Here is a 57,671-nt window from a genome sequence, read left to right as displayed (position 1 = left end):
AACTTTTGGGCGCCGGCTGCAAGATACATTACAAGGAAATAAGTGACAAACAAATAATTAGAACCGAATCAGGGAAATATAATTTGATGGTCTCAAACCTGCCTTCTCGGGATAAAGACCAGTTAATCAATGAAATTTTACAAGAGGCTTAAACTTTGAATATGAGTTATCGATTAATTAAAGATTTGATTGCCTATAAAATTAAGTTCGGAAGTGGTTTCGAGAAGGAGCTTCGTAAGATTATAACTTTAAGTAATTGCTCGGAGCAGGAGTTATTGGATTTAAAAGAGCAGGAGTTCATAAAGCAATTTCGGAATGCTTTTGAAAATTCAAAATTCTATAAAAACCTGTATCAGTCGCATGGAATAACAATTGATTCTGTTAAAACAATATCTGATGCCGGTAAACTACCTATTATTGATAAAACGATTGTTAAAAAAAATAGTTCGGATATTTTAACCAAGTCAAAGTTAACCGTTTTTAAAGCCTATTCGAGTGGAACAACGGGAACACCGCTTCAGGTATATCGGGATTTTTCATCCACAATAAAAGAGTATGCTTACGGCCATTTTTTCCAGCAAAAGCATGGTTATCATTTAGGCGATCCTGTTGTTTCTCTTCGAGGTGTATTGGATCGAAATACAGTTTCATATTTTGATAAAAGCAATAATGTATTGTACATCTCCAGCTTTCACTTAGGGGCAGATGAAATTGGCACGATTCATAAGATGATTACTGATTTTCAACCTAAAGTAATAAAGGCTTATCCCAGCTCAATGCACATATTCGCAACAGAGTTGTACAAAGCAAATTTGGAATTAAACATTCCACTGGCATTTACTTCTTCGGAAGTATTGCACGATTTTCAAAGAGAAATTGTCGAAAAAGTATTCAATACGAAAATATTCGATTGGTATGGAAATGCGGAACAAACAGTTGCCTTTGGTCAATTTGAAGATTCCTTTTATCATGAATTTCCTTTGTATTCACATACCGAATTTCAAGATAGTCACCTAATAACAACAGGCTTTATCAATAGTGCATTTCCATTGATTCGCTATAAGGTTGATGACATAATTCAATTGGTACCTACAAGCAATGGAAGTTGTGTGGTTCTGAAAATCGAAGGTCGCGACGATGATTATGTGATTTTGAAAGATGGACAACGTATTGGCCGTTTAGACTTGGCTTTTAAGAAAATAAATCAATTGTTAGCCGCTCAGATTATTCAAGAAAAGGCAGGAGAGATAAAAGTCAATTTGGTTCCCGATAAAGGATTTTCAAAAGTGGAATGCATGCAGATAGAACAAAATTTAAGGGCTTTGTTGGGATCTGGTTGCCTGATTAAATTTGAAAAGATTGAAACATGGGAATTGATAAGAAGCAGTAGAGGAAAATTTAATTTGGTTGTTTCAAAAATAGAAAAAAAATGACGCTGATTCAGAAACAGATGGTGATTGTTGGCGCAGGACCACAAGCCTTATTTTTAGTGCGGGAATACAGTCGAATTGGATATTCTGTAACTCTCATAGGGCGACGGAATGAAATTGCAATGTATTCGTGTTATGCTGTGAAAGTGCCTGTTACTACCGAAGAAGATTTGATTCAGGCATTAACTGATTTGGCCGCGAAGTCTCAACTATTGGATTGTATTGTGGCCAGTGGTTTTTATCTATCCTTTTTAATGAATCACTTCCCCAACTTTTTCACAATTTTCAATGTTTTCCCGAAAGATGTAGAGGCTTTAGCGGTATTTCTAAATAAATTAAATACCTACCAATTGGCTGAGGAGATTACTTGTAAATATCCAAAATCAATCCTTTTAAGTCAATTGGATGAGGATACGGATTACAAGAGCATTAAATTTCCACAAATAGTAAAATGGAATCAGGATATTTATTTATATCAAAACCCAAGCTTTAAAACCTGTTTGGTAAAAGATGTCAAAGAGCTAAAGAATTTGGTGCAGACTCTTATTGGACGGGAAAAAGAATCGCTTGTTATGCAGGAGTATTTGGGGACAGATTTACAAAACAATTTTTCCTTTGGAGCCTATTTCGATCAAGGAAAATTAGTTGCTGGCATTTGTGTAAATGAAGTTCGGCACTATCGTTCGGGAGTGTCTTCGGTAGTTGAAGAATATCGTGGTAAATACTCTCAACTCATAGAAGAAGAATCGGTTCAGTTAATTGGTAAAACATCATTTACCGGTTTTTTAGATGTTGAATTTAAAATCTTTAATGGTGAACCTTATCTTTTGGAGGTTAACCCGCGTCCATTTGGTTTTATCAAGATAATGAAACTGAAATATCCTGATTTAATCCCATTTATAGTAGGTGAATGCGCTGGCAATCGAAAAAACCCAAAACAGGTTCAGTGGATGAATATGTTGCGGGATATGGTTCTGGCTGTTAAAAATCCACTGAAAATAGTTCACATGTTTTCGGTCTTGTTAAATTTTAACAGCAGAACTTTTGATGTGTGGGACATTCGCGATTTAAAACCATTTTTTCAACAGGTGAAACGTTAAAGTTCATTGAGTAGACCTGAATAAACCCAAGAACAACCAGTATAGAGTCCATCTTGGGCTTGCAGAGCTCATTCTACGTGTTGTAGAGTCCATTTTGAGCTTGCAGAGCTCATTCTGCGTGTTGCAGAGTCTATTTTGATTACTAAAAGCAATCCACCTGAAAAATATATCTAACCAGCAATATCATTACAATTACATGATCTCTCTTTGTCTAACTCTTGATTACGAGCTGTTTGGTTCAGGTCGGGGTGATGTTTTTAAGCACATTATTGAGCCAACAGATAGACTGTTGGAAATCTGTAAACAGCACAGCATCAAACTGTCCATCTTTTTTGAAGTTGTAGAGTATTGGAAAATAAAAGAAGCCTATGAAAATGGAATCTCAATGGGGTATTCGTCGAATCCTGCTACTGCTATGAAAGAGCAAATAAAGAGAGCTTACAGCTTGGGGCACGATGTGCAATTGCATTTGCATCCTCAATGGATCGATGCAAAATATGAAAATAAGGAGTGGGTTTTGAATTTGGAATACTGGAGGTTGCCCGAGGTTCCCGATCTGGCAAATGAAACCATTAGCATGGGATTGTCGGAACTAATTGGAAAAGGAAAACAGACATTGGAGTCTATCCTTCAAGCAGAGAATCCCGATTATAAATGCAACATACTGCGAGCTGGCGGATACAATATCGATCCATCTGACCGATTGCTGAAGGTGCTTAAAGAACACTCTTTTATTGCTGACAGTTCGGTTTATTATGGCGGTAAGGCGGAAGGGAATTTATCGAGATATGATTATTCAGATATTTTGGAATCAAAGGCTTATTGGTACGCTTCCAATACTTCCCTTGTAAGTGCAAATGGAGCGGGTAGCGGATTTTTAGAACTTCCAATTTATGCCAGAAAAATGAAGCGTTTTTTGAAATACGATGCGGTGAGAATTCGCTCGGCAATGCAAAACAAAGCCAATTCGATCGAAAAGTTCAAGAACAATAGCGTCAAAAAATCGAAGTGGGAAACAATTCAGTTTTTATGGAAGAAGGAGGCATTAACATGGGATTTTTGCTTGTTCTCAAAAGGGAAAATGCGAAGCTTCTTAAAATCTGCCAATAAACTTCAGAAGCAATCTGCTTATTTATTTCATCCCTTTATTTTGGTTGGCCATCCAAAAGATTTTTATTACCCGGATGCTTTGCTCTATCTAATTCAGCAGGCCGAAAAAGGTGAAATCACATTCTTGACTTTAAGTGAAATGCTTGTAAAAATAAAGCAACAGTAAGTGAACTTGGAGTCAACGCTGTCAGGAGCTTCGCACTCTGACAGGTTAAATCAGTATTCATGCGTGACTAGACGCTAATGTTTAGTTTACTACTATCTAACCATCTATCGTTTTAAAAATATGTATAAAGCAAGTTTTGAGAAACTTAGAGCCTATATCGAAAGTCAGGAATACAAAGGATGGGATCCATACGATGGTTTAAATTCTAAATTATTTCAGTCCATTCCTTTTGCGAAAAACAGCAGGTTAATGCGATTGATTTGGATTCAGGCATTTAAAAAAAGTTCAGTGAATTTCCGGGGTCTTGCTAGAGTTGAAAAAGATTACAATCCAAAAGGTCTTGGTTTATTTTTGAGTGGATATTGTAAGCTCTATCAATTTGATCGAACACAGGAAGTAAGATCCCGGATTCACTTTTTAAGCGAAAAATTATTGGAAATGCAATCCAAAGGTTGGTCGGGCCCATGTTGGGGATACAATTTCGATTGGCAGGCACGAGCCTTTTTTCAACCCAAAGGCACACCATCGGTCGTGGTAACCACTTACGTGGGATCAGCACTATTAGATGCATACGAAATACTTGGAGATAAGAATTTACTGGAGACTGCCTTACGAATTAAAGATTTCATATTGAAAGATTTGAATCGGACCTACGATGAGAATAAAGATTTCTGTTTCTCCTATTCTCCATTGGATATTACTCAGGTTTTTAATGCGTCTCTTTTAGGCAGTAGAATGTTGTCACGAATATATCATTACACACAGGATGAGGAGGTGCTGAATTGCGCGAAGAAATCTGTTCAGTATTGTATCAATCATCAGAATTCCGATGGATCCTGGGCGTATGGAACATTACCCTATCATCGGTGGATTGATAATTTTCATACCGGCTTTAATCTGGAAGCGCTCTCAACATACCGTATGTATGCGAAAGATTCGTCTTTCGATAAACAAATTCAATTAGGATTGGATTATTACCTGGCGACTTTTTTCGCCGATGACGGAACACCAAAATATTATAACAATTCGGTTTATCCGATTGATATTCATTGTCCGGCTCAATTACCAATTACACTTAGCAGCTTACATGTGTTGGAAGAAAATCAGGAATTGGTCGATCGGGTTTTAAAATGGACAATCAACAATCTTCAGGATCAATATGGTTACTTCTATTTCCAATCGGGGAAACGCAGTACCAATAAGATTCCTTACATCCGATGGGCGCAAGCCTGGATGTTTCTGTCTTTATCAAATTATTTAGTTGAAACCTTAAAAATACCGGAACATGAGAAAGAGAATTACAATAATGAACTCGCCGGTTGACGTCTTGACGATGAAGGAAACTCTTCATTTGATCGGCGATTCGATTAGGGATAAAAAGCCAATTCAACACATCGTTGTAAATGCAGCCAAATTGGTGCACATGCAATCCGATACAGAGCTCTTTAAGTCAGTGGTAGCAAGCGATATTATTAATGCCGATGGCATGGCTGTTGTTTGGGCTTCTGAACTATTAGGCAACCCTTTGCCCGAAAGAGTTTCGGGGGTTGATTTAATGCAGGAGTTGGTCATTATGGCTGCTGAAAAACAGTACAAAATATTTTTCTTCGGAGGTAAAGAAGAGGTGGTTTCCGAAGTAGTCCGAAAGTACACATCAGTTTTTGGTGAAGAAATTATCGCAGGCTACAGAAATGGCTATTTTAACAAAGAGCAGGAAGGGGATATTGCCGATCAAATTGCCGAGTCGAAGGCAGATATTTTATTTGTAGCCATCAGTTCACCAACCAAAGAGATTTTTCTGAACAATTACAAAGAACAGCTTAAAGTGCCCTTTATAATGGGCGTTGGCGGTTCTTTTGATGTGGTTGCCGGAAAAGTGAAACGAGCTCCCGTGTGGATGCAAAACTCAGGCTTGGAATGGTTTTATCGATTTTTGCAAGAACCTGGCCGAATGTGGAAGAGATACTTAACAACCAATTCGTTATTCCTCTACTACATATTCAAAGAACGAATTCAAAAATTTTTCAAATAAACTCACTCTCCATTTTTACTGAAGTACAAGCTTGCCTCTCAGTTAATAAATTTTATTCAACTCAACTCAGAATACAGATAGCCGTTGACCAACCATCAACATCTAAGAAACTAGCTGCAGTCTGATTCTATTTCACTTTAAAACCTTACAACCATGATTAAAGGAAGAGAACAAACTCTTGCGCGTTTAAGTACGCTCATGCAAGTCGGTTTATCACTAGGCTGTTATTGGCTGGTTACCTGGGCGGTAGCGACCTATTTAAAGCCCCTAAATATTGATATTCACGATAACAATACAATTTATCTACTGATTATTGCCATTTGGTATACTCTTATAAAGGAGCTAAATCTCGGGAAAATGCTTCGGGTGAAAACCTACTCCGAATTGTTTGCTGAATATTTTGCTCTTGTTGTAATCAGTTCGGGATTACTTCACTTGGGAAGCTTATTCTTAACCGAATCGGTTCCCACTTTAATTCTAGCCCTGTTTGCCTGCTTGAACTTATTCATGCTCTTTGGCTTTCGCATGTTAAGCTATCGCATTTTTAAGATGTTGAGAGGGAAAGGGTACAATACCAGAAATGTATTAATTGTTGCCGATGATGAGTCTTATCTGCATTTTATCGATCGAATGCTATTTATACGCGATTGGGGATATCATGTTTGGGCCATCATGTCGGATGGAAAACACATTAAAACCAAATATGAATCACACGTTCGTGTGCTGCATGAACATTTTCAGCTAAGCGAAATTATAGATGCCAATGTGGTTGATGAGGTCATTTACTGCAAAGGGAAATTCGATAATGATGAGGTTCGTGCTCTGATTTATGCTTGCTCCGAGGTAGGAGTTACATTTCGTGTTTATTCCGAATTGCTAAGTGTTGTTAGTCAGAGATCTCACCTCACTTATTTTAAGGAACTGCCTTTCTTAACTTTCGCCAACCACACCAAGAATTACTTTGCTCTTAAGGTAAAGGAACTGCTCGATTTCTTGTTTTCATCTGCCATTGTGATTTTTATTTCTCCTGTACTGTTGGCAATAGCAGTGGCTATAAAAATTGAAGATGGTGGCTCCATTTTTTTCCGACAAAGAAGGGTTGGTTTGAACGGAAGAATTTTCGATTGTCTGAAGTTCAGAACAATGGTCGAGAATGCTGAAGCTCTAAGAGTGAAACTTGAAAATTTGAACGAGCAATCGGGGCCGGTGTTCAAAATTAAAAATGACCCCAGAGTAACCCGCGTCGGACGATTCCTTCGAAAAACTTCTTTGGATGAGTTGCCTCAATTCTTTAATGTTTTAAAGGGGGAAATGTCGGTCGTAGGACCTCGTCCGCCGATTCCTTCTGAAGTTCAGCAGTATCAACGTTGGCAACGCCGGCGATTAAGTATGAAACCAGGAATTACATGTATTTGGCAAGTGTCTGGCCGCAACAATATTCCTTTCGAGGAATGGATGAAACTGGACATGTTGTACATCGATACCTGGTCGTTAAAACTGGATCTAATATTATTTCTCAGCACCATTAAAGTTGTGTTCACGGGTGAAGGGCAATAAGTAGTAAACAGTTTTCAGTTATCAGTAACCACTTATTTGTGATCCGCTGTGTAGGAATTTAAATAGCAGATAAGTGGGTAAGATTAATTATTTACTAGTATCAAAACCAAGACCATGAAAAAGAAATATTTACTTCTAATGAGCCTCGTTCTTGTAATGAGTATCATTTCCTGTCGATCAAAAAAAGATTTAGTTTACCTGCAAGATACCGAAGCTGAGGTATTGCCGGCTGAATTTACGACAAGTGTTCCCGAATATCGGATAAAAACAAACGACAACCTCTTTGTGAGTATTAAATCCTTAAATCCAGAGGTGAATCAATTGTACAATCCTGCCCAAAGCATTGGCGGATCGGGAGGAGTACAGCAATTATACAGTCAGCAATCCGATCAGTATTTGAATGGTTATCAGGTAGATTCAAATGGGAATATTTCATTGCCTATTCTTGGTAATGTTGCAATTGCAGGGCTAAGTCAGGCCGAAGCCCAAGCTAAGGTTCAGGAAAGGGCCGACGAATACTTAAAAGATGCCAGCGTTAAGGTAAAACTCTTGAATTACAAGGTTAGTGTTATGGGAGAGGTTGCTGCTCCCGGTGTTTACTACAATTATAACAGCAGCCTAACCGTACTGGAGGCCATTAGCATGGCGAATGGAATTACTGAATATGCCAAAATTGATCGTGTTCTGGTTATGCGGACTTCTGAGAAACAAAGTGAAACATTTCGTTTGGATTTAACAAAGAAAGACTTTCTGAAATCGAAGGCCTTTTTTCTGCAACCCAACGATGTTGTTTATGTGGAGCCTCATAAAATTAAAAATACGAATATGAATTCGGCCGTTTACAGTTTATTGCTATCGACAGTATCTACGGCAGTATTGATAACAAGTTTAATATTAACGAACTAATAAGCCATATCGCTTGGTGATTATTCTAACACAAAATTTATTTCAATGAAACATGTAGATGAAGTAATGGATTATTTTGATCAAAAAGATAGTCCGGATGTGAAGGAATTTCTTTTTCGGTTGTTGTCGCAATGGAAGATGTTTGCGGTATGCGGAGCCTTGGGTATTTTATTGGCTTATTTTATTAGTAAGTATTCCAATCCTGTTTACATGATGAGAAGTTCTCTTTTAATTCATGTTGATGCAGATGAATCCAGTGCACAAAGTATGTTTGAAGGCTACAAAATTCAAGACAAAGCAAACATACAGAACCATGTAGAAATTCTTAAATCATATACGATTAACCGGAAAGCAATGAGAAACTTGGGTTGGAATCAAGCCTGGTATAAAAAGCAGTTGTTTTCCGATAGAGGTTTATATAGACATGAACCATTTGAAGTTCAGCAGTTGGACGGGGGTAATATTACCAACTTACCGATTTCAATTGTTCAGATTGATCAGAAAACTTATCGAATTAAAGTAGATGGGAAAGTGGATTATAAGGGGGCTGAAGTGCATGTTAAATTCGAAGCAACAGCCTATTTCGATCGGGAATTTAAGAACAAATACTTTCACTTTTTAATTAAGACGAAACAACAGAAAATTAATAAGGAGGAACACAATTATTTCGTTTTCAATAATTTAGATGGGCTTACTCTCGATTATATGGAAAGTATGACAATAAGTGTGGCTGAGAAAAAGGCGGAGTTGATACAGCTTCGAATTGATAATTCAGAACCGGAAAGAGGAGTAGATTATTTAAATGAATTGAATTGGGTTTTTATTCAATTTGGTTTGATCGAAAAAAATAAGAAATCTGAAAGTACGGTACGCTTTATCGATTCTCAGTTAGAGGGAATTGTCGATTCTCTTCAAATGGCAGGTCAAAGTGTTACCAATTTCAGATCGAAAAATCGAATTGTTGATTTGGGGCAAGAAGCCGGTGTAATAGTTGCAAAAGTGGGCGAGTTGGAAAGTTTGCTATCAAGAGCTCAAATTTCTTTGGATTACTATAAAAATTTGTTGCGGAATTTAGGTGATGCAAACCAAATGAAACAAGTAATAGCTCCTTCCATAACCGGCGTTACAGATCCTTCATTAGACGCATTAGTGGCTAAATTGACCGATTTGTACGGAAAGCGGGAAGTACTTTCTTATAGTGTTCAGGAGAAAAATCCGAGTATGGTAATTCTGAATAAGGAAATTCAGTTAATTCAACAAAGTTTAAAGGAGAATCTTCAAAGTACGGTGGCCAATTCTCGAATTGAAGTACAGAGTTTAAATGCCAGAATGGAGGACGTTAAAGAGCAATTGGCCCGAATGCCAAAGCATGAGCAAAAACTGGTTAGTATGAAAAGGAATTTCGATCTAAACAACGAACTTTATACTTTTCTACTGAAAAAACGTGCAGAAGCAGCCATTGCCAAAGCATCTAATGTGTCCGATTCACAAATAATTGATCCGGCAAGATTGGCAACGATTGTTAAAATTAAACCCAAAACAGCAATTAATTTATTAATAGGTATGTTTCTGGGGATTGGTCTTCCTTTTTTAATTATTATTCTAAAAGAATTCTTTAATGATAATATCCAGAATAAGGAAGAATTGATGAAGAGAACTCAGCTTCCTGTTTTAGGAACTATTGCCCACAATAAATACAGCGAAGCAGTTCCCGTATTTCATCATTCCCGATCGGCTCTAGCTGAGTCATTTAGGACCTTACGTACAAATTTGAACTACGTTCTACCCAATAATCCGACTAAAATAATCGGAATTCATTCAACGGTTCCCGAAGAAGGAAAATCCTTCGCAACTGTTAATTTGGCTACTATTGTCGCCATGAATAATAAGAGGGTTTTATTGATTGGAGCTGATTTACGAAAGCCAAAAATAGAAGTTGCTTTCGATTTGGATAATAAGCTTGGCCTAAGCACGTATTTGATCAGTTATAGCAATTGCGACGAGATTATTCAGGAAACACACATTGAGAATCTTTATTGCGTAACCTCAGGACCCGTTCCTCCAAATCCTGCTGAACTATTGGAAAATGGTAGGTTTGAAAAGTTTTTAAGTGAGGTGAAAGGGAAATACGATTACATTTTTATCGATAATGCTCCTCTTTCCATGGTAACAGATGGTATCATTACAGGAAGATTTGCAGATGCAAATCTATTTGTTCTTCGGCAAGGTTTCAGTCATCGTTCACAAATTGATTTTGTGAACCAGTTGGCTGTAAAGGGAACTTTAAGGAATGTTTCATTGGTATTAAATGATGTAGCAATGAATGGCTATCAAGGCAAGTCTTCAATGAACTCTAGCGGTAACGGTTATTACTACGAAGACACGCCGCCGGGGGTTGTTCGACGATTGTGGGGAAAGGTTTCGAGTAATTAACATAGAAAATATAAATGGTCTGAATAGCAATTCAGACCATTTTTGTTGTTAATCATTGAGAAAGAATAAAATAATTCTATATTTTTATATCAGCTTGACACTTAATTATTCCCTTTATGATTATTGCAGTAGATTTTGATGGCACAATCGTACAACACAAATATCCTGAGATTGGAAGTGAGATTCCTTTTGCTATTGAAAGTTTGATCGCTTTACAAAAGGAAGGTCATCAAATTATTTTATGGACTTATAGAACAGGAGGAATGCTATTCGAGGCAGTCGATTATTGCGAAAAAAGAGGTCTGGAGTTCTATTGCGTGAACAGCAATTACCCCGAAGAAGAATTTGATGACACAATTAGCCGTAAAATTTATGCCGATTTATACATCGATGATCGCAATTTTGGTGGATTACCGGAATGGGAAGATATCTTCGGAAGTATTTCCACACAAAATTTAGTTCCGGATAAAGAATCCAAAACTAAACAGATGTTCATTCGTTTTATCGATAAAGTTTTTGGTGATTAAATGTATTTCTTAATACGCAACCTCAATTTTAACTTTCTTCTTTTTAATGAGTTCGTTTTTAAGTTTACGAGCTAGTTTTTCACCCATTCCTCTTTTTACGGCAACGAAGGAGGAGTGATCGAGAACATCAATCTTTCCAATTTCATCTTTCCTCAAATTTGCAATCTTACAAAAGAATCCAACCAAGTCAATTTTATTGATTTTCTCTTTTCGGCCAAGGCAAATGTAAAGAGTTTCCCATTCTGGTTCTGCAGGCAATGGTTTATCATCAGTCAATTCAAGAATTTCAATGTCTTCAGGAATAAATTCAGGAGGTGTTTCGTCCTTAGCAAGTACCAAATACGAAGTTCCTGCGGCATTCATTCTGGCTGTTCGCCCATTTCTATGTGTAAATGCTTCTTCTACTCTTGGTAGTTGGTAGTGAATTACATTTTCAATTTCAGGAATATCCAATCCTCTTGATGCAAGATCGGTAACAATTAGTAGGTTATGACTTCCATTTCTGAATTTTAGAAGAGCTCTCTCTCGATCATCCTGTTCCAATCCACCATGAAATACATCGCACTGAATGCCTTCATTTAAAAAATGCTTGCCAATACGTTCTACTGCATCACGGTGATTACAGAATACCAAGCTTGGCTGATTTCCTAAATGACAAACCAATTGAAAAAGAGTCGCTAATTTGTCTTTGTCTTCTGAGATAACTTTCTTTTGAGCCAAAGCAATCGGCTTTGCATTGGGAATAAAGTCCAATTCGATGAGTGAATTTAGTCTTGCGAAATCCGGAATGTCGATATTATTTGTGGCAGAGGTTAATATCTTTTTAATTTTAGAAGGCAGAGCGAGTGTAACTTCTTTCATCTCTTTTTGGAATCCCAATTCAAGAGACTTATCAAACTCGTCCAATATCAGAGTTTTGATATTTCTACAATCAAAATTGCCTCTTCGAATATGATCTGCAATTCTTCCTGGAGTACCAATAAGCACTGCAGGAGGTGTTTTTAAATTGTTTTTTTCGGTTGACATTGGATGTCCGCCATAACAACAGTTCACCTTAAAATTAGTCCCCATGCTTTTAAAAACACCCTCTATTTGCAAAGAAAGTTCTCTAGCGGGAGTTAAAATTAGTGTCTGAACGGCATTTACTTCAGGATCTAACTCTGCAAGCATTGGTAATAAAAAAGCCAGTGTTTTTCCTGATCCTGTTGGGGATACCAAAAGCAGATCGCTATTTTTTGTATAGGCTTTTGCGCATTCCTCTTGCATCTCATTCAAATTCTGAATCGATAGCTTCTCTAAAATCTTTTTATTATCAATATTTTTTGCTTGCATGGCGCAAAGATAACAAAAACTAGATTACAGAAAGTTAGTGATCTCAAATAGTTGAAAATTCTTACAATTAAATCAGCTTTTGATTGCGTAAGGAGAACAAACAATAGGTTTCCCACACTTATTTTTGCAATGTTTGAAACAAAAATAAGCTACCTAAAGATATATCGCGAAGGAATTTATCCAATTGAAGGGGTCAGTTTATCTGGAGAAATTGTGTGTTTAAGTGTAGACTCCCAGAAGCAGTTTTGCGAGGAATGATTACTCGGTAATTTTGCCCGATGGAGCTTATCTAATTCGCATTATTGGCAATAATGATTATTTGCATGAGGAATTATTTCTAAATCAGAATTGTGAGCCATTTTTTTCAACATGATAGTGAGTTTCGGGATTTTTATTCAAGACTGAAAAGTTGTAGGTTTGTGAAATAAATTACATTACCTCAGACTTGTTGTTATGCAAGGAAAAAAGCTACTCTCTTTCTACCAGAAACAAAAAAAAATAACTGAACTGAAAAGTCTTCTCCCGGAAGTTTTTGTTGGAGAACAATTGGATATTCAGAAGCTTAAACTTTATCTGGAAGCCGATCAGTTTCAAGATGAATTGAATTACGGACTGAGCTGGTTTGGGAAAGATACGTCCCTGCAACAGGCAAATGAAAAAACAACCGATAAATTGGTTTTCGATAAGGCGAAATCGCTTCGGCCAAATAAAACTAAAAATCTGTTTGTCGAAGGAGATAATTTGGATGCTTTGCGCTTGCTGCAGAAAGATTATGTGGGTAAAATTAAATTGATTTATGTCGATCCTCCCTACAATACGGGGAATGATTTTGGTTACAATGATCGTTTTAAAATTCGCTCGAATCAGTACTTGGAATTTTTAAATGGTTCCGGAATTAACCGGGTTGATTCTTTCCTGAAAAATCAGATTGAGAGCGGCGAAGTACACACCAATTGGCTGAACATGATTTATCCAAGATTGGTTTTATCGAGGCAACTTTTAACTGATAATGGTGCAATTGCCATATCTATTGACGAGAGTGAGAAACCCAATATGCAACTGGTTTGTAATGAGATTTTTGGAGAAGAGAATTTTGTGGGCTGTTTCATCTGGGTAAATCGATCAAACTCAAGTGCCTCCAGCAATTCATTTGCTGCAAATCACGAATATATTTTAATTTACGCTAAAGATTCCAAGGAAATAAAGTTGAAGGGAGAGCCTAAGGATTTATCGAATTATTCGAATCCTGATCATGATTTAAATGGAGATTGGATTCCTGATAATCCATCGGCCGCAAGTGGCAATTCTAATTCGCGTTTTACAATTACAAATCCATATACTCAGGAAGAATATTTACCCCCACAGGGTCGGTATTGGGCTTTTTCGGAACAACGTGTTCGCGAATGGTTTGATTCTGGGAAATTGATCTTTCCCAAAGACAAAGGCAAACGGTTTTTATTGAAAAAATATAAATCGGAGCTGAAAAGTATTTACAATCCGATTTCTTCCATTATCACAGATATTCCAACGAGCAAAGGAACCCGGGAATTGAAGGAATTATATCCGGAAGGAAACCCGTTTAAATATCCCAAGCCAACAGCTTTATTGGTTAAAATATTTGAGCAATTAAGCGATGAGGAAGATTTGATTTTAGATCTTTTTGCTGGATCAGCATCTGCTGTTCATGCTGTTTTCAAATTAGACGAAATGCAATCATCTAACCGACGTTTTATCTGTGTTCAGAATACCGAAGCTGTAAAGGAGGATTCGGATGCTTTTCGAATGGGTTTTTCAGCTATATCGGATCTTACAAAAGATAGAATTGTGAGAGCTGGAAAAATATTTCACAGACTTGATACCGGCTTTAAATTTTATCGGATTGAGAAAACGATTTGAAAATTGTATCACTTATTTTAGATACATGCGCAGTCTTTTACGGGTTGTAAATCAGGTGTTTATTTAATGTTTTCTTTTTTCTGATCAAAATTCTAAAAATACATTGAAAAACCAATTTAGTTTTTCTATTTTCGAAATAGATTAAGCAGATATGCAACAGCCATGTTTGTAGAGATTTAAATACTTAAGACAACAACAATATAACAAAACGACAACGACAATGACAAAAATGAGGGCTCTTGTAAAATCCAAAGCCGAAAAGGGTTTGTGGATGGAAGAAGTCGATGTTCCTAAAGTAGGAGTTAACGATGTTCTTGTAAAAATTAGAAAAACCGCTATTTGTGGTACCGATTTGCATATTTATAAATGGGATGAGTGGGCGCAAAATACCATTAAACCAGGTATGATCATTGGTCACGAATATGTTGGCGAGGTTACTGAAATGGGAGCTGGGGTTACTGGCTTTAAAATTGGTGATCGTGTTACAGGTGAAGGTCATATTGCTTGTGGACATTGCCGAAACTGTAGGCGTGGACGTAAGCATGTGTGTGAACACACCGTTGGTATTGGTGTAAATATAGATGGTATTTTTGCAGAATATGCTGCCATTCCTTCATCAAACTTGATGAAAATGAGTGATGAGATTAGTGATGAGCTTTTGGCGATCATGGATCCATTCGGAAATGCAACACATACCACTCTTTCGTGGCAGATAATTGGAGAAGATGTATTGGTTACAGGTGCAGGTTTAATTGGAAGCATGTGTGTCGCAATTGCAAAGTTTGCAGGAGCTCGCTACGTAGTGGCAACAGAAACCAATCCGTACAGAATTGAGCTGGCTAAAAAAATGGGAGCCGATCGTGTCGTTAATCCGTTGACCGAGAGCCTTGATGATGCCATTAAGGATTTGGGTATGATTGGATTTGATATTGGACTGGAATGTTCAGGTGCACCAGCAGCTTTTAGTGATATGGTTTCTCATATGTACAATTCTGGTAAGATTTCTCTTTTGGGTATTTTGCCTGCGCAAACAAAAGTAAACTGGAACGATATCATTTTTAAAGGACTTCAGTTAAAAGGAATATACGGTCGTGAAATGTACGAAACATGGTACCAAATGGAACAAATGTTGATGAGTGGTTTGGACTTATCACCAATGATTTCTCATCGCTTTAAGGCGGATGAATTCCAAAAAGGATTCGATATCATGGAAGAAGGAAATTGTGGAAAAGTGATTCTCGATTGGGAATAAATTTTTCTCTAAAATATAATGTAAAGCTCAGGTATTGCCTGAGCTTTTTTTTTGCTTATAGGGTGCAGAGCACTATAGAATTTAAAGAAGCTCTGTTAATAAAACAAAAAAATGTTTGTACGTAAAGATGTGCTGCACTATACTATTGTAGGAGGATTTGCTAATAAAATAAAAGTCGCATGTGCCTAAAGATGACGAGCACCGAGATATTTGAAGAAAGGTTTGCTAATAAAATAAAAGTCGCCTTAATCAGTTAATATTTCCTTTGGTCTGTAAATATTGCCCTTCTCTGCAGCTTGATTGTATCCATTAAGGATAACATAAGCTATTTATATGGTTTTCTCGACTTGTTAAATCCATAAAGGAATTCTATTTTTAGAATCCAAAACCGAAAAGGAATAATCTTAAGATATAATTAAAGATAGAAGTATGAGTAGTGAAAAAGAGAAAACGATAAAGGAGAAATTTTCAAAAGCCTTTTGGGTAGCCAACTCGGTTGAGCTATTGGAAAGAGCTGCATATTATGGCGTATTCATAGTAATAACCATTTATTTATCAAGAATATTAAGCTTTACGGATGTTGAAGCCGCCTTGATTTCCGGATTATTTGCAGGTGGATTATACTTGTTGCCAACATTTAGCGGTGCCTTAGCTGATAAAATGGGTTTTAAAAATGCATTATTACTGGCATTCTCTCTTTTGAGTTTGGGTTACGCAGGATTGGCCATTTTCCCCACCTTATTGGAATCGGCAGGATTGGTTGAATATTCCAAAATCACCGTATTTACAGGATTAGAGACTAGTTCTCATAAATGGTTCATTATTCCAATTGTCATACTAATAATGATTGGTGGATCTTTTATTAAATCAGTTATAACAGGAACAGTAGCCAAGGAAACAACTGTAGCCAATCGTGCAAGAGGGTTTTCGATCTTTTATACCATGGTGAACATAGGTGCTTTTTCGGGAAAAACCATTGTGAAACCATTGCGTGAAGCAATGGGGAATGAGGGCTTAATTACCTTAAATTATTTCTCAGCAGGAGCAACTTTGCTTGGATTAGTAGCTGTTTACTTCTTCTATAAAAGTTCTAGCAGTGAAGGTGAAGGCAAGAGCATGTCGGAAATTTGGGCGGCTTTACTAAAAGTACTTACCAATGGTCGATTGGTTGCTTTAATTCTGATTGTTACAGGATTTTGGATGGTACAACATCAATTGTATGCTACCATGCCGAAATATGTGTTGCGCATGGCAGGAGAGGGAGCATCTCCATCTTGGTATGCCAACGTGAATCCTTTGATTGTTTTTCTTTTTGTGGGACTAATTACTCAGTTGATGCGAAAGAAAACCGCTCTGTTTTCCATGACGGTTGGTATGTTCATAATGCCTGTGTCGGCTTTATGTATGGCCTCAGGAAATTTATTGGATGTTGAATCTATTAATTTAGGCCTTTTTAGTTTGCATCCGGTTGCTTTTATGATGATTATTGGTATTGTGTTCCAAGGATTTGCAGAATCATTTATTTCACCACGGTTTTTAGAGTATTTCTCCTTGCAAGCGCCCAAGGGTGAAGAAGGAATGTATTTGGGATTTAGTCATTTACACTCATTTATTTCCTCTATTATAGGATTCGGATTGTCAGGATATTTATTGTCTAAATACTGCCCGGATCCAAAACTATTTGCAAATCATGCCGAATGGGAACTTGCTTCTGCTCATGCTCATTACATTTGGTACTATTTTGTTGCTATTGCTACAACTTCAGCTATCGCCCTTATCGTTTACGGACGAATTACCAGAAAATTAGATGCTCAAAATGAATTAGCAGCCTAATATCTTACGATGATAAAATATTGAACCACCTTTTAAAGGGTGGTTTTTTTATGCTCGAAATCGCCAAATTCTATGTATTTTAAAGCAGAATCATTAGAAAGCTCGAAAATTATGAAACAGGAATTTTATCGCATACCCATATTTTCAATTCACAAACCAATAAAAGAAGCTGTAACAGTAAGCTTTCAAATTCCAGATGAGTTGTTGTCTATTTTTAAGTTTGATCCGGGACAACACCTTTGTTTTCGCTTTGTTGTAAATGACAAGGAAGAATTAAGAATGTATTCGTTACACAATTCTCTCTACGAAAAAGGATTGTATCAGGTAAGTGTAAAAATTCAGAAAGATGGTTTGGTCTCGAATCATGTTGCAAACAATTTAAATGTTGGAGATATCCTCGAAATATCCAAGCCGCAAGGCGATTTTATGCTAAGTCCGAATTCGAAAGTTGCTAAGACTTATTATTTTTTTGCGGCTGGTAGTGGCATCACTCCAATTTACTCCATGCTAAAATCGATACTATTGGCAGAACCAAAAAGTAAGGTTTTTTTGCTTTATGGGAACAGAAATTTGCCTGAAATTTTGTTTCATGAGGAGTTGTTGGAATGGCAGGCTAAATTTCCAGATCAATTGAGAATTACGCAAACTCTTTCAAAACGATTCCTGGATTTCTCGTTGGCTCCTTGGAATGGGAAACGAGGTCGAATTGATGAGGATATGGTGGAAGCCTTTATACTCGAAAATCCATCAACAACACAAATTTCAGAATATTATATTTGCGGGCCAGATGGAATGAATCAAATGATTGAGAATACGCTGATTGATAAGGGGATTCCAACAAAAAATATTCATTTTGAATATTTTTCGGCTCAAGAAATTGATTACGAAGAAGGATTAAAATCGGAGAAGAATGCAACAATAGAAGCAAGCATTAGGTCTGAATACTTTCAGGTACAATTAGCTGAAGACGAAACCATATTGGAAGGCCTGATACGAATTGGTGCACCCGCTCCGTATTTTTGTAAGAGCGGTATATGTGGAACCTGCAAAGCGCACTTAATCGAAGGAGAAGTGCAGATGAAAACATCCATGGCCTTGAGTGCTGAAGAGGTGAAGAACAACATGATACTAGCCTGCCAATCACTAGCTAAAACACCCAAGGTGAAAATTGAATTCGAATAATAAGGGGGAAGCTTACTCTTTAGCCAGTTGCGATGCCTCCTGCAATAACTGTTCTGTAACTTCAGCAATATTGTATAGAATAACAAATTTTTGGCGCTCAGTACCTCTTTCCAATTCTGTAATTTTATGTCCTAAATCATCAATGAATTTTGTAAGACTTTGTGTCGAATCACAGGCTTCTAGCTTTTGCATACTGGTAACCGCTTTGCTAAGTTCCTTTTCGATATTGTGAAACATTTCCCACTGATCATCACTAATGTAATTTTTAATGCCCCGATGCGCTCCTAAGGCTGATAAATAGGAAAGTAATGCGTGGTTGAGGTAAGTTAGTGAAAAGGCATGTTTCTGAAATTTCTGATGTCGTTTAGGCTCCAATTTCATTCCTCTCCACGACAACGCAAGAGCATTATCGGCCTGATTTGCACGATGCCTTGCAACTCGATAATCCAAATCATCCTCATTCGATTCTTTGTATTCGAGTAATATAGAACTGAAGTAGTTTCGGTTTTTTTCCAGTGCCGATGAAAGTAAGCCTGGCAAATGCTTGTATTGCCAATCGGGCCACATGAAACGGACTACAATAATAGCAAGAAGTGCTCCTATCAATGTGTCCATTACTCTTGCTTCCATAACAACAACGCCTCTTCCTGCAATTAAATTAAAGGCAGCTATTACTAAAATGGTAACAAACACCACCGATATTGCATAGTTTTTTCGTAGCCACACAAAAAATGCATAAGCTGCTACGAGCAATAAAAGTACTTGCCCGGCAATGGTTGGTAGAATTTGCACAATTAGCACACCGGCAACCACTCCACTTAAGGTGCCAATAATTCTTTGAAACAATCGCTGTCGTGTTTCGCTGTAACTTGGCTGACAAACAAATAAACTGGTTAGTAAAATCCAGTATCCTTTTTCGAGATCGAAAGTCAGAATAAGAATGTACCCAATTATAAAACAGGTGCTCAATCGAATGGCGTATCTAAATCGCGGATGTGACCAGCTCAATTGTTCTCTTAGCTTTTGCCGTATGCTTTTGGGATCTCTATCTACCTTCGGAAGCAGTCCTGAATGCAGATTGTAATTCATGTTTTGCAATGAAAAATGAGATTGAGTAAGATTCTGAAGTAATAAGCTAAGATTAGTGCTTTTTGCCGTTGAATTTTGCTTTTTGATTTTATCCTTCAAGGCCGAAATAGTCCACTTTAGCGAAATCGAATGATGATAAGTTGTGCCCATCAGCAAGCTTTTCGAAACTTCGTGGCAAGCAAGAGATAACTGCAATAGTAATTGCCCCAATCCTTCCAGAATTTCGATATTATCAGGTTCGTCACTTAACAAATCGTATCGTTCATGGCTCGAAGAGGCTCTCTCGTGCAAACTTTGCAACAATACAAATTGATGCAGGTAGGGGCGCAGAACATTGTGATCATCCAGAACATCGGAGTAGGAGTTCAAAACATTTTTAGATCTCTCCAATGAATTAATAAATTGAATGTTTAAAGTTGCCAGCCGACCACGTATTTTTTCCTGAGATTTTGCATCACTTGGGAAAAGTCTGGCTTTTTCCTTCATGTATAGGGAAAGATCTTCAAATCCCTGGGCCAATTGCTCTTCAATTAGTCTGTTTGGACGAAGAATAAGTAATATAAGAGATAAAATTCCGTAACACAAGGCACCTGCAGGTAATAGCATTGGCTGCCAATACCAGTCTGGCGAAATACTGGCTCCCAGCATGGTGTAAATACCAACAAGTAAAGCCCCAAATGTAACCCCACGGTATCGTTCACTCAATCCGCCTACAACAATAAATGTAATGGTAGAACCAATTAATCCAATGCCAAATAGAATCGGATGAGGTAACAGCAATTCAACCGATAAGCTCGAAATGATGAAGCTAATAATAGTAATTGCCAGTGCTTTTACACGTCCTTTGGGATGATCATCGGTTTCGGAAAGAGCACCTGCCAGGGCACCCAAAGCAAGAGTTACGCCCATAAACGCAGAACCGTTAACAACAAATGGAATTAATAGAAGACTCATGGCTATTGCTGCTTTAATCGCGAGTAATCTATTCGGATACCTCCATAAATTCTTAATCATGAATTCATACCATCCTTTTCCCTGAAATCTGTCAAGCGTCGATTTGTTCCTCATTTATAATCCTGTTTTGAAAACACAAAGATAACAGAAGCAAATAAGTATTCTGCCCGATCGTGTTAATTTAGTCTTACGATTTAGGAATAGTCGTTTAGGGAAATGAATCAACTTGGTTTATTTTCTTCTAGTGAAAAAAAGAGCTTGCTCACAAACTGAAGTCGTAGAAATCATTTGATTGGAAAAAGTAAACAATAAGTTATGATCTATCAGTAGAAACAAAATCCTTTGTTTTTATAAACATACAGCAAGTAAGGAAAATGATATACATTTGCACTTCAATTGAATTGTTAGTTAACGTATTCAATAGAAATTAACTACATCTTTTCAAGATAAATAGTGTTATCTCATGAAAGAAGAGCAATCGTCTAAAAAGTTTCAATCGAACAATGTGATCCTTGTTGCAGCATCACACATGTTGCATGATATTTATTCTTCATTTCTGGCTCCACTGAGACCTTTGCTGATAGAAAAATTTGGAGTGACTTTGGCAATGGCGTCACTATGGGATTTGATCATGCGCATTCCATGGTTTTTGAATCCGATTATTGGAATAATTGCAGAAAGAACAGCTGCACGATATTTTATAATCGTTACCCCGGCAATTACTGCAATAGCAATGAGCCTATTGGGTTTGGCTCCTTCCTTCGCGATTATCTCGATATTACTCTTTACAATGGGAATAAGTAGTGCCGTGTTTCATGTGCCTGCACCAACAATGGTAAAACGATTGTCTGGTAAGCTTACCGGACGAGGAATGAGCTATTATATGTTTGGAGGAGAATTGGCCAGAACTGCAGGACCTTTAATCATTACAGCTTCGGTTTCGTATTGGGGATTGGAAGGGACATGGAGATTGATCCCCTTTGGTTTAATTGCATCATTTATTCTATTCTTAAAACTTAAAAACATAAAAATCTCCGATGAAATTAAAACTAAAAAGGCGGAGAAAAAATATGTATTGTCAACACTAAAAAAATACCTGCCATTTTTCCTTGTGCTTATCGGAATCACCCTATTCAGGGCCGTCATGAAATCGGGATTGTCTGCATTTCTGCCTACTTTTTATTATTCCGAAAGAGGAGAGAGCCTTTGGTTTGCCAATTCGGCTTTGGCTGTTTTTCAACTTGCAGGGGCTTTGGGAACAATTTTGGCGGGAAGTATTTCAGATCGAATCGGGCGAAGAAACACATTGTTGATTGCAAGTATAATGTCGCCTATTATGATGTTCTTGTTCATTAATTCAGTAGGCTGGCTCTCGTTTGTATTTTTAGTGTTATTGGGCTTTTTTATTTTTGCCCCTGGACCTGTATTAATAGCATTGGTGCAGGATCGATCGAAAGAGTTCCCCGTATTTATGAACAGTATTTATATGACTGTGAGTTTTATTACCGCTGCCTTGGCAGTGTTTTTTGCCGGATTAATGGGGGATTGGATCGGGCTCGAAAAAACATATCTTATTTCTTCTGTTTTGTCCTTAGGAGCAATCCCTTTTGTGTTGTGGTTAAATAAGAAATAATATTTTTTTATCTAAAAGCTCAGGCTATTTCCAATAATACCTCCAATGTGGTTCTTATCCCCTTGAGCGGTTTGCTTCCCTAACTTTACATCGACTAATTGCTAACTATTGAAAACGTCGAAGACTTGTACCATTTGTAAATAAGTTTGGGCTATTTATAGTACTGTTAGATTCCTGGTAATCAGTATTTCAGTAATTTTGCTCTGTCTATTTCATCTTCAATTCGATTGTATATTCCATTCCCCGCATAACAATAAAACTCAGCAATATTTTACTAATAATTCTTTGGCGCAAATAAAAAAGATTCCTACATTTCAATCCGAATAAGCATAAATACTTACACAGTACATCTCGATTGGGAGGAATAGCAAAAATATTATTGTTGAAAACAAATTGTAGCGTATTTTTTCTGTTTAGCGTGATTGGACTCATTTAAAACGAGTGTTATTGTGAAGTGGAAAATAAGATTGTTTACATGAATAAATTGACAAGTAATGGATGTTCCCTGTAATCTTTGTAATCTAAGTAAATTGATAGTTCTGAAAATGAAAATTTGGATGTTTCTCATTTTGATAGTAAGTGCTGCATCTTGTCAAATTACAGAAAAAAAATATGCTTTTGTAGAGGGTGAAAATATCTACTCACCACAAGGTGAACTATTGCACCTTAAAGGCGTTAATTTGGGAAATTGGTTACTGCCGGAAGGCTATATGTTTAAATTACAGGATTGTAACTCGCCACGCAAAATAGACCAAGCCATACGTGAATTGATTGGCAATAGTGCAACCACAGCCTTTTGGGATGCCTTTCTTGAGAATTATATCTCTGAAGCCGATATAAAGTGGTTGTCAGAAAACGGTGTAAATACCATACGCTTGCCATTTGATTATCGCTTATTGACTCATGATGATTTTTTGGGAAGAGATATGCATGGTTATAAATACCTGGACAAAGCTATTGATTGGTGTGAGAAATACGATATTTATGTATTACTTGATATGCATGGTGCTCCAGGCGGACAAACAGGTGATAATATAGATAATAGTGATGGCTATCCTTGGTTAATGGTAGATGAAGGTATGAAACAACAAACCTGTGATATTTGGCAAGACTTAGCAAAAAGGTATGTAAATAATACTACTGTTATAGGATATAACTTATTGAACGAACCTATTCCTCATTTTTTTGATAATGACAGTCTAAAACCCTATTTAGAGCCCCTGTATAAAAGGATTACGAAAGCAATAAGGGAGGTAGATGAACATCATATTGTATTTTTAGGAGGCGCTGTATGGGAGACCGATTTTTCAGTTTTCTCTGAGCCCTTTGATGATAAGTTAGCCTATACATTTCATAAATATTGGATGCCGCCGGTACAAAAGGAAATACAGCAATTTATTGACTTTAGAGATAAATATAATGTGCCAATATTGATGGGCGAAAGTGGTGAGAATGAAGATGAATGGGTTAAAGACTTTCGAGAATTATTGGATCTGAATAAGATTCATTGGACATTTTGGCCATACAAGAAAATGGATAATACACGGGGTCCAATGAACTTTAATAAACCTGGTGCTTATGACAATTTTATACGTTATGCAGAGAGCGATAGACGCACATTTAGTAAAGTTAGAGCACTGAAAGATAGTCTTGAAGGAATTAAACCCGAAGAGGTAAAGGAATTGTTAAATCAATTTGTAGAGAATAGCAAGTTTGAAAATTGTTATCCAAATAAGGGCTTTTGCGATGCATTAGGATTGAATTAATTAAGGCACCACAACAATTTATAAAACGAATAGCAGAGGTAGAGGTAATTTTGATATTCTCTTAGCCCGTTTTAATTTTATGGTAATTTGAGAGGTATTTGTCATGCTCCCGAACTTTCCGGTCGGCCATTATTTCTATACTAACTGTTAAAACCCCATAGCCGAAACTCTCAGCTTGGACTTTTTTCATCCCCTTGAGTGTTTTGTTTCCCCAATTTTATGTAGACGAATTGCTACATTCGGTTAGTGTTTTAGCTAGCTCTTCTTATTTTATTAGGGATTAAATCTTTTGCTAAATGATGTTTGTTTTGTAGATTCAGGAACGAAATATAATAAGTGTTCATTACTCCGATAATTGGCTCGATAAGTACACTTTTAACTTGTGTTTTATGCGGCCAGAGTCACGTTAAATAATAAATTGATGAGAAAATTTACTAGATTAATTTTGAGCATTGTATTACTAACTTTTCTGGCACTCTATACGCAGATTTTTAGTTTTTTAAACGAATCCAATTTCTGGCTTAGTTCCATCGTTATTTCAGTAAAGTATATTTTAATACTCGCCTGTTCTTCCTGGATATTGATTGAAATTGTTAGAATTCTAAAGCATCGCCTTCTTAAAAGATTTGACATCAGTTACGAAGACAATCTTAAATCAAGGAAACTGCACACCCAGATAAATCTACTGGAAAAAGTAATTGTTTTTGTTATTATCCTCATTACGATAGGCTTAATTCTGATTTCTATCGAGAGCATAAAGGAAATTGGAATTGGAATTTTTGCATCAGCAGGAGTTGTAGGAATTATTTTGGGCTTATCTGCTCAAAAAATTGTTGGAGCAGTATTGGCGGGTATTCAGATCGCAATTACACAGCCATTTAGAATAGATGATGCTGTTGTTGTTGAAAATGAATGGGGTTGGATCGAAGAGATTAACCTAACCTATATTGTTGTGAGAATATGGGATAAAAGGCGTTTGGTTTTGCCAACCTCGTATTTCTTAGAAAAACCTTTTCAGAATTGGACAAGAACAACTGCCGATATTCTTGGAACCGTTTTTATTTATACCGATTATACAATATCTGTTGAAGCCCTTAGAGAAGAGTTAGCTCGTTTACTAAAAGACTGTGAATTGTGGGATAAAAAGGTAAACGTAATTCAGGTTACCGATTCGAAGGAAAATTACATGGAACTTAGAATTCTGGTTAGTGCTAAAAACTCACCAACGGCTTGGGACTTGAGAGTATTCATCCGAGAGAAAATGATTGAATTTATTCAAAAGAATTATCCGGAAAGTTTACCAAAAACAAGAGTAAACATTGAGAATAAAGAATGCCCAAAAATACAATAATGTATAAGATAATTGCCGCAATAATAGTTGCTCTGAGAGGTTTTATACCCCAAGTTTACATCTGATAATTACTAAATTATTGATACTGCAGAATCTGTTAACCATTAGAATCAGAGCGCATAAAGGACTTCTGAAAACTAATAATTGGGACAAGTGTTTAACAAGTTCTTCTTGTGTTATTACCAATTAAACTTGTTTAAAATAAAACAGAAATAAAGTGTTAAACTTCATTTCTGTTTTATCTAAATCCAAAGAAAAAATTATTTCTTTTTCTTTAGATCGTCAAACTTTGTGTTGGTTTTTTCAACTTGATAAGACGGAATGTGCTTGTCATGTTTGTGTTTTTTTGGCTTTTTGTTTCCTGCTGCTCCCATATTAGATCTCCTTTTTAATTAAACAATGTAAATTAATATTGAGTTATGTTCGGTTATATATTATAGCTGGACTGCTCGGTTTATTATCCTACAAAAAACGATCCATACTGCGAAATGTGGCACAAAGTCATGTAAAGGTGCCAGAATAACAATGTAATGTTACTATTCTTTGAGGCCTTGTTTTTTGTGATATTTATTTATCAAAAAAAAATAAATTTTCCCTGTATTGTGTAAAAAGAAAAAAATATCCATGGGGTTTAAATAGTTATGTATTACCTATGCGCGGCTTAAAGCACAGGTATTCAATACTTGCAATCTCATCCGATTTGGAAGTATTGAAAAGTTTCTGTTTCAAATCAGGAATTGATATCCCGGAAGTCTGCAATCCCATTAAAATGAACATGGATTTTAAAATACTTCACTAAAGCAAACCGGCTAATTGCTAAATTCTGGAAAAGTAGAAGATTTGTCAGCGTTTTAAAAAGTTCTTTTTGTCTTATTACTCATTAAATCTTTTGTTAATAAATTATTGTTTCGTAGATTCGGGGGGGGGACGTAATATTTGTACCTGACTGGCCTATACGGCTAGCTGTATACATTGACATTACTCTAAGAGGTGTATAAGTGTATGTTTTAAGATGAATAAAAGAAATATAAATACCTATTCATAACCATTGAAGCAAATGGAAGAATACACTGTAAAAAAATGAAGTAACAGTAGGAGTTAGCCGAAAATCCATAATTATAGGCATAATTAAAGCATGAAAAATGCACAAAGGAGAAAAAAATGAACAAAGAAGAATTCAAAGCAAAAGCAAATCAAACGATTGATGAAGTTTCGGCCAAAATCAATGAATTTAAGGCAAAAAAAGAGTCGACAAAAGATGATGTTAAATCTAAATACGAGGAGACCCTTAAAGATTTAGAAACAAAGAAGGCTGATCTTAAAGCAAAATACTCCGAGCTGGAAAATGCAACGGATGACAAATGGGAAGACGTGAAAAATGCTTTTTCATCGGCAGCAGATTCATTTAAAGAAGGATTTTCAAAAATTGCATCCTTGTTTTAATAAAGAAGATTTGAAGTACTATTGCTTCTAACTACTTTTTTGTAAATTAAGCTTAGATTCCGTTAAAACCCCACAGCCTAAACTCTCAGTTTGGGCTTTTTTTATCTTAGCGATTTACCACTGACAGGATTCTTCCATTGGTACTCTCAAGACAGGTTTTAACCTCCTAAGCGGTTTGCTTCCCCAATTTTATGTAGCTGAATTGCTACATTTGGTTAGTGTTTTGGCAAGTTCTTCTTATTTTATTACGGATTAAATCTTTTGTTAAACGATGTTTGTTTCGTCCATTCACAATTTAAATTCAATTAGTGTTCATTCTTACAATTATCATACTAATGTTGCAAAAAAAGGTCCAAGAAAATTTAAAACAGAGTGCTTGATATAGAACAGTGATGAAAAGACGAATTCAAAATAAAAGTTGAAAAAGAAACTTCTCGAATAATTAACCTGATGACATCACAGAACATATAATTATCTGAATAATTACCGTACAAAATATAAAGATATTTTGTAATTTTAAGTATAGGTCTTCTTTTTAACAAATTAATAATCAATACTATGAAAGCAATAAGATGTGTTTTTATTTTTATAATATTTTTAACGATAGGATGTGTAAATAAAACACCGCAGCAACAGCAGGAAAAGGAATCTTTGCCAACTCATAAAGGAGAAATAAACATAAAAGGAGCTTATGCGCTGATGCCCCTTGTACAACGGTGGATTACTGAATATCAGAAAATTCATCCCTTGGTTTTATTTAATTTATCTCCTGTTGGTTCTGGAGAAGTACTTTCTGAAATTTATTCAGATAAAACCGATTTGTTGATGATTTCGTCAGAACTACCTGACAAGTTAGAGTCAGCGGTTTGGATACTGCCAGTAGCCAAACTCTCAGTTGTTATGATAGTCAATAAAAAAAATCCGTATTGGTCTCAAATTTTGGAAGCGGGGATTAAAAAAGACGATATGTCAAAATTGTTTACCGGTGAAATAACTTCTTGGGGTAATCTTTTTGGAGAGCCGGGAAAACAACCAGTATCCGTTTATTTTCGTTCTGACCAAGCAGGTGCTACAGATATATTATCAAAATTTTTATGGCTGGATGACCAAAAGATGAGTGGAACTGGTATTCTCGGGGAAAATCAGTTAATAGAAGCCATCAAAGGCGATTCTCTTGCAATTGGTTACTGCAATTTTATTTACTCTTTTGATCCTGAATCAAAAGAGTTTCGGGATGACATCGGAATCATCCCATTAGATCTGAATCAAAATGGAAGTCTTGATATGAAAGAGAATTTTTACGAAAACTTTACAGAATTGCAACGAGCAATGTGGTTAGGTAAATATCCTTGCATATTGAACAGACCTCTACAATTTGTAGCATCACAAAAACCTTCAACGAAAGAATTATATGATTTTTTAAAATGGACTATAATTGACGGGCAGAAAATAGTTCCTGAAATGGGATATATGGAACTTCGGTCAAGTGAAATACAACGCTGTCTTTCATATATTGAAAATTAACATAAACGAAAGATCTCGTTAGCCCATTTTCGATCTGAAAAAAGAAATAAAGCACGACCATTCAACAAAAGCGATGAAGGTAAGTGTGTTGATAATAAAGATGTGAGGCACAGGTATTCACCATTTAGGTTTGGTGGCGAATAGTTTCGTGACCGCCTGCTTTGGATATTCTAAACTTTAAGCCCCCACAGCCTAAACTCTCAGTTTGGGCTGTTTTTATCTTACCGATTTACCCATGACAGGATTCTTTCATTAATACTAACAAGACGGTTTTTAACCTCTTGAGCAGTTTGTAAGGGCAAGCAATCAATTTGGATAAGGCGTTCAAGTGCTAATTCAGAATTGGAATCATACATGTCCTTGAAATCTTTTTCTTCATGTTTTTATTTTCATGTGGATTCGCTTTATGGGATAGGTATAGTAGAACAAAAGACAAGACCGTAATGCTTGATCTGAAGAGCATATATTTTTGCTATGCAAAAGTTAAGAATAGCTAAATAGAATCAAGAAGCTCATAATTTACTAACTGAGTCCGTATATTAAGTTTTTAATTATCGCATTTACTGCTATTCCTGTCGGTTATTTTGTATAAACTAATTCAGACAAATAATATTACCAGGTTTCTATTTGGGTTAAAGCCAAAGGCCGGAGAGAAAAGGCAAAAAGCAATTGGTAAACTAGAACCGGCCATCATACAAAATCACAATAACCGGAATAAATAGGTAAGCCCAACAATGCATTGTAAAATGCTAGGCTGACAGAGTAGTTTACGATAAGTTTGTTTGATCAGTAAGCACCACCAAATCTACAATTTGACGATCAAGTTTAAAACATTAAATTTACGTATAAATGTAGATTTGGCTCAGTGCAAACAGGATAGGTAAGAGTTTCAAAATCCCTTGCATTTCATATGCGAGCCCTTGGGCGTCATATAACCATATAATATGAGAACGAACTTAAGAGAATGGCTTATTATAATATTGTCGTTTATTCTTGTCCTATACATGTATGCCATTTTCTCGTACTTTGGAGTAGAGGATTTCATACAAGAGGGAGTCTTAAAAGAATATTTTGACACTAATATTTGGCACCTTGAGGTAATATTTTCAGGAATCTTACTTGGAATTCTTTTTATTCTCGTTAACCAATTGACGGAAAAACAGATCTTCAGAAGAAAAAGTTTTGGTTTTAATATTTTATTGAAAAGTGCTTTGTACCTGATTGGGCTAATTATCGTGTGTTTGCTGATTTTCGAATTGTTTTTATTTTTTGAATTAGTCCCTCAAGAGCAGATGGAGAAATTTCAAGCTTTACTATCCGCTAAGTTTTATATATCCGGCGTGCTCTATTACGCATCGTTTATCCTGATATTGAATTTTATCCTTTACATCAATCAGAAACTTGGTCCTGGTTTGCTTATCGATCTATTAACAGGTAAATACTATCATCCCCGAAATGAAGAATTAATCTTTCTCTTTGTGGATCTTAAAAACTCAACAAGTCTGGCCGAAAAATTAGGACATATTGAATACAGTAAATTTATAAAAGAGTGTGTTCATGAATTAACTCCGGTTATTCAGAAATTTAATGCGAGGGTCTATCAATATGCTGGCGATGAGGTAATTCTATTCTGGAGCAAGAAAGAAGGGTTTCGCGAACTTAATTGCCTGAACGCATTTTTTGAATTCAGCGATATACTTAACCGGCAAAAAGAATATTTTAAGTCAAAATATGGCGAAATACCTATCTTCAAAGCCGGTATGGATGTAGGGATTGTAACTGCAACTGAAATCGGAGATATAAAACGTGAAATCGCATATCATGGCGACGTATTAAATACAGCTGCCCGTTTAGAGAAAAAGTGCAATGAGTTTAATGAGAAGTTGATTATAACACAGAATGTGATCGATCAAATTCAATCTGCCAATGGCTATAATTTTAAATTACTTAGTGACTTGCCCTTACGTGGTAAAACTGAAAATATTAAATTCTATTCCGTTAAATCATAGTTCAACGGTAAAACAGGCATTTATTCAAGCCGTAGTGGTTTTGTAAAGGCAAACAATCAATTTGGATAAGGCGTTCAAGTGCTAATTCAGAATTGGAATCATACATGTCCTTGAAATCTTTTTCTTCATGTTTTTATTTTCATGTGGATTCGCTTTATGGGATAGGTATAGTAGAATAAAAGGTAAGACCGTTATGCTTGATATGAAGAGCAGATATTTTTTTCTATGCAAATGTTAAGAATAGCTAAATAGCTTCAAGAAGTTCATAATTTACTTGCAGAGTCATTATTTATCAGAAAATCTCTACTATTTTTGTACTGATTCATTTTATAAAATGAATCTATGGAATAATCAAGGGGACAAAAAGTGATCTGTGTTATCCTTTTTTAAAATCATAGAAGAATAATAAAAGAAATTAAGCTTGAGGAGGAAAAACAATGAAATACAAATTAGAACATGCCTGTATCAGAGTAATGGATTTAGACAAATCAGTAGATTTTTATAAAAAAGCATTGTCTTTGGAGGAAGTAAAGAGACTGGATTATCCTGATTATAAGTTCACTCTCGTGTACCTTAGTGATGAAAATAAAAATTTTGAAATAGAGATTACCCATAATTATGATACCGAAAAACCCTATGAGATAGGAAATGGATTTAGTCACTTTGCATTGACCGTTAGTGATTTGGAAGGATCTCGTGAATTTCATAAAAATATGGGGATCGAAACAACAGACCTTAAAGGCTTGCCAGGTGAAAAACCTAAATACTATTTCATTACGGATCCTGATGGATATAAGATTGAGATTATAAGAAGCTAAGAGATCTAAATTAGACGTATTGCCATCGTTTTAGTGTTTTGTTGAGGGACTCACTCAAAGTTAGGCTCTCAGTGCATGCAATAAATCGGTACCATCACCACAAGTGAGAGCGGCAATACTTTTCTTTTATGCAGATTAATCGTCAAAACCCAACAGGCCAAGCTCCCAGTTTGGCCTTTTTTTATGGTACCCATTAAACCGCTGTCAGGCTTTGTAAGCACTGACAGGGTAATTCCAATAACACCCTCAAGGCGGTTTTTATCCCCTTGAGCGGTTTACCTCCCTAAGTTTGCATCGACTAATTTCTAAACCTGAATGCCGATATATAATTTGTTAGCTATTAGTAGCGAAGTGTAAAAATGTCCCGTATGAGTTTCATATGAGCTCATCAAGCAAAAAAATGTCTCATATGTGTTTCAGATGAGACCACCAAGTAAAAGAAAGTTCCGCATGAGTTTCATATGAGTCCACCAAGTAAAAGGAAGTCGCGTATGAGTTTCAGATGAGGCCACCAAGTAAAAGAAAGTCTCGCATGAGTTTCAGATGAGTCCACCAAGTAAAAGAAAGTCTCGCATGAGTTTCATATGAGTCCACCAAGTAAAAGGAAGTCGCGTATGAGTTACAGATGAGCCCACCAATCAGGAAGTTGTCTTATATGCGTGGCGATTTGAGCTCACCAAGCAAAAAAAAGTCTCATATGCGTGGTGATTTTAGTCATCCAAGTAAAAAGTTATCTTCATCTGGTGAAGGTTTGTATCTTAAATCCGCAGGTAAATTTCTCCATTTATAATGATGTTGGTATATCAGGTATTTTTTGTATTTTAAATCATGCTATTAATGATCACATAAACTATGTACAGCAAATACACATCCAAATTACTAAGCTCTCTTCATCCCGTTGAGAGCATGATATCTACTTTACAGGAAACGATCGGTTCGATTGAAAAAAGCAAGGATATCTCTGATGATTTATCCGGCTACCGAAAGAGTAGTGAGGAATTTAAAAAATATATTCACGATAATTTTCATGAGATAAATAAGTTTGATGTTTCTGAATTTTTCGATCAGTTTGCAGAGATTAGGGAATATATTTCTGGTTTTGAGGAGCAGGTTGATGAGGTTCAGGATAAGGATCGGTTTTATGCTTTGCCTTCGGATGGAATAGTCTTGAAAACAAGAAAGTTGGGGAAATTGTTCTTCCTTAAAATCAATTGGGGATTGCTGAGTGTCAGGAATTTATTTCGGAAATTAATTAAAAAGGAAGCAATACCTAAAAATTTCTGGAAGCATAAAATTCATCGTCAACAGTTGGCTGAATTGATCTATTTTGTGCATTTGTTAGAAGATGCGAATCCTATTGTTGAGGATGTTCTATCATTTCGACAGAATATTTTTCAATCGATAAAGGAAATCGATAAACAAATAGAAGCTAACCTGCTTGTAAATAGCAAATGGATTGAAAATGATTTTACTCAACAGTTAACAGAACTAAGCCAGCAGATAGGAGCCAAAAAGATTGAAATTGAATTGCATTTTAAAGAGATGAAAGAGGCTCTGGATTTATTGTATGCCGAATTGCATGCAAAAGCAGGTACTTTAGAGTTTCCTTCCAGTAAGATTCAATCGCGAAAGTTGACTAAAAGAGCAAGTAAGATTTTAAAGAATCAGCAGCAATTATTTGCCAATTACAGCAGCCGGGCATTTGCTTTGTTTGAGCATTGGCGACTTGTTTACGAAGTTCGATTTTCGAATTTAGCCATTACCAATATCTTTAATCAATCAGAAGTTAAGATTAAAAGCATTCTCGATGAGGTTTTGCTCGCATCGGATGCTTTTTTTGTGAGTAATCTGGAGAAAGCGTCTGAAAAAATTGAGAACGAGAGCGACCTGCAAGATGTTCAGGATAATTTGCTGTCGAAACAATTACTTGCTGAGCGAATTCCCAATTACATTGAGAAGTTAATGGAAACGGATTTTTCGCTGCATTTTGATCTTTTGACATCAAACTGCATCAAAGAAATTGAATCAATACCATCGAGTTATTTACTTCCCTCCCGAAAAGGCTGGAATAAAAATTCAAGAGTCCCTAAGCTTCGGGAAACAAATGTGATGGATATTGTGAGTGGTTGTTTAAATGAATCGATTGAGAATCCGCTTTTTATTCAGAAGGAGGCTTTAATAAATGGCATGCAGAAGACTTTATCCAATACAAGTGAATTGTCTGGAATCGTGGAGTATGCCTTGGAATATTACAATGCCGAGGATCTTGAGGGGGGAATCAATCAGCTTTCGGAATTTGGGGAAGGTATTGAGCGGGCTGTTCAGAAAGCAAAAGAAAACAGGCAATACAATGTAGAGCTGTCAAGAGAGGTAATAGACCAAATCAACAAGATAAATAGCAGCTTTATAGCAGAGATTAGCTCTGCTATCTTACCAGATAATTTAGATCAGAAGCAGACGGAGATGATTCGGAAAAAAAGAATCCGAAATGCTAAAAATCTTCTGATTAACGGCTTGTCTTTTTTAAAAGATGTTTTGAGTAGATCTCAGGCGCGAATTCTTGATTTGAATAAGCAGGCCCGATTAAAATATACGGCATATCGTAAAGTTTTGGGCTTATCCGAAAAAAAGGAAACCATTGGCAGTGAATTATCCAATTACTTGTCGGAAACAGAAATAGCAATTGCACGTTTGCCCTTAATGTACCAACGCTTATTTAAAATTGCGCCCATAGCAAATGCAAAATTTCGAATTGAGAGACCTAAGGTTATTCAACAACTTGAAATTGCTTATAGCAACTGGACAAATGCAAAGTTTGCACCGACTTGTTTGGTGGGAGAAAATGGCAGTGGAATTACTTCGGTAGTGAATGTTTTTGAAGATAAATTTGGGCATCAATATCCTTTTTACAGATTCAGTTTGGATCGTAAAATTAGCAGTGAAGAAGATTTTATTCTGTTTTTGAAAACTGTTTTCAAAGATTTAAAATTTGAATCGATTGACGAATTGATAGAAAAAATTCAAGAGCTGAAGGGGCGTAGAATAATTGTTATTGAGAATGTTCATCAATTATTTCTTCGGAAACGTCATGGTTTTAAAAATCTATCGCAGTTTTTCAGGTTGATATCACAAACCAATTCGCGTATTTATTGGTTGAGTACCTGTTTGCTTTACACATTCAAGTACCTTGATTATACCTTAAAGATGAGTGATTATTTTGGATATGTTGTAAACCTGGATAGCTTGAATAAGGAGCAGCTAACCGAGATAATTATTAAACGGCATAAGTTTAGCGGCTTCAAACTTAACTTTTTACCCCCGACAGAATTTCATCCGAAACGATCTTATAAAAGAATGTCGGAGGCAGAGAAACAGACTTATTTGCACGAAGATTATTTTAACCGCTTGTACAAATTTGCTGAAAACAATCTTTCATTGGCCTTGTTGTTCTGGATGCGATCGGTGATAAGTGTCGAGGACAATAATTTCTATTTGCAGTACAAACATTTAGAGTATTCTTTTTTCAACACGCTAAGTCCTTCTCAAATAACCACTTTGCATGCCTTGGTTCTTCACGGAGGTCTTTTGCTGGAGGAGCATGCAGCTATTTTTGATTGGGAAAAGGAGGAAAGTTTTGCTCATTTAATGGTCTTTACCGACGATGGAATTTTAATTAAAAGGAATGAGGTTTATCTTATAAATCCATTGGTTTACAGGCAGATTGCGAATCACCTGGCTGTTTTGAACTACATACACTAAACACGTTTTAGAATAAAAATAATTACAAGATAAAATGAAAAAACTCATAAGTATACTGCTGTTTACTGGTAGCCTTTTTATTTGTACACAAACCTTACTATCGCAGAATCAGATTGCCAATTCCATTGCAAAGACTGAAGTGATAAAAGGCGATTCGGTTGTTTCCTCCACCGATGACGTAATTAAATCAATAGGTGAGAAATTAGATGCTCCGGATGTTTCAAATATCATTTCTTTTTCGAAGATCTTTTGGGCTTTGGTTTTTATCTTAATTGGATATTTTATAGTTCGTTTTTTAACCCGAACCATCGAGATTTGGTCTGAAAAAAGCCCGGACAGGAGGGTGAAAGGGAAGGCCATTGTGCCGGTAGTGAAAATTATTTGCTGGATGATAATTTCTTATATTATCGTGAAGGGAATATTTAATCCACCATTGGGATCCTTGATTGCTTTTGGTGCATCTGTGGGTGTTGCCGTAGGTTTTGCCGCTCAGGATATTTTAAAGAATATATTTGGTGGTTTTGTGATCATTATCGACCGTCCGTTTAAAATTGGTGATAAAATTGAAGTGGGAAGCACTTATGGTGAGGTTCTCGACATGTCCTTGCGATCGACCCGGGTGCAAACTGCTGATGATTCAATTGTTACTCTGCCCAACGGAGAACTGATGAACCAGTCTATTTCCAATTCTAATTCGGGCGAGACGAATTGTCAGGTGGTTGCCGAAATTTATTTGCCAATTACCATCGATACACATCAGGTACGAAAAATTGCCATTGAAGTAGCCAAGATTTCAAATTATGTGTATTTAGCAAAGCCGATCGCTGTTATTTTCGTGAATGATATCAAGTACGATAAGCTTTGCTACAAAATGCGGCTAAAAGCTTATGTGATGGACATTCGGTTTGAGTTTGCCTTCAAAAGTGAATTAACTGAAAATGTAATCAAAGAATTGTTGGATTGTGAGATTCTTAGCTCGGAGAATTCTATTTAATAGGAAGTGACAAGTACCAAGTAAAAAGGGACAAGTGACAAGTAACAAGTGCCAATTAAAAAGTAACAAGGAGCAAGGGACAAGTAACAAGTAAAGTAATAAGTAACAAGGGAGCAAGAGACAAGTAACAAGGGAACAAGGGACAAGTAACAAGTAAAGTAATAAGTAACAAGGGAGCAAGAGACAAGTAACAAGGGAACAAGGGACAAGGGATAAGCAGCAAGTGACAGGTGGTAAGTATCAAGGAACAAGTAACAAGTTGCAAAAAAAGAACACAAATAAGAAGTCAAGTATCATGAAGATTTAACTTTATTGATACTTGACTTTTCCTGTTAATATGCGAATGGGAAACAAATAGATTCTAAATTTGAGTGATTTTTAAGGGTTCCTCTTGTCGAAGATAGACTGTTTGATGAGGAAATGGAATTTCGATTCCGTCTTTATCAAATTGCTCTTTAATCGATTTAAATAAATCGCACTTCATCTCAAAAGCTTTGCTCGAGTTTTCGGCCCAAACATAGGCTCTAAGTGTAATGCACGAATCACCAAGGTTTATAACTCTAACAATTACCTGATCAATATTTCCGCTTTTTTCTTCATCTGTTCTGTTGTCGTGAAAATTTGGATGATGAGATGCTTTATTTTGAATGATTTCAATCGCTTTATCGATGTTGGAATGATAACTGATTCCTATTTCTATGAACGCGCAGATTTTGGGATCAGTAATTGAAGAATTCAAAATGGTTTCTGAACTAATAACCGAATTTGGAATAATGATCCTCCTATTTTCAGGGTTATTAATCACCGTGTGTCGCAAAGTAATGTCTTCTACCGTACCAAGGTGCAATTCTCCAATTTTAATAAAATCGCCAACCCTAAAAGGTTTAAATATAACAATGAAAATACCACTTATAATATTTGAAAATGCTTGCTGAGATGCAAAACCAAGAATCGCCGCAAAAATTCCGGCACTTGCCATCAAACTCATTCCAACACTTTTTAATTCAGGAATTGAATAAAAAATAATGATTACTGTTACGATGAAAATCAGAAAACTAACAGCGTTTTTTAAGAAACTGTAATTGGTAGGATCAACATTTAATTTATCGGAAGCTTTTTTCAACATGCGATTCATGAAAAACAGAATGAGTTTGGAAATGAGAAAACCCAATACGATTGTAATAAGAATAAAAAGTAGTTTATAGCCGATCCCAAGATTTATTAAAATAGCTTCAAATGTTTCTATCATTGTTGAAAAATAATGGTTAATTAGTAAGAGAATTGTTTAATTTAAAGATACAATTAAACCTATCTATTTTAGTCATGGTAAAGAAAAAAACAAGTCGTATTTCTGAAAAATCAGGAATGGCGCCTGGAACTTTATTACATATTGGATATAAAGAAATAGAGTCTGCATCAGTTCAGGTAATACAATACAATTCGGAAGAGATTAAATCGGTGGATTACAAGACTGATTTAGATCATATTAAATATGATTTTAAAGATAAGGAAATGGTTTCCTGGGTTATTTTTTCAGGAATTGATATTCCAGCTTATGAGAATTTAGGGAATCAGCTAGATATTCACAATCTAACTTTGGAAGATGCTCTTAATTCGCACTTACGGCCCAAGTTTGAGGATTTGGACCATTACAGTTTTTTATCATTAAAACTACTGATTCCCAAAACCGGAGAGTATAAATTTCAGTCCATTCCGATTAACATCATTCTGGGCGAAAATTATGTGATTTCATTTATGGATACGCATCATCCGGTATTGGATTCTTTGCTCAGTCGTTTAGAAAACAGTACAAGAAGAATACGATCGAAAGGAGTCGATTACCTGTTTTTTGCTGTGGCAGATACAATAGTGGATAATTATTTTCATTTAATTGAAAATTGGAACGATCAACTGGTTAAGTTCGAGGAGTTCATAGAAAATGAAAATTCTGATTTAGTGCCACGAAAAATTCAGGATTTTAAGAAACAGATAATGAAGGCCCGACGTGTTATATTACCTTTAAAAGAGGCTTATGATCTTTTAATACAGAGTGAATCAGACCTGTTTCTTGATGAGAATGTTAAGTTTTTTCGGGATACGCAGGATCATATTTTATTCGTTATCGATCAGTTGGATTACCTGCGCGATTACCTTTCAAATGTTCGTGATACACACCAATCGGAACAGAACAATCAATTAAATAAAACCATGAAGTTGCTTACTTTAATAGCAACCATTTTTATTCCACTTACTTTTTTGGCCGGAGTCTACGGAATGAATTTTAAGTACATGCCCGAACTGGAGTGGAAATATGGCTACTTCAGTATAATTGCCATTATGATTTTAGTAGCAGTAGGAATGATATGGTATTTTAGAAAAAAGAAATGGTTGTGATGGATCGCAGAAAGTATTACTGCAAATAGGCAAGCTTTGCATAGTAATGTAATTCAATATTTTTTAGCTTTAGCCTTCCTTCATGGAAATGACAAAACTAAAACACCAATATGAACAATCCGAAACAGTGTGTGAATATTAATAATAAAGACAGTAAGGAGTCAAATTCCTTCAATAGTAAATTGATACTTGTAAAAAAGGCTTCGGGTGATGAAGAGCCTTTTGAAATTGATAAGTTAGAGCGGTCATTGCAAAATGCCGGGGCAAGTACATTTGCAATAGAAAAAATTCTTTTGAATATCAAAGAGTGGATTTTCACGGGAGTAACAACCAAACAAATATATTCCAGGGCCTTTTCAGTTTTGCGTCGAGAAGAAAGTTCCTCGGCCATGCGTTATCGTTTGAAGAAAGCAATCATGGAATTGGGACCAACGGGATATCCTTTTGAGCAATTCATCGGACAGTTGTTCAAAAAACAAGGTTTTGATATTGAAGTAGGAGTGGTGGTAGATGGTGTTTGTGTTACTCACGAAATGGATGTAATAGCAACTCACAAAAACACTCAACATCTGGTTGAATGTAAATATCATAAAGATCAAGGAAAACATGTTAGCGTTCAAGTGCCACTGTATGTTCGCTCCCGCGTGAACGATATTATCGATAAAAGAAAGAATATGCCCGAATACAAAGGTCTTTCCTTTACAGGATGGGTGGTTACAAATACTCGCTTTTCTGATGATTCAATTCAATATGGAATAGGTAGTGGCTTGAATCTTTTGGCATGGGATTATCCCCGGAATAAAGGATTGAAAGAAACCATTGAAGAACTTCATTTGTATCCCGTTACCATTCTACACACGCTTACTAAAAAGCAAAAACAGGAATTAATGGGCCAAAGCATTCTTACTTGTCTTCAGTTAAAAGAAAATTCTCATTTATTAGATTCATTTGGGCTAAGCCTAAAGAAGCAAAAAGCACTACAGAATGAATTGAAGCATATTTGCGGCTAGGATTTCGGATGCGGAAGTTATTTATCATTCGAAAGCAAAAATGGTGTCTAGTCATGCAGTTAGTTGTACATTTATTACCTTATTACCTTATTACCTTATCACCTGAGCGAGGTCTGCTCGATCTTGTTTCTCCGATAATTCATGAGTTGATTGGACGAAATTTGTATTCCTTTTATTAAAAGTTCATTCTGATTTTTTTTACTGTAATTTTTTTGGCTGGTTGTATCAGTTTTAGTGAATATCAAAGGCTTCACTTTTGTCTTGAATGGGAAAAAAGGCGTAAATTACAGATACGAAAAGACTCAACCCAAAAAGAACGGATGAATTATCGAATCCTCATACTACTTTTTTTCTGTGGTTCTTTATTCTGTAAAACCACAAATGTAAATGCTCAATTGGTCACGTTTAAGCATTATGGGGTAGAGGATGGAATTTCTCAAAGTGAAATTAAGTGCATCTTTCAGGATTCTGAAGGATACCTTTGGTTTGGCACTCAGAATGGACTAAATAAGTTTGATGGTTATAGCTTTAAAAACTTTTTTTATGATCCAACTGATAAACAATCTCTTTCGAACAACTGGATTTACGATATTACTGAAGACCGTCAAGGTAATATTTGGCTAGGCACAAAAGAGGGCTTAAATTGTTACAACAAGAGAACAGGTGAATTTACCCTTGTTCCTCATAAATTGAACGATTCTATTGTGCCTGATAATTTTGTATACGGTACGTTGGCTGATGACAATTTCATTTACATCAATATCCCTCCTGTTCTCTCAAGGTACAATTATAAAACTGACAGTTTGGAGAGCTATACCAATAGCTTGCACTACGATGGGGCTCTCCATGATGTTGGCTTTCCCATCCTCAAAAGCAGTAGGGGGATGATTTGGCAGGGCTCCTCGGCGGGATTGAGCGTTTTTGATCCCGAGAAGAAAACTTTTCTCAATTTTCATTATGAGGAATCCAATCCGCATTCTATTTCCGATAATCACATCACAGCTCTTTATGAAGATATGCTTGGAAATATTCTGATTGGAACGAAAAATGGGCTCAATTTCTATAATCTTGAAACCAAACGATTTACCCGCTATCAGGAAGAAACTGATTGTGCCAATTCTTTGAGTAATAACTATATTCGTTCGATTTTGCAGGATAGCAATGGCGTATACTGGATCGGAACAGAGGAGGGGGGCTTAAACCGAATGGATTGGAGTTGGGATACAGGAAATTTTGAGTTGACTCTTTTTAGGAGTGGTCCTAACTATGAGAACTATATTGGCCACGATATCGTGTATTCATTGTTCGAGGATCGGTCTCATAACCTATGGATTGGTACGATCGCCGGAATTGACAAAACAGATCTGAAAACGAAGAAGTTCCGAAGCTATAAGAAAACAGATGATCCCAATTCGATTGATCTGCTCGACAATATTATAGCATCGGTTTATGTCGATGATCGCAATCGGTTTTGGGTGGGGAATTGGGGCAAGGGCTTGAATATTTTCAATCCAAAGTCCAGAGAAATGTTGCATTATTCCTCCGAATTTGAAGGGGATCGTAACATTCCCAATAATCATGTTCATGTATTGTTTGAAGACAGTGAATCAAGGATTTGGATGGGCACTCGCAACGGAGTTAGCATCTACAATAAGCAGCAACAAACTTTCACGCCATTCGCTGAGTATTTTGGACTTGAGACACCTGATTTTTTCACCAATAACCGAGTCTATTGCATAGCTGAGATCTCAAATGGGGAAATTTGGATTGGAACCGGAAACGGTATCTTTACTTTTGATCTTAACACAAAAAAGACAGCCTACTATCAGGCGGGGGCGGAGCAACCCTATGGAATCAGTAGCAATCTGGTTTATTCCATATTAGAAGATAAGGATGGCAATGTATGGATTGCGACCTTAGCCGGAATGGATTGCTACCTCTCGGGGGAGAAGCAAATGCGTCATTATTCGCACGAAAACGAGAAGAGCAATACGCTCTGCGATGATTTCACCATCTCTCTTTGCGAGGATTACAAAGGAGATATTTGGATCGGTACCAGCACCGGGGTGAATCAGTTCAACAAAACAGATTCTCTTTTCACCTATTACTCCATGAAGGATGGATTGCCCAGCAACATTATTTACGATATTATTGAGGACAAGAACAATAATCTTTGGTTTTCTACCGGCAGAGGACTGGCCTTGCTTAATTCCACGACTCACGAGTTTAAATCTTATTCTGTTAATGAAGGTCTGCAGGGTGTTGAATTCAATTTGAAAGCTGTATATCAGGATGATAAGCAGAATATTTATTTTGGAGGAATGGATGGCTTGATTTCTTTTCACCCCGATTCCCTCGAAGATAATACTTTTATTCCGCCGGTGGTGATTACCTCTTTTATCAAAGAAAGGGCTGGTCGAAAGCAAAACCTCAATGTTTATACCAACAAGATGGAGCTTTCCTACAAGGACTACTCCTTCACGATTGCTTATGCGGCTTTGGATTATACTAAGCCTTTCAAAAACAGATATGCCTATAAAATGGAGGGACTTCGGGACGAGTGGTTTGAGGTTGGTAATCGCCATTTTGTACCTTTTACCAATCTGCCCAGTGGCTGCTATACTTTTTGGGTTAAAGGAACAAATGATGATGGTATTTGGAACGAAAATCCTACCCGGCTTGAAATTAGAATTCTGCCACCTTGGTGGCTCAGTAATTATGCCTACGCGGCCTATATTCTTTTAGGGCTTCTGCTGATAGTAGGGATCATTAAGTTGAGGGAACGAAATTTAAACAAGGAGAATAGAATCCTTGAAGAGCGTATATTGGAGCGAACTAACGAAATTGCATTACAGAAAAATAAAGTGGAAGAAAGTGAAGAGAAATTGAAATCTACCATCTCCTCACTTAACGATCTTGTTTTTGTTCTAGATCGGGATGGGGTGTTTCAGGAGTTTTACAATCCAGGCAATCAGGATCTCCTTTATGAGAATCCTCAATTCTTCCTCAACAAGCATTACAAGGAGGTCGGTTTTCCACCACAGGTTGTGGAGGAGCTGCAGATTGCTTTTGGTCGGCTTCAACAAAGTGATAAGGTACAGGAGTTTGATTATTGTGTGAACCAGAAAGGGATGCACTGGTTTAATGCAAAAATTAGTCCTCGGCGTAATTCTCAGGGGGATCTCACGGGCATTACCATTGTGTCTCGTCAGATAACCGAAAGGAAAGAAGCTGAGCAACGAATACGTCGGCAAAAAGAGGAGTTGGATGAGCTGAATGCTACCAAGGACAAGTTCTTTTCTATCCTGGCCCACGATTTGAAAAACCCTTTCTCGAGTCTCTATTCCTTAAGTCAGGTTGTAGATGAAGGTTATGCTAATCTGGAAGAGGAGGATAAGATTTTAGCTCTGAAACGCATACATCATTCTGCCGAGCTGATATACAATTTGTTGGAGAATTTACTTTTGTGGTCCAAATCTCAACAGGGGCATATCGAGTACACGCCTACTAAGTTCGACCTTTCACTACAGATTCATGAGAACATTAATTTGCATCGTATTCATGCAGAGAAGAAAGGGATTCATTTACGAACCGATGTAGGTGGAAATTGTACTGCTTATGCGGATCCGCAGATGATTAATACTGTTTTACGCAATTTGATCAACAATGCCGTGAAGTTCACCGATTCGGGGAAAGAGATTGAGGTAAAAGTAAAGAAGGAGGAGAAATTTCTGGAAGTTGAGGTGAGAGATGAGGGGATGGGGATTTCGTCAGATAATTTAGAAAAGCTCTTCCGAATTGATATGAAGTACAAAACGACAGGTACATCCGGTGAAAAAGGTACAGGATTGGGACTGATTCTTTGTCACGAGTTTGTCTTAAAAAATTCCGGAGCCATTTGGTGTGAAAGCGAATTGGGAAAGGGCACCAGTTTCTATTTTACGATTCCGTGTCAGAAACGGAATGTCTGATCAGTTTTCTGGTTCTCCGGTTTAAGAATAGTGGACTTATACTTAGGTTGGGGTTTAATATGAAATTCGGAATCTCAAATAAATTGGAACCTGGTTTCCGCAAAGGGCCTTTCATCAGCTTTATATTGGTGTTTCATAAATTCGTTCGTGTGTTTATAGCTTGTTCTGTATTTTTCCACTGTTCCTTCTGCAATATTAATACCAATCAGATTTTTCTCTTTTCAGGTTGTCAAAACGAGCAAACGATTGATTTATGAACGGGTCAAAATGCTGAATTGTAGTGTGTTAGCACCTGTAGTAGGCGTGGCGAAATTAAGCTTTCGAATCTACACCGAATGCTACACCTTTTTAATGTTGTTTTAGGTGTTTGAATTGCCTTGGTACTAAATGAAGAAAGCCTTGTAAACTTAACGTTTACAAGGCTTTTCCTTCTATTGCATTTCTGCATGGCGGAGAGAGAGGGAGTATCTTAAGTATGTTATAACGCTTGATTTATTGTCGTTTAGAGAGGCGTGGTTATTAGTGTTCACTTGGGAGTTCACTGTTATCCAAGAGTTGTATTATTGTAATCTCTTGGAGACTATGTGATTTATTTATATCAACGTTATTAATACTAAATAAGACTTTTAATATTATAAGCCCTTTCGATAAATTAAAGGAGGTTTTTCTGTGATATTGCTAAATACAAGCGTAAGGTGGTGTTGATCGTAAGATTCTAATTATTAGGCGATTTTATCAATTTTAATTTCTGTATGATCGAGAAATACACAGGCTTTCGCGTATTTCTCTTTTATGAAATTTTGAGGAGTGGAACCTACATTTGTGGTAAATAGATGAATAAAAGAATTGGATGCCAGCTCAGTCTATTTTGCTAAAATGTCATTATTTCGTTCTATGTATCTAAAACAATCCAATATTTGATGCTCTATATGGAGAGTGTCCCCACATTCCTAAGGAGTAGTTGAAAAAAATATTTCTTTAGCTCTGGAATTAAAATCTCAAGAATCATAAGTGCATGCTCAGGGAATTTATCATTTTCAAGAAGGATTTAATCAATGTTGAATTCAACGGATAAATGTAACTTCTGAGTTAAATAATAATTTATTCATCACAAATATTGGGATTTCATACATAAGCTGTTTTCTAGGCCTATTATTTAATTTCCATTGAACATCTCTAATTCTTTGATGACTTCTATTTTATGAGTCACTTTTTTTATGGAAAACTATCTAATTAATCCATTTAAATTCTCGTTCGATCCCCTTTCCCATGAGTGGTATTGCTTTGTCATCTCAACCAATTAATATTTTGGTTGAGACAATAAGTTTATTTTCAGACAGACTATATTTATGGTAACAATAGTTTCATAAACTACTATAGTTTGGGCTAAAATAGTTCGTTTACATAGTCAGGTATTCCTCTTCATTTGTCACCCCTATCTTTTAAAATAAAAAATAAAAGTATTGTCATGTTTAAAATAAATTTCGTACGTTTGTTTTCGGGTACGAATAATAATTTAAAACTCACGCTGATTTGAAACCAGAATTTCTATACGAAAAAACACTTGGAGGTACTGTTAATGCTAAAAATAGGAGGCAAGATCAGTATCGTAAAATACTATCCCATTTGTATTATAATGGAGTTGCTTCAATTGCGGAGATCGTGAAAACGGTAAAAATGAGTCAGCCTTTAGTTGCTTCACTTGTTGAAGATCTTCTAGGTTTTGGGGTGATTCTTGAAAATGGTATTGGAGAATCAATTGGAGGAAGACGTCCAAATTTATTTTGCGTTAATCCTGAATATCAATATGTAGTTGGTGTTGATATTAATTTACATACACTGAATCTTGCTGTTTTCGATATGAATAACCACTTGGTATATCGTGAGGAGTTTAAAGAGTTTGAATTGGAAAACAGCAGTGAGTATTGTCAGGCATTGGTTGAAAAGGTCAATGTCGCTCTTGAAACAATAAATGTTGATCGGGAAAAGGTGTTAGCTGTTGGAATTTCAATTCCGGGTTTGGTTGATGCCGAAAATGGATTGACACATACGCATTTGTCCTTTGCAGAAGAAGGTTTGCGGAATTATATGAATCGGGAACTTGGATTTTCAATATTGCTGGACAATGATGCCCGTACCATGGCATTGGGAGAGATGGCTTTTGGAAAAGCCAAAGGTAAAAAGAATGTATTGTGCTTGAATTTAAGTAACGGTATTGGTTTAGGCATGATCTTAAATGGTGAATTACATAGTGGTAAAAATGGATTTGCCGGTGAGTTTGGGCACATCTTAATCGATCCTGAGGGAACGCTTTGTAATTGCGGGAAAATTGGTTGCCTGGAAACTTTAACGTCCGGGAAGATTTTGGTGCGGCAAATAAGAGAAGGAATTGAGAAAGGTCAGGAAAGTTTTTTAGCCAAATATCAGGCTGAGGGGAAAAATATTGACTTGAGAGCTGTTGTTGATGCAATTTTGGCTGGCGATCAGTTTGCTATTGACCAATTAAACAAGATGTGTGAATATTTAGGGAAAGGTCTGGTGACTTTGATTCACTTACTGAATCCTGAAATGATAATTATTGGAGGAAGATTAGCTCAGGCAGGAAAGTATATTATTAGTCCGGTAAGTATGTGGATGAATAAATATGCCATGGATAAAATTAGTTCAGAGACTGAGCTGGTAAATTCGGATTTATTAGATGATGCAGCTCTTATGGGAACCATGGCAAACGTTATGAAGAAAATATTAAGTAGTAGTTAGTGATTGGTTAAGAAGAAAATTGTCTCCCTGTTGTTTTCAACTTGCGTTGAAGATTTGTTTAGAAGTAGTGTTCTTACAGGGAGCAATTTTTATAAAGTATTGTGACCATCTGCCTTTTCTAAAAACCATTGGAACATTGTAGTAGTAGTGATGCATGGCAGATGGTTGCTTTTATTTCGAAAAAATCTTTACATGAATGTATCGATAAAGAGAAAAGAGCAGAGTTAAAATTGATTTGAATATTGATATTTAGAAAAGATATGAAACCTACGTTATTGGTATTAGCAGCAGGAATGGGAAGTCGGTATGGGGGATTAAAGCAGATCGATCCGATTGGACCAACGAATGAAATCATTATTGATTATTCGATACATGATGCAATTGAGGCCGGCTTTGGTAAGATTGTTTTTGTTATTAGAGAGAGTTTTGAGGAAGAGTTTAAAGAGCTTTTTGATACAAAACTAGCCGGGAAGATTGAAGTTGATTACGTAAATCAGGAAATAGGAAAGGTACCTGAGGGATCCGTATATAATTTGGAACGTGAAAAACCTTGGGGAACGGGTCATGCAATTTTAATGGCTAAAGAATGTATTAATGAACCTTTTGCGGTGATTAATGCAGACGATTACTATGGTGTTGAGGCTTTTACTACTATTGTTGATTATTTGAGTAAGTCTATTACTGATGAAGAAAACTGTATGGTTGGCTACCAGTTAGGCAATACCATTTCAGAAAATGGATCAGTATCAAGAGGTGTTTGTGAAACCAATGATAATGATCATCTAACAACTGTTGTTGAGCGTACTCATATTGAGAAGTTGGAAAATGGAATTGCGTACAAGGAGAATGAAGAATGGATTCAGCTTGCTCCGGAAACAACAGTTTCTATGAATTTTTGGGGTTTTACTCCTAAAGTATTTGATCATTTGGAAGCTCAGTTTATTTCTTTCTTAAATACTGAGGGAGATCAGTTGAAATCAGAATTTTTTATTCCTTCAGTAGTTGCTAAGGTCATTAAAGATGGAAAAACACAGGTTAAAGTATTGAAGTCGGATGCTCAGTGGTTTGGGGTGACTTACCGGGAGGATAAAGAAAAAGCAATTAAAGCGATTGGTAAATTGATTGAGAAGGGAACATATCCTTCTAAATTGTGGGCATAATTTTATAGGAGAATAAAATGACATTAATAAAATCTATATCCGGTATAAGAGGTACTATCGGAGGAAGACCAGGACAATCCTTAACACCAATGGATATCGTTAGCATATCAGGAGCTTTTGGCATATGGCTTCGAAATAGTGGTGCTAATAAAAAAGTAATAATTGGTCGTGATGCTAGAATCAGCGGTGAGATGGTGAATCAGCTTGTTGTTGGAGCATTGCTTTCAGTAGGTGTCGATGTTGTTGATCTTGGATTGGCAACTACTCCATCAGTGGAAATGGCTGTTACTGATTTTAAAGCCGGAGGAGGTATTATTATTACAGCAAGTCACAATCCGAAAAATTGGAATGCTCTAAAACTATTGAATGCAAAAGGCGAATTTATTTCTGATCAGGATGGAAAGGATTTGCTGCATCTTGTTGAAGAACAGGATTTCAATTACAACGAAGTTGATGATTTAGGAAAGTACTCTCGGAAAGATGATTACTTAGAGACTCATATTCAACATATACTGGATTTACCTTTGGTGGATAAAAAGCTGATTGAAGAAGCTGATTTTTCGATTGCTGTTGATGGAGTGAATTCGGTAGGAGGAATTGCAATTCCTAAATTACTGATGGCTTTAGGTGTGAAAAAGGTGAAGGAAATCAATTGCAATCCTGATGGTAATTTTGCTCATAATCCGGAACCTCTCCCTGAAAATATTGTAGAAATATCGGAATATGTTAAGAATGAAAGATTAGACCTTGGAATTGTTGTAGATCCGGATGTTGATCGTTTAGCTTTGGTTTGCGAAAACGGGCAGGCATTTGGCGAAGAATATACTTTGGTGTCGGTGGCTGATTATGTACTTCAAAATACAAAAGGCAGTTTAGTTGCCAATTTATCATCAACAATGGCACTTCGCGAAATTGCCGAAAAGCATGGCATTGAGTTTTATGAATCAGCAGTAGGCGAGGTGAATGTGGTTCGGGAAATGAAGAATCATTCGGCAGTAATAGGAGGTGAGGGCAACGGAGGTGTGATTTATCCTGAATTGCACAATGGAAGAGATGCACTTGTTGGAGTGGCATTATTTCTGACCTATCTGGCTAAATCAAAATTAACTTGCTCAGAACTGAGGGCGGGCTATCCCGATTATAAAATTGTAAAACAAAAAATTGAATTGGAGGGTGTTTCCAATTTGAATGGCATAATGGATCAAGTTCGCAAAAAATTTAACGATTATCCTTGTAATACAATCGACGGACTGAAGATTAGTTTTCCGGAAGGATGGGTGCACCTGAGAAAATCAAATACGGAGCCCATTATTCGAATTTACTCAGAAGCAACTACTGAAGAGTATGCCTGTAATTTAGTGGATTGCGTAAGGCAATTGATGAAAAACACAATTTGAGGAAGTGATTATTTTAGACTTAAGAATATAATATATAAATAGTAATCTTATAATTTTTAAAATTATGGTAAGCGCACAAGTAGTGGATACTAAAGTAAGCAGGTACGTAATTCCTCTTGTTATAGTTGGAGTAATGTTTTTTGCAATTGGATTTGCACTGGGGATAAACAGTTATATTATTCCGCTTTTAAAGAAAACTTTGGATATTTCTTCTGCCGAATCATATTTAGTGATTGCAGCTACTTTCTCCGCGTTTTTAATTTTTGGATATCCAGCTTCATTGGTGATCGGTAAAATAGGTTATAAAAAAACAATGGCTTTATCTTTTATCATGTTTGCAGTTGGTTTTTATTTATTTATTCCATCTGCAAGAATGGAAAGTCTGCCTCTGTTTTTGCTGGCTTCGTTCATTAGCGGTATGGGAAATACTTTCCTGCAGGCCTCTGTGAATCCGTATATTACCATATTAGGACCTATTGAAAGCGCCGCAAAGCGAATGAGCTATATGGGGATTGCAAATAAATTGGCCTGGCCAATTGCGCCTTTATTTTTGGCTTTGATTATTGGAAAAGAAGTGGAAAATGTATCACTAACTGACATAAACATACCTTTTTACATTATTATTGGTGTTTTTGTTCTTCTAGGTGTATTGGCACTATTGGCTAAACTTCCGGAAGTAAAAGCAGTAGGAGAGGATGAAGATTCAGCAGACGATTGTCCTTATGCCGCAAATAAAACATCGGTTTGGCAGTTTCCTCATCTTTTGTTAGGTGTACTTGCCCTTTTCCTATATGTTGGAGTTGAAACTGTTTCGTTAGGAACTTTGGTTGATTATGCAACAACTCTTGGCTTGGCCAATCCGGAATATTACGCATGGATTGCCCCTATAGGTATGGTTATTGGATATATCTGTGGTGCAGCCTTAATTCCTAAATATCTTAGTCAGGCTACAGCCTTGCGAATTTGTGCTGTTCTGGCTCTATTTGGATCATTAATGGTTGTGTTTTCCCCTGAAGATTTATCGATTTTCTTCATCGCATTTATGGCTTTGGGATGTTCCTTAATGTGGCCTGCTTTATGGCCATTGGCAATGACTGATTTGGGTAAATTTACCAAAGCAGGTTCATCATTAATGGTTATCGCTATTGTTGGTGGAGCTTTAATTCCAACTATTTACGGTTTAATGAAGGATTCTGTTGGTGCACAGAATGCCTATTGGGTTTGTGTTCCTTGTTTCCTTTATATTCTTTATTACGGTTTAAAAGGACATAAAATAAGAACAAAATAATAAGTCCAATTTGGGCATGAGCAATACGATTCTTGTGCCCTCATTCAAAGATGAAATATGACAGATAATTTAAAAGGAATAGCATTAAAATTCTCTATAGAAGGGGAAATAGCAGATATTAAACCTCTTGGAGAAGGTTTTATTAACGATACATTTATTGTAACGACTGTTGGGGAAGAAGCTCCAAACTATTTATTCCAACGCAAGAATAAGAATATATTTAAGGATGTTCCTAGTATGATGGGGAATATTTTAAAAGTAACAACTCACCTTAAAAAGAAGGTTGCTGCTAAAGGTGGAGATATCATGCGTGAAGCAATGACTATCACACCAACTAAAACTGGGGATCTTTATTTCAAAGATGAAGAAGGAGAGTTTTGGGCGATGTGTCTTTTTATTAAAGATAATTTGACATACGAAGCAGCAGATAGTCCTGAATTGGCTTATGCTGGAGGTAAAGGAATCGGAAAATTTCAATCGATGTTATCGGATATGAAAGAACCATTGGTCGATATTCTGCCTGGATTTCATAATATCAGATTTCGTTTTAAGCAATGGGATGAAGTGTTGATAAAAGATCCTGCAGGCCGTAAGGCTGAATTGACTGAAGAGATTGCCTGGGTTGAGGATCGCCGTAAGGAAATGCTTGAATTCTGGACTCTTGTTGAGGATGGAACGATCCCTACACGGGTAACTCATAACGATACCAAAATCAACAATATTCTTTTTGATAAAGAGGGAAATGATTTGTGTGTGATCGATTTGGATACAGTCTTGAATAGTACGGTGCTGAATGATTACGGTGATTCTATGAGATCATATACCAATACTGGCTTAGAGGATGATGATAATTTGGATCGTGTGAGCATGGATATGGATATATTCAAGGCATATACCAAAGGATATTTGGAAGAGACAGTTTCGTTTTTGACCGCTTTTGAAATGGAATATCTTGCTTTTTCGGCCAGATACATCACTTTCGAACAGGTTCTTCGATTCTTAATGGATTATATTGATGGGGATAACTATTATAAAATAAAAGCACCGCAGCACAATTTGATTAGAACTCATGCTCAATACAAATTATTAACAAGCATGGAAGAGCAATATGAGCAAATGAAGCAGGTGGTGTCAAAATACAGCAAAGAATTATCAGTGTAATAAACAAGATTTTTGTTTCTGATACTGAACCCGGTATTTAATCGTGTGGTAGCGTAATTTAAAACAAACAGTTGTTTTCTCACGAAAATGAAGTGTTTTAAACGAGTAAGGTTAAGAGATTATAGAAATAAAAAGAAAATGAAAACAATTTTTACATCAAAAGTAGAGCAAGCATTTCATGAATTATCTGGAGTGCCGGAAATTACAGCCAAAATACCTTATGTAACGGTAGATAATTTCCCGAAATTGGGTTTGATGACTTCTCTTCGGTTTTTGGAGTGGGCAGAACAGAATCCTCAGGGAGTTATTAGTTTGCCAACAGGTAAAACACCAGAGTATTTTATCAAGTACACTCAGTTTCTTCTTGAGAATTGGGACAAGCCTAAAGGAATGGATATCCGCAGTCAGTATGGACTTGGAAACATGGCGAAACCAGATTTGAGTGGTTTACAGTTTGTTCAGATTGATGAGTTTTATCCAATTGATCCGCGCCAGCACAATAGTTTCTACAATTATGTGATGAAATACTATATTGATGGTTTTGGCTTGGATATATCCAATTCATTGCTAATTAATTCAGACGAAATTCCATTGGTAGATAATAAGCATTTTCTGGAAGTTTTTCCTGATTACAATATTGATTTGTCGCTTCGTTACCGTGAAGCAAAAAGTGTTGTGGAAGAGATGCAGCAGAAATCAATTTTCATGATTGACAACTGGTGTACTTCTTATGAGCAAAAAATCCGTGATAAAGGGGGCATCGGCTTTTTCTTGGGAGGACTTGGCCCTGATGGTCATATTGCCTTTAACACCCGAGGATCGGATCATTTTTCGACTACACGATTAACAAAAACAAATTTCGAGACACAGGCAGTTGCCGCAGGTGATTTGGGCGGGATTGAAATATCAAGAAACCGTTTGGTGATTACCATTGGCTTGGATACGATTACTCACGATTCAAATGCTGTTTCCATTATTTTTGCTGCAGGTGAAGCCAAAGCTGAGATTGTAAAAGGATCACTGGAAAGTGCGCCAAATGCTATTTATCCAGCTTCGGTGCTACAGCGTCAGAAAAACAGTCGTTTTTACTTAACAAAGGGTGCGGCCTGCAAGTTGACTGATAGTGTGAATCAGTTTTATAAAACAGGAGAGTGGACTCATTCAAAATCAGAAAGATCAATTATTGATCTTTGTCAGAAAATCAATAAATACGGTCATCATTTAACTTTGGAAGATTTAAAGGCTGATCCTTACACCAGTCAGATTCCTAATTTGAATGCGGAAACTGTTCATACTGTTATCGATTCCATCAAAAAGAAGATGGAAAAGGGAATGAAACCTGATACCAACGAGGTAATTTATCATACGGGTCCTCATCACGATGATATCATGCTGGGAATTATGCCATACACCAACCGGCAGATGCGTTCAGCAACCAACGACGTTCATTTTTCTGTTCTTACATCTGGTTTTACAGCGGTTACAAATGATTTTGTAATTGGTGTGTTGAAAGAATGTCAGGATTATATTGCAAAAGGTGAAATTCAAATGCTGGATTATCCTGATTTCTTCGAAGTAGGATATAGCAAAAAGTGGGACAAAGATGTGTATCATTTCTTGAATTCAGTTGCGGCCCGCAATCAAAACGGAAAGCGAAGAGGTTTGTGTCATCGTGTAATTCGTTCCATTGTTGAAGTTTGGAGTGTTCGAAATAAATCACATTTAACTGAAGAAATCGCAAGTATTATCAGCGATTTAGAAAATAGCTACGACGGAGGAAAAAATTCTCCTGAAGTTCAGAAAATGAAAGGAATGATTCGTGAGTTTGAAGAGGAGTTGGTTTGGGCTCACTTCGGTACTCCGGTTAAAAATGTTCATCACTTGCGTTTGGGCTTTTATAAAGGTGATGTGTTTACAGAAAGCCCTGAAAAGAACAGAGACATGCTTCCTGTACTGGAAGAATTTAGAAAACACAAGCCAACAATTATTAGTTTGGCAATGGATCCGGAAGGAAGTGGACCGGATACACATTATAAAGTATTGCAAGCTATTGCTGGTGCAGTTAAGGAGTGGAAAGAAGAGGAAGATTTATCGAAACTTCGAATTATTGGTTACCGAAATGTTTGGTTTAAATACCATCCTTCCGAAGCCGATTCTATTGTGCCGGTTTCACTGAATGCTCTTGATGTTATGGAAAACTCATTTAGCGAAAGTTATTTAAGTCAGGTAAATGCATCCTTTCCAAGTTATGAGTACGATGGCAAATTCAACGAGTTAACTCAAAAAATTTGGGTTCAGCAGTTGAAACAAATTCAATTGCTGTTAGGCAAGAATTTCTTCTACGAAAACAATCATCCATTGGTACGTGCTACTCATGGTCTGGTTTATATGAAGGAGATGACTGTCGACGAGTTTGTTGCTATGGCACAAGATCTTGAAAAAGCAGTTGAAGAAAATCCGTTTTAACTACCACACATAAATACCCGGATCGGAGGACTTTTTGTCCTCTGGTCCATTTTTTTTATCTGAATGATTATGAAAGAATATATCGTAAAACGAATAAAACAAGGTTATTTGACAATTACAGGACAAGAAATGCATCCTGTTTGGGAAATGGCTAATGTGAATTCAGATTTCTCTTATCCATGGGAAAATCAGAAAGCTCCCAAAACCAATTTCAGAGCTTTGCATGATGATGAGTATTTGTATTTTCGTTTCGATGTAGAAGATGATAATGTACTTACTTTCGTTGATGAAGATCACAAAATGGAGGTAGTTCACAGCGATCGCATTGAGATATTTTTTAGACAAGACGAGAAACTGAATCCATATTATTGCTTGGAGATGGACGCTCGTGGTAGAGTTTTAGATTACGTAACCCGCTATTACCGCGATTTTGATTATGAATGGTCGTGGCCCGAATCTAAAAATCTGGATGTAAAAGCTTCGGAAAATACAAACGGTTATGCAGTGGAAGGAGCTATAAAGCTATCTTCACTGGAAGGTTTGGGTTTATTAAAAGATCGTGTATTGGAAGCAGGTTTGTACCGTGGGTACTGTATGAAATTACCTGAAGGACAAGTAGAAGCAGATTTAAGATGGATTTCATGGGTAAAACCTGATTCTAAAGATCCTGATTTTCATATACCGTCATCATTCGGAAAGTTGAAATTCGAAAATTAACAAAAAGAAGAATAGTCTTACTATGTAATTTTGGTATCAGACTTACTGTGTTCGGCATCAATAAGTTTACTTTTCACGACCAACAATTAGGAGTAGTACCACGACTAGAACCGTAGTAGACTACTCCGATACCAAGAGTACTACTACTCCAATAACCGGAGTACTACTACGTTCATTTTTATTTGAAAGCAAATTAGAATAAATTGTCATGGCAGATATAGCAGTAGGTATAGATATAGGAGGAACCAATACATTTTTTTCATGTATTGATGCAAACGGAAAATCATGGGGAAATGGAAATCTTCCTACTCAGGACCAAGAACGATTTGAGGATTTCCTGAATGACTTGTGTAATCTAATGGATAAGACGATTGAAGATTCAAGTGAAGATCTTAACCTAATAGGGATAGGTATTGGAGCTCCAAATGGAAATTTTCATACCGGCACAATCGAAAATGCCGCCAATTTAAGGTGGAAAGGATTGCTGGAAATTTCCCGTTTGGTGAAGGAACGCATGAATGTACCTGTAAAACTTACCAATGATGCCAATGCTGCGGCTTTGGGTGAGCGTATATTTGGAGGTGCAAAAAATATGGCTGACTATATGGTTATTACTCTGGGTACTGGTTTGGGAAGTGGTATTGTTGTAAACGGCGATTTGCTTTACGGACATGATGGATTTGCCGGAGAAGTTGGACACATTATTGTGAGACCTGAAGGCCGGGAATGTGGTTGTGGACGAAGAGGGTGTTTGGAGACCTATGTATCGGCCACCGGAGTAAAACGAACTGTGTATAAGATGTTGGCAAAACATTTGGGTGATAGTTCTTTGCGAGAAATTCCGTTTAATAAATTGACTGCAAAAATGGTTGCTGATGCGGCCAATGACGGAGATTTACTGGCGATGGAAGTGTTTGCCTATACGGGCAAAATGTTAGGGGAAGCTTTGGCAAATGTAGCTTCGGTTACTAGTCCTAAAGCTATATTCTTTTTTGGAGGACTGGCAAAGGCTGGAGAGCTTATTTTTGAACCTGTCCGTGAGGCAATGGAGAAGAATTTATTGTTCCTATATAAAAATAAAATTAGTCTGTTGCCTTCAGAATTAGGCGATGATGCTGCAGTTTTAGGAGCGTCAGCTTTAATATGGAACGATCAGGTATAATAATCACAATAAATACTTTATTGGTAAGGCCGTTTCATAAAGTAATGAAACGGTTTTTTTATTTCTGACTACTTTCTGGTTTGGGTATTTATTTTGAAAACTGCAACCGCTCCGATCACATAAGATTTTGGTTCCAAATACAAATCCGAATTCATCATTTTTTTCCGACTTATTTCTTTTACAGTGTAAGCTGATCATCGTAGGAATTCGAATAATCAAAGCCTTTAAGGCTTGCAATAAATACAAGGGCAAAAAGGAAAGATGAAAGGAAGAACAGAAGAAATCTATGTTTAGGCAGGAATTTATTTATCGGGGTTTAAGTTACCTGAGCATCTCATTGACTCATGTTCCAGTTTGTATTGCTTTGGTGTTTTTTGATATTCTTTCTTAAAGCATTTGGAAAAATATTTAGGATCGTTAAAGCCTACCCTAAAAGCTATTTCTGATATAGTGAAATTGTAATTAACTAACAAAGGGATAGTCTTTTGTAGACGAAATGAACGCATGAAATCGACTAGAGTCTTGTCAGTTAAAGACTGGAATTTTCTATAGATGTTGGAATAGCTCATGTTTAAACTCACGGCTAGTTCTTCCAATCTAAACTCCGGATCCTCAAAGTTCTTTTCCATTTCCAGAAGAACCGATTCAATGAACTTTTCATCTGGTGATTCTACTTCCAGTTTTTTGCAATCTGTAAGAATCTCAGCACGATATTGTTCGATTACTCTTTTTTGCGCATCTAAAATGTTATTTACTTTTAATAAGAGCTCTTTTACATTAAATGGTTTGTTAATATATTCTATCGCGCCAAACTTCAGACCTTCCAGTTTAGAACTTGTCGTATTTTTTGTTGTCAGTAATATAATTGGAATGTGACGAGTGCATTTTTTCTCTTTTAAATTTTTGCACAGTGTAATTCCGTCCATGATTGGCATCATTACATCACTTAAAATAATATCCGCTTTGTAATCAGACAGGCAGTCTATAGCCTCCTGTCCGTTCTGTGCAACTCTTACATTGTATAAAATCTTAAAGCTATCTTCCAGAAACATCAACATTTCATAATTGTCTTCAACAATCAAAATGTTTTTTTTGTTTTCATCAGGAATCAATTCTTTTAATCCCTCATTTAAATTTGAAGGCAGAATTGGTTTTTCATTTATTTCTTCCTTGTTGGATTCATGGTAGGCAATTTCTTCCTGTCTGAAATGCTGATTGCCAGTTGGAATTGATAGGGTAAACGTTGTTCCTTTATGATGTTCTGATTCTACCGTGATCTTTCCTTTGTGCAGGAGAATCAATTCTTGACTTAAAGCCAGGCCAATTCCAGTTCCGCCAATTGCTTTTCCATCTTTCGATTGATAGAAAAGATTAAAGATATTTGTGAGTTCATTGCCCGGAATACCAATGCCGGTATCAATTATTTTTATTTCGACCTTTCTTTCTTCAATATTCTCGTTAATGGCTAATATTATTTTTCCTTCCCGCGGTGTAAATTTGAAGGCATTGGCCAATAGATTGTAAATTACATGTTCTAGTTTTTGCCGATCATACCAAAGCAGAATTTCTTCTTTTTCAATTCCTTCCACACTAAAATCAATTTGCTTGAACCTGGCATGTTCCATAAAAGAAAGGGCCGTATTATTTATATCTTTTATAATGTTATTCTCGCTGACGCTGATTTTCAATTTTCCCAATTCTTTATTTCGAACTGTCATCAATTCCATTGCAATCCGCGATAATCGGTTGGCATTGTTCTTAATAACCTGCAGGCGCTGTCGAAGTAAGAGATTCCCCTCTGCACGTTCAATCATATTTTCGATGGGTGAAAGAATCAGGGTTAAAGGCGTTTGAATTTCGTGCGACATTTTCGCGAAGAAATTCATCTTCAATTCATATAACTCCTTGTTTTTCTCATTTTGCAGTTCTTTCAAAAATAATTTTTTCTTTAATCGTGCCCACATAATGGAGTAGCGAATTATAAAAAAACTGATGATTAAAAACAGAATTGTATAAATCAAATAAGCCCACCATCTTAGCCAAAATGGGGGGAGGATTTTAAGCTCTATTGTTTGAGTCTGAATATCCC

At 36.4% G+C, this 57,671-nt stretch carries 39 protein-coding genes (2 of these 39 cut by a window edge); 34 read left to right on the top strand and 5 right to left on the bottom strand.

Features of this window, described 5'->3' with window-relative positions:
- From ALGA_RS02510 to ALGA_RS02465, 10 genes are all read left to right on the top strand, one after another.
- On the top strand, window positions 1-152 hold the 3' end of the coding sequence (locus ALGA_RS02510) for a phenylacetate--CoA ligase family protein (protein WP_096427802.1). Its footprint begins 1,168 nt before the window's first position; the window shows 152 of its 1,320 coding nt (coding positions 1,169-1,320); the start codon falls outside the window, past its left edge; its stop codon occupies window positions 150-152.
- 9 nt (window positions 153-161) lie between these two features.
- Window positions 162-1,433, top strand: a complete 1,272-nt coding sequence (locus ALGA_RS02505; protein ID WP_096427801.1) for a phenylacetate--CoA ligase family protein — start codon at window positions 162-164, stop codon at window positions 1,431-1,433.
- On the top strand, window positions 1,430-2,530 hold the full coding sequence (locus ALGA_RS02500) for a hypothetical protein (RefSeq protein WP_096427800.1): 1,101 nt from the start codon (window positions 1,430-1,432) through the stop codon (window positions 2,528-2,530). The genes ALGA_RS02505 and ALGA_RS02500 overlap by 4 nt, the downstream gene beginning before the upstream one ends.
- A gap of 196 nt (window positions 2,531-2,726) precedes the next feature.
- The gene (locus ALGA_RS02495) at window positions 2,727-3,806 is read left to right on the top strand and encodes a polysaccharide deacetylase family protein (RefSeq protein WP_096427799.1); all 1,080 of its coding nucleotides are present in this window, start codon (window positions 2,727-2,729) and stop codon (window positions 3,804-3,806) included.
- A 120-nt stretch (window positions 3,807-3,926) separates the two neighbouring features.
- On the top strand, window positions 3,927-5,129 hold the full coding sequence (locus tag ALGA_RS02490; protein ID WP_096427798.1) for a delta-aminolevulinic acid dehydratase: 1,203 nt from the start codon (window positions 3,927-3,929) through the stop codon (window positions 5,127-5,129).
- Complete coding sequence (locus ALGA_RS02485) at window positions 5,092-5,838, top strand: WecB/TagA/CpsF family glycosyltransferase (RefSeq protein ID WP_096427797.1); 747 nt, start codon at window positions 5,092-5,094, stop codon at window positions 5,836-5,838. The genes ALGA_RS02490 and ALGA_RS02485 overlap by 38 nt, the downstream gene beginning before the upstream one ends.
- A 153-nt stretch (window positions 5,839-5,991) precedes the next feature.
- On the top strand, window positions 5,992-7,395 hold the full coding sequence (locus ALGA_RS02480) for a sugar transferase (RefSeq protein WP_096427796.1): 1,404 nt from the start codon (window positions 5,992-5,994) through the stop codon (window positions 7,393-7,395).
- A 114-nt stretch (window positions 7,396-7,509) separates the two neighbouring features.
- A complete protein-coding gene (locus ALGA_RS02475; protein WP_096427795.1) occupies window positions 7,510-8,301 on the top strand; it encodes a polysaccharide biosynthesis/export family protein in 792 nt (263 codons plus the stop codon).
- A 45-nt stretch (window positions 8,302-8,346) separates the two neighbouring features.
- Window positions 8,347-10,734, top strand: a complete 2,388-nt coding sequence (locus ALGA_RS02470) for a GumC family protein (RefSeq protein WP_096427794.1) — start codon at window positions 8,347-8,349, stop codon at window positions 10,732-10,734.
- A gap of 116 nt (window positions 10,735-10,850) precedes the next feature.
- A complete protein-coding gene (locus ALGA_RS02465; protein WP_188115969.1) occupies window positions 10,851-11,261 on the top strand; it encodes a BT0820 family HAD-type phosphatase in 411 nt (136 codons plus the stop codon).
- A 9-nt stretch (window positions 11,262-11,270) separates the two neighbouring features.
- Here the strand turns inward: ALGA_RS02465 and ALGA_RS02460 are convergent, their stop codons facing one another.
- Window positions 11,271-12,593 carry a DEAD/DEAH box helicase gene (locus ALGA_RS02460; protein WP_096427793.1) on the bottom strand — a complete coding sequence of 441 codons (1,323 nt, stop codon included), beginning with the start codon at window positions 12,591-12,593 and terminating at the stop codon, window positions 11,271-11,273.
- A gap of 453 nt (window positions 12,594-13,046) precedes the next feature.
- On the opposite strand from ALGA_RS02460, the gene ALGA_RS02455 reads away from it, so the two are divergent.
- The 4 genes from ALGA_RS02455 to ALGA_RS02440 all read left to right on the top strand — a co-directional run bounded on the left by ALGA_RS02455 (window position 13,047) and on the right by ALGA_RS02440 (window position 18,756).
- Entirely contained in the window at window positions 13,047-14,489 is a 1,443-nt protein-coding gene (locus tag ALGA_RS02455; protein WP_096427792.1) for a site-specific DNA-methyltransferase, read from the top strand.
- Window positions 14,490-14,709: 220 nt separating this feature from the next.
- Window positions 14,710-15,741, top strand: a complete 1,032-nt coding sequence (tdh, locus tag ALGA_RS02450; RefSeq protein ID WP_231706034.1) for an L-threonine 3-dehydrogenase — start codon at window positions 14,710-14,712, stop codon at window positions 15,739-15,741.
- A gap of 429 nt (window positions 15,742-16,170) precedes the next feature.
- Complete coding sequence (locus ALGA_RS02445; RefSeq protein WP_096427791.1) at window positions 16,171-17,574, top strand: MFS transporter; 1,404 nt, start codon at window positions 16,171-16,173, stop codon at window positions 17,572-17,574.
- 111 nt (window positions 17,575-17,685) lie between these two features.
- On the top strand, window positions 17,686-18,756 hold the full coding sequence (locus ALGA_RS02440; protein ID WP_162845372.1) for a 2Fe-2S iron-sulfur cluster-binding protein: 1,071 nt from the start codon (window positions 17,686-17,688) through the stop codon (window positions 18,754-18,756).
- Between the two features lie 12 nt (window positions 18,757-18,768).
- Here ALGA_RS02440 and yccS read toward each other — a convergent pair whose 3' ends face one another.
- A complete protein-coding gene (gene yccS / locus ALGA_RS02435) occupies window positions 18,769-20,913 on the bottom strand; it encodes a YccS family putative transporter (RefSeq protein ID WP_231706032.1) in 2,145 nt (714 codons plus the stop codon).
- Window positions 20,914-21,262: 349 nt separating this feature from the next.
- Between yccS and ALGA_RS02430 the strand changes: the two genes are divergently transcribed.
- Complete coding sequence (locus tag ALGA_RS02430) at window positions 21,263-22,432, top strand: MFS transporter (RefSeq protein ID WP_096427789.1); 1,170 nt, start codon at window positions 21,263-21,265, stop codon at window positions 22,430-22,432.
- 545 nt (window positions 22,433-22,977) lie between these two features.
- A complete protein-coding gene (locus ALGA_RS02425) occupies window positions 22,978-24,198 on the top strand; it encodes a glycoside hydrolase family 5 protein (RefSeq protein ID WP_162845371.1) in 1,221 nt (406 codons plus the stop codon).
- Window positions 24,199-24,259: 61 nt separating this feature from the next.
- Here the strand turns inward: ALGA_RS02425 and ALGA_RS23440 are convergent, their stop codons facing one another.
- On the bottom strand, window positions 24,260-24,388 hold the full coding sequence (locus ALGA_RS23440; protein ID WP_262496444.1) for a hypothetical protein: 129 nt from the start codon (window positions 24,386-24,388) through the stop codon (window positions 24,260-24,262).
- 231 nt (window positions 24,389-24,619) lie between these two features.
- Between ALGA_RS23440 and ALGA_RS02420 the strand changes: the two genes are divergently transcribed.
- The 7 genes from ALGA_RS02420 (at window position 24,620) to ALGA_RS02385 (ending at window position 36,096) form a co-directional block, all read left to right on the top strand.
- A complete protein-coding gene (locus tag ALGA_RS02420) occupies window positions 24,620-25,549 on the top strand; it encodes a mechanosensitive ion channel family protein (RefSeq protein ID WP_096427787.1) in 930 nt (309 codons plus the stop codon).
- Window positions 25,550-26,710: 1,161 nt separating this feature from the next.
- Window positions 26,711-26,992: a sll1863 family stress response protein gene (locus ALGA_RS02410; RefSeq protein WP_096427785.1), complete on the top strand. Its 282-nt coding sequence runs from the start codon at window positions 26,711-26,713 to the stop codon at window positions 26,990-26,992.
- 558 nt (window positions 26,993-27,550) lie between these two features.
- Window positions 27,551-28,516: a PstS family phosphate ABC transporter substrate-binding protein gene (locus ALGA_RS02405; RefSeq protein WP_096427784.1), complete on the top strand. Its 966-nt coding sequence runs from the start codon at window positions 27,551-27,553 to the stop codon at window positions 28,514-28,516.
- 944 nt (window positions 28,517-29,460) lie between these two features.
- A complete protein-coding gene (locus ALGA_RS02400) occupies window positions 29,461-30,525 on the top strand; it encodes an adenylate/guanylate cyclase domain-containing protein (protein ID WP_096427783.1) in 1,065 nt (354 codons plus the stop codon).
- 437 nt (window positions 30,526-30,962) lie between these two features.
- The gene (gene gloA / locus ALGA_RS02395) at window positions 30,963-31,343 is read left to right on the top strand and encodes a lactoylglutathione lyase (RefSeq protein ID WP_096427782.1); all 381 of its coding nucleotides are present in this window, start codon (window positions 30,963-30,965) and stop codon (window positions 31,341-31,343) included.
- 852 nt (window positions 31,344-32,195) lie between these two features.
- Window positions 32,196-35,102, top strand: coding sequence for a hypothetical protein (locus tag ALGA_RS02390; RefSeq protein WP_096427781.1), 2,907 nt, complete (start codon window positions 32,196-32,198; stop codon window positions 35,100-35,102).
- A gap of 34 nt (window positions 35,103-35,136) precedes the next feature.
- Window positions 35,137-36,096: a mechanosensitive ion channel family protein gene (locus ALGA_RS02385; protein WP_096427780.1), complete on the top strand. Its 960-nt coding sequence runs from the start codon at window positions 35,137-35,139 to the stop codon at window positions 36,094-36,096.
- A 361-nt stretch (window positions 36,097-36,457) separates the two neighbouring features.
- On the opposite strand, the gene ALGA_RS02380 is transcribed toward ALGA_RS02385, so the two are convergent.
- A complete protein-coding gene (locus tag ALGA_RS02380; RefSeq protein ID WP_096427779.1) occupies window positions 36,458-37,345 on the bottom strand; it encodes a mechanosensitive ion channel family protein in 888 nt (295 codons plus the stop codon).
- Window positions 37,346-37,419: 74 nt separating this feature from the next.
- On the opposite strand from ALGA_RS02380, the gene corA reads away from it, so the two are divergent.
- The 11 genes from corA (at window position 37,420) to ALGA_RS02325 (ending at window position 55,582) form a co-directional block, all read left to right on the top strand.
- Window positions 37,420-38,490, top strand: coding sequence for a magnesium/cobalt transporter CorA (gene corA, locus ALGA_RS02375; protein WP_096427778.1), 1,071 nt, complete (start codon window positions 37,420-37,422; stop codon window positions 38,488-38,490).
- 110 nt (window positions 38,491-38,600) lie between these two features.
- Complete coding sequence (locus ALGA_RS02370; protein ID WP_096427777.1) at window positions 38,601-39,500, top strand: restriction endonuclease; 900 nt, start codon at window positions 38,601-38,603, stop codon at window positions 39,498-39,500.
- Between the two features lie 320 nt (window positions 39,501-39,820).
- Window positions 39,821-43,471 (top strand): sensor histidine kinase, encoded by a 3,651-nt coding sequence (locus ALGA_RS02365; protein WP_096427776.1) that lies wholly within the window; start codon window positions 39,821-39,823, stop codon window positions 43,469-43,471.
- Window positions 43,472-45,004: 1,533 nt separating this feature from the next.
- A complete protein-coding gene (locus ALGA_RS02360) occupies window positions 45,005-46,231 on the top strand; it encodes an ROK family protein (RefSeq protein ID WP_096427775.1) in 1,227 nt (408 codons plus the stop codon).
- A 260-nt stretch (window positions 46,232-46,491) separates the two neighbouring features.
- A complete protein-coding gene (locus tag ALGA_RS02355; protein ID WP_096427774.1) occupies window positions 46,492-47,391 on the top strand; it encodes a nucleotidyltransferase family protein in 900 nt (299 codons plus the stop codon).
- A 17-nt stretch (window positions 47,392-47,408) separates the two neighbouring features.
- Window positions 47,409-48,788 carry a phosphoglucosamine mutase gene (gene glmM / locus ALGA_RS02350; RefSeq protein ID WP_096427773.1) on the top strand — a complete coding sequence of 460 codons (1,380 nt, stop codon included), beginning with the start codon at window positions 47,409-47,411 and terminating at the stop codon, window positions 48,786-48,788.
- Window positions 48,789-48,852: 64 nt separating this feature from the next.
- Window positions 48,853-50,076, top strand: a complete 1,224-nt coding sequence (gluP, locus tag ALGA_RS02345; protein WP_197705682.1) for a glucose/galactose MFS transporter — start codon at window positions 48,853-48,855, stop codon at window positions 50,074-50,076.
- A gap of 57 nt (window positions 50,077-50,133) precedes the next feature.
- Window positions 50,134-51,237, top strand: coding sequence for a phosphotransferase enzyme family protein (locus ALGA_RS02340; protein ID WP_096427772.1), 1,104 nt, complete (start codon window positions 50,134-50,136; stop codon window positions 51,235-51,237).
- A 138-nt stretch (window positions 51,238-51,375) separates the two neighbouring features.
- Window positions 51,376-53,703, top strand: a complete 2,328-nt coding sequence (locus ALGA_RS02335; protein ID WP_096427771.1) for a glucosamine-6-phosphate isomerase — start codon at window positions 51,376-51,378, stop codon at window positions 53,701-53,703.
- Between the two features lie 69 nt (window positions 53,704-53,772).
- Window positions 53,773-54,420, top strand: a complete 648-nt coding sequence (locus ALGA_RS02330) for a carbohydrate-binding family 9-like protein (RefSeq protein ID WP_162845370.1) — start codon at window positions 53,773-53,775, stop codon at window positions 54,418-54,420.
- A 208-nt stretch (window positions 54,421-54,628) separates the two neighbouring features.
- Window positions 54,629-55,582: an ROK family protein gene (locus ALGA_RS02325; protein WP_096427769.1), complete on the top strand. Its 954-nt coding sequence runs from the start codon at window positions 54,629-54,631 to the stop codon at window positions 55,580-55,582.
- Between the two features lie 302 nt (window positions 55,583-55,884).
- Here ALGA_RS02325 and ALGA_RS02315 read toward each other — a convergent pair whose 3' ends face one another.
- On the bottom strand, window positions 55,885-57,671 hold the end of the coding sequence (locus tag ALGA_RS02315) for a hybrid sensor histidine kinase/response regulator transcription factor (RefSeq protein ID WP_096427767.1). 2,314 nt of this gene lie beyond the right edge of the window; the window shows 1,787 of its 4,101 coding nt (coding positions 2,315-4,101); the start codon falls outside the window, past its right edge — the gene reads right to left on this strand; the stop codon is at window positions 55,885-55,887.

The sequence above is a fragment of the Labilibaculum antarcticum genome (assembly GCF_002356295.1).
GTDB classification, from domain to species: Bacteria; Bacteroidota; Bacteroidia; order Bacteroidales; family Marinifilaceae; genus Labilibaculum; species Labilibaculum antarcticum.
Note: the sequence above shows the minus strand (reverse complement) of the source record. Positions and strands in the feature narration are given on the sequence as shown.

What these genes read in the sequence shown, in the direction of transcription:
- ALGA_RS02505 (WP_096427801.1), top strand. Translation starts at nt 162, where the DNA reads ATGAGTTATCGATTAATTAAAGATTTGATTGCCTATAAAATTAAGTTC.
- ALGA_RS02500 (WP_096427800.1), top strand. Translation starts at nt 1,430, where the DNA reads ATGACGCTGATTCAGAAACAGATGGTGATTGTTGGCGCAGGACCACAA.
- ALGA_RS02495 (WP_096427799.1), top strand. Translation starts at nt 2,727, where the DNA reads ATGATCTCTCTTTGTCTAACTCTTGATTACGAGCTGTTTGGTTCAGGT.
- ALGA_RS02490 (WP_096427798.1), top strand. Translation starts at nt 3,927, where the DNA reads ATGTATAAAGCAAGTTTTGAGAAACTTAGAGCCTATATCGAAAGTCAG.
- ALGA_RS02485 (WP_096427797.1), top strand. Translation starts at nt 5,092, where the DNA reads ATGAGAAAGAGAATTACAATAATGAACTCGCCGGTTGACGTCTTGACG.
- ALGA_RS02480 (WP_096427796.1), top strand. Translation starts at nt 5,992, where the DNA reads ATGATTAAAGGAAGAGAACAAACTCTTGCGCGTTTAAGTACGCTCATG.
- ALGA_RS02475 (WP_096427795.1), top strand. Translation starts at nt 7,510, where the DNA reads ATGAAAAAGAAATATTTACTTCTAATGAGCCTCGTTCTTGTAATGAGT.
- ALGA_RS02470 (WP_096427794.1), top strand. Translation starts at nt 8,347, where the DNA reads ATGAAACATGTAGATGAAGTAATGGATTATTTTGATCAAAAAGATAGT.
- ALGA_RS02465 (WP_188115969.1), top strand. Translation starts at nt 10,851, where the DNA reads ATGATTATTGCAGTAGATTTTGATGGCACAATCGTACAACACAAATAT.
- ALGA_RS02460 (WP_096427793.1), bottom strand. Translation starts at nt 12,593, where the DNA reads ATGCAAGCAAAAAATATTGATAATAAAAAGATTTTAGAGAAGCTATCG.
- ALGA_RS02455 (WP_096427792.1), top strand. Translation starts at nt 13,047, where the DNA reads ATGCAAGGAAAAAAGCTACTCTCTTTCTACCAGAAACAAAAAAAAATA.
- tdh (WP_231706034.1), top strand. Translation starts at nt 14,710, where the DNA reads ATGACAAAAATGAGGGCTCTTGTAAAATCCAAAGCCGAAAAGGGTTTG.
- ALGA_RS02445 (WP_096427791.1), top strand. Translation starts at nt 16,171, where the DNA reads ATGAGTAGTGAAAAAGAGAAAACGATAAAGGAGAAATTTTCAAAAGCC.
- ALGA_RS02440 (WP_162845372.1), top strand. Translation starts at nt 17,686, where the DNA reads ATGAAACAGGAATTTTATCGCATACCCATATTTTCAATTCACAAACCA.
- yccS (WP_231706032.1), bottom strand. Translation starts at nt 20,913, where the DNA reads ATGAGGAACAAATCGACGCTTGACAGATTTCAGGGAAAAGGATGGTAT.
- ALGA_RS02430 (WP_096427789.1), top strand. Translation starts at nt 21,263, where the DNA reads ATGAAAGAAGAGCAATCGTCTAAAAAGTTTCAATCGAACAATGTGATC.
- ALGA_RS02425 (WP_162845371.1), top strand. Translation starts at nt 22,978, where the DNA reads ATGAAAATTTGGATGTTTCTCATTTTGATAGTAAGTGCTGCATCTTGT.
- ALGA_RS23440 (WP_262496444.1), bottom strand. Translation starts at nt 24,388, where the DNA reads ATGAAAAAAGTCCAAGCTGAGAGTTTCGGCTATGGGGTTTTAACAGTT.
- ALGA_RS02420 (WP_096427787.1), top strand. Translation starts at nt 24,620, where the DNA reads ATGAGAAAATTTACTAGATTAATTTTGAGCATTGTATTACTAACTTTT.
- ALGA_RS02410 (WP_096427785.1), top strand. Translation starts at nt 26,711, where the DNA reads ATGAACAAAGAAGAATTCAAAGCAAAAGCAAATCAAACGATTGATGAA.
- ALGA_RS02405 (WP_096427784.1), top strand. Translation starts at nt 27,551, where the DNA reads ATGAAAGCAATAAGATGTGTTTTTATTTTTATAATATTTTTAACGATA.
- ALGA_RS02400 (WP_096427783.1), top strand. Translation starts at nt 29,461, where the DNA reads ATGAGAACGAACTTAAGAGAATGGCTTATTATAATATTGTCGTTTATT.
- gloA (WP_096427782.1), top strand. Translation starts at nt 30,963, where the DNA reads ATGAAATACAAATTAGAACATGCCTGTATCAGAGTAATGGATTTAGAC.
- ALGA_RS02390 (WP_096427781.1), top strand. Translation starts at nt 32,196, where the DNA reads ATGTACAGCAAATACACATCCAAATTACTAAGCTCTCTTCATCCCGTT.
- ALGA_RS02385 (WP_096427780.1), top strand. Translation starts at nt 35,137, where the DNA reads ATGAAAAAACTCATAAGTATACTGCTGTTTACTGGTAGCCTTTTTATT.
- ALGA_RS02380 (WP_096427779.1), bottom strand. Translation starts at nt 37,345, where the DNA reads ATGATAGAAACATTTGAAGCTATTTTAATAAATCTTGGGATCGGCTAT.
- corA (WP_096427778.1), top strand. Translation starts at nt 37,420, where the DNA reads ATGGTAAAGAAAAAAACAAGTCGTATTTCTGAAAAATCAGGAATGGCG.
- ALGA_RS02370 (WP_096427777.1), top strand. Translation starts at nt 38,601, where the DNA reads ATGAACAATCCGAAACAGTGTGTGAATATTAATAATAAAGACAGTAAG.
- ALGA_RS02365 (WP_096427776.1), top strand. Translation starts at nt 39,821, where the DNA reads ATGAATTATCGAATCCTCATACTACTTTTTTTCTGTGGTTCTTTATTC.
- ALGA_RS02355 (WP_096427774.1), top strand. Translation starts at nt 46,492, where the DNA reads ATGAAACCTACGTTATTGGTATTAGCAGCAGGAATGGGAAGTCGGTAT.
- glmM (WP_096427773.1), top strand. Translation starts at nt 47,409, where the DNA reads ATGACATTAATAAAATCTATATCCGGTATAAGAGGTACTATCGGAGGA.
- gluP (WP_197705682.1), top strand. Translation starts at nt 48,853, where the DNA reads ATGGTAAGCGCACAAGTAGTGGATACTAAAGTAAGCAGGTACGTAATT.
- ALGA_RS02340 (WP_096427772.1), top strand. Translation starts at nt 50,134, where the DNA reads ATGACAGATAATTTAAAAGGAATAGCATTAAAATTCTCTATAGAAGGG.
- ALGA_RS02335 (WP_096427771.1), top strand. Translation starts at nt 51,376, where the DNA reads ATGAAAACAATTTTTACATCAAAAGTAGAGCAAGCATTTCATGAATTA.
- ALGA_RS02330 (WP_162845370.1), top strand. Translation starts at nt 53,773, where the DNA reads ATGAAAGAATATATCGTAAAACGAATAAAACAAGGTTATTTGACAATT.
- ALGA_RS02325 (WP_096427769.1), top strand. Translation starts at nt 54,629, where the DNA reads ATGGCAGATATAGCAGTAGGTATAGATATAGGAGGAACCAATACATTT.